Raw genomic sequence first — 54,216 nt, forward strand, 5'->3', positions numbered from 1 at the left:
CTGGAAACCGAGCCTTTCAGGATGTCGTTGTATTCGCGCAAATCGGCCTTGGCGGTACGCTCGCGCTCGATTGATCCAATGAGGTCCTCGACAGCCTTACGCTCCTTGGGCGTTGATTCCGCCAGCGTTTCGCGGTGACGGATCATCTCCTGCTGCACCGTACTGCTAGCGCTGAGAACACCCAGCTCGTCGTGAAGCGACTGAATGAGCTTGTTGAGCGCCTCGCGCTGGCGTTCAGCTGCGTCGGCCGCCTTCTGACTGCTCCCGATGCCCGACCAGTCGAACTTGTCGCCGGGAGGGGTGTCTTCCTTGTCGGTTCGGGTGGGGGGCAGCGTCCAGCGCCGGTCGAACGCGCCGGGGCTCAGCCCGTTGCCGGAGAGCTGATCGCGGAACTCTTTCCAGCGCTTGACCGCATCGGGATCGGGCGGGGCGACGGCATAGAGAACGTCGCCCGCCACCGTGTCGAGCCACCGCATTGCCGAGGTGACCGCGTTGACGCTGTCGACGATGATCTGGAATGCACCGGCGATGCCCTGGGCCATCGCCTTGGCATTCTCCACGAATTGCGGATCGGCAAGCATGTCCGCGAAGTCTTGCAACTGCGGCAGAACCGCCTCCGCAAGCTGATTGACCAGGCCGGCGCCCGCAGCCCAGATCCGGGTCATCGTGTCGTTGAAGACCTCGGCTCTTTTGCCGAACTCGGTCGAGATCGTCTTGCCCAGGCGGTCGCTTTCGGCCGCCATGTCGGCCAGTCCCTGGCGCCCGTTGTTCAGCAGCGGGATCAGCTCCGCGCCCGAGCGGCCGAACAACTTGATCGCCAGCGCAGTCTTGTTGGCGCCGTTCTCCATCCGGGCGAAGCGGTCGGCAAGGTCGATCATGACCTGATCGGCGCCGCGCAGATTTCCTTCGGCATCCGTCACGGCGATGCCGAGGCTCCGGAAGATCGCTGCGGAGGTTTTGTCGGCGCCCGATGCGACCTGCGCCATTACGTTGGTGAGCCGCGCCATGCCGCCCGAGAGCGAGCCAAGGCTGACGTCGGACAGTTCGCCCGCCCAGGCGAGTCGCGAGAGGGCTTCCGTGGTGACACCGGCTCGCTGCGCCGCCTTGCTCATCGTGTCGGCGCTGTTGATGGACGCGCGGACCAGGACGGCGAGCGCCGAGGCCCCGGCAGCGGTCGCCAACACCAGATTGCGACCCAGAACGAGGGCCTTTTTCGAAACCGCGTCGAAAACCCTTCCAAGGCCGTCTGCTTTGCCTTCGGCCTTGTCGATGTTCCGGTTGAACTTGTTGTCCCGCGTGTCGAGGTCGAGCAGCGCCTCGCCGAGTTTTTCACTCATTGCCGCCCTCCGTCGCGGGCACTTCGATAACCGCAATCCCCATTGCCGCCAGCTGCTGCGGGCTTGCTTTCACCGCACGTCGGCGGCGGCCGCCGTTGGCCGCCCGTTCCAGATCGCGCATCGCACTGCGCGCATCCGCGGACTTCACCTGACCGGAGCCGAGTGCGACTGTGTCGATCCCGACAAGGCGCTCTTCCGCCTGCAGGCGGGGCAACATGGCGATGAAGGCCCTTACGAGCCCGCCGGGCGTGCGTGTGAGCCAGTCGTCGGGGGTGCCGCCGTAGAAGCGTTGGAGCCTTGGGATGATAGATCCCCAGTCCGTGCACTCTGCGCTGTTGCGCCCGTGAGCTTGCGAGCGATCGCTCCCGCCACGGCCAGCCGCCGCCGCATCAGGAGCTGCGTAAAAACCTCGCAGATCGCCATCTTCTGACTCTCGCTGAGGCCGGCGAGAACGGCGTCGGGCAGGTCGACCACGATCCGGCGCGTCACGTCGTCGATGACGCCCGCCAGGACGTTTTCGGGGTCGCCGCTGCTTGCGAGCGCCTCGATCTCCTTGCCCGCCGTCGTCAGGCGCTGGGACTCCAGCACGGACAGCTCGTCCGGCGCGCGCAGCTCGTAGCGCTCGCCGTCGATACGGATGATCGGGCGCTTGATCAGCGTTTCGAGGTCGAGAATGGGCGTTTCGGCCATGGAAGGCCTCCCGTGCAAAGCGGTCAGGAACGGGCGAAGTTACGGCAGCGCGGGCTGATGCTGCTGCACGAGCTGCGCCAGCGCATCCCAGGGCTGCCCCTGGGTCGGGTCGAGCATGGCCGTGAACTCGAATGCGAGGCCGGCCGGCTCGGCCTTGCGGTACTGGATTTCCGGCCCACCGCTCATGAAGCAATAGGGAACCTGGTACTGCATCCCCATCTCGTCGCCGTAGGGCGACGCGGTCGAGCGCACGAGCAGCGCCATGGTGTTGACCACCGGCCCCCGATAGAGCTGTTGCGTCTTGAACCCCGGCGTTCCCGCACCGGCCGCCGTTGTCTGAAAGTTCCGGTTGTTGGCAGCCAACCTGTATTGCTCCAGCGTCAGGTCCCAGACCGTCAGCGAGATCACGAGCCCTTCCTCGGACCGGAATGCCTTGACGGGCGCGGTCCGCCCCAGCGGCGTTACCAGGTTGACCTCCTGGCTGTGCGCGACGGTCACCCCTTCGGGGTCGTAATCGGCATCGCCGCTGGTGCCGATGATGTTCCAGGCGATGGGCGGCGCGGTGCCGAGCGCGGGGAACGCGGTGCCGGCCGGAGCCCACCACGCGGTGAACGGCGGAGCGATGATTTCGAACGGCGCGGGCATCAGGACACCTCCTTGAGAGCGCAGGCAGGAAAAGTGGAGACCGGTTTTCCGTCCGCCTGCGCGGCAGCGGAACCGAGGGAGGCCGGCCCGGTCACGGCACGGCCTCCAGCGCGTGGAAGATCTGGAAAGAGTGAAAGGCGTAGGGCCAGACGGCATCGCGGTCGCGGCCGGCGGACAGGCCGCCAGCCACATCGGCCCAATGGATGAGGCACCCGGCGATGACTTTCCGGCGCAAGCCGGTGATCCGCAGCCGGCACATGCGCGCCAGGGCATTGGCCTCAAAGGGCGTCTCGCCATAGGCAAGCACGTCGACACGCTGTGTGTCGTGCCGGGCATAGGTTCCGGCCGTCAGGGATGAGCCGCCGGAAAGACTTACGACGATGGCAGCACGGGGCATGGATGCCGCTTCATCGGCCGGCAGCTCGCCGCCGAAGATGCGCGAGGCCGAGGCGGCGGCGATGTCGCCGTCCGTCTCCAGCCATTCCACCAGCGCCCTGATCGGATCCGCCATTGCACTACCCCAAGACCCCGGCAGGGGCCGGGGTTACAGGAAGCGACTATGGCCGCAGCGACGAGCGCCGGACATCCGCGCAGCTGCGCGGGAGACGCCGCTATTTCGAGGTGTGGGAGATCGGCCGGAGCATCCGGCCGCGCGCCTCAGCTGTCAAGGCGTCGTCTTGCGCCGCTTCGCCCGGCGCTGATACGAGGCCCGGATCCGGTCGGCGAGCTTCGGATATTCCACGTCGGCGGCCGGGCGAAGATAAGGCCGCGCGGGGATCTTCACCTGTTTCACGACAGCGAATGTGCCGTCATCCAGACGGAAGCGGAGAGCCTTCGCGTTCTTCGGCTTGATCACGCCGCCGAGTTCTTGGATTCGCGCATAGACCACATCGCGCACGCCCCACGTGCCTTTGACGCCTTCGCTATGGGCTGCCGCATAGTCGGCGATGTCGATACCGCCTTCCAGAATTCCCGTCTGGTTATTCCAGGTATGGTTCCGTTTCGCGTGCACGACGCACGCGCCCATGGTCTGGTTGACGCCATCGATCTGCGCCGCGCGCATGTCCTCTTTCACGGCCTTGCCGTACCACTTGAGCGACTTCGACTTGCGCGCCATTCGCACATTCCTTTCGACGCCGCGTCCAATCAGGCCGTTTTTGTCCCGGTTGCTCCCGAATCGGCGCTTGCCTACGTGGACTCCGTAGCGTCTTCGGTGCTTCTATGGGTTGTCCATTCTCATCAGGAGAGAATTCATGTCAGACGATAAGCCGACGGCCCCGCCACCACCCGAGCGCTTCGAGAAGAACTATGTCCCGCCCGTAGTCACTCCGAACACGAACTATCAACCGAGTGCGCCCGCGCCCGCGGACACACCCCCTCCGCCGAAGAAGCCCTAGCCACGTTTCTTGAAACGGATGTCCACATGCCTTACGCGACCGGCTGGGACGATAGTCATATTGTCGCCCCAGACCGGATCCCGAACGTTCTCTTGCCTCTCCTCCTCCTTTTGGGTGCCGTCCTTCTCAAGGCGTGAAGAGTGAGTGACATAGAGCGCGATTGAACCATCCGATCCGTAGATGAAGGGTGCGATAGCCGCATCACTGAATTTGGATGTGTCGTCGCACCTCAGTTCACGCCCGTCGTCGAGTACCACCATCACTTGCGAGACATTGTGGCTGGTGTCGGCAAATACAGCCGTCAGCACGGACGGGTCGTCATCTGCATAGCTGAGCTGGCCGCGCTGTAGCGCCCGCCTGATGATACGCCGTCCGAACCCGCGCCATGCCAGCCCGACGAGTACCACCAAAAGGAGAGCGATCGCGATTGCTGGCGCATCGCCAGTCTTGGGCTGCGCGATCTCGAAACAGGTCGTTGCGGTGATGCCGAATGCGACGGTCAGGAACGCGATGTCGATCTGGCGGTGGTGCGCGCGGATCCCCGCATAGGCGGCCAGATAGCCCAGATATCCGCCGCCTAGCGCCAACTGTAGGGCCAGGGGCGCGGAGAAAAATTCCAGGTTCATGTCGGCCTCCTTCTGAGGGTCGTGCAGTCTAAGCGAGATCCGTCATCCAACGCGCTTTAAAGCCACTTCAAGATGGTTGTGCTTGTGCTGCACCGGGCCTTCCACCTTCAGGCGACCGGGAATGATCACATTGCCGACCCGGTCTGTCACGGCCGCGATCTCGTCGTGCTCGGCGATATCAGCGCTGAGGGCGAACAGCGCCCGCATGTCCTCGACCATGGCGGTCTTGTCGCCGTCGACGATCTCGCGCGAGGAATTGGACCAAACGAAGCACGGCAGGATGCCGAGCGGCTGGAAATCCGGCGCCACCGGATTGTTCCAGCTGTCGCGCCCGCTCGCCTGATTGCGCTCGACGAGCGCCCGCATGGTGAGCCGACCGGCGATCATGTCAGCGCCAGAGGGGCCGTGTTCTCGCCGTGCAGGCCGGCATTGAGGTTTACCTCGCTGCCCGCGAGCGCGCCGCGCAGGCTATCGTTGTCGGTGCGGCCTCCGGATCGGTTCGCTTTTCGCGGCTCGACCCGGACGAGGCCGGGACGATACGTCTCCAGGTACCGCCGCACGAGAGGGTCGGCCGGCCGCTCGGAGATCAGCGCCTTGATTTTCAGGTAAACCATGCCAGCCCAGCTCTCGCAGAACACGTCCGCCCGCAGGCGCTTGCGCGCCGGCTTGCAGCGCTTCAGGTGCGTCTTGATATACGCCGCGCGCTCGGCCTTCAGCCGGCGGAACAGGACCGCGAACGCATAACTCGCGATCTCCGCGCTTGCCCCCCGGCCGACGAAGGCGCGGTCGCGGCGCTCGTCGAGATAGCAGGTCACCTCAAGCGCCCGGCAGACGGTGTTCGCCAGGATCACTTCCCACACCGGCGGCCGTTGCACCCGGCCCGCGCGGGCGGTCGCCTCTTCGATGTCCGCCAGTTCCAGCTGCTCGTCGGTGACCCCGTGCGCATCCATCAGCTCGCGGGCCTTGGCGAGCGCCGCTGCGGCCTCGTTTTCATTGCCGCTGCGGGCGAGCGCGAGGCACTTGCGGATCTTGTCGATGATCTTCTTGTCCATGGCCGCTCTTCACTCTCCCCGCACGCGCCGCCACAGCCGGGCCGCCCCGAGGTAACAACCGATCAGCGCGAACCAGACCACCGCGAACGGCCAGAAGACCGTGATGATCAGACCCCAACCGAAGATGATCGATTGACCGTGGGCGGTCAGTTCGCCGGCCGCCGCCTTGAACATCAGCACGATGCAGGTCACGACGCCGGCCACATAAACCGCCGCCAGGAATGGGATCATGTCCATTGTCTTCGCTTCGCCTCCTCAAGCCATCGGCATGGCGCTGCCGCCCAGGGCAACGCCGAGCCAGGCGAACACCGCCTCGCGAGCCTCCGCGCGCTCGGCACCGGTTGCACCCGTCCATGAATAGTCGCCAGCCCGTTCGCTCTTGAGGCCGGCCGCCGCCTGTCCCGGCGTATCGAGCAACATGATGCGGATGACGGCCTCGTCCCTCAGTCCCTGGGCACCGGTCGGCGTGTAGGTGACCGACACCAGCGGCGCCCAGTGAGAGCGACCGTTGTCGCCGTCCAGGAGCCGCAGCAGGGTGCGCCCGCCGTGCAGGACCCGGTAGTCGGACGGCGAAAGCGTGATGTCGTTTGACCCGCTGCCGCTCCAACTGGGGTCCGTCTCGGTGATGACCACCGGCTGGCCTGCATCGAGCGGCCGCGCGAGGCGGAGGGTGCGCAGGCCCCGCGTATCCGGGTCGGACGGGTCCCCGAACTCCACGGTGATCGGCCCGGCCGGGCCGAAGCGGGCATCGATCTCCGCCTCGATGCCGGCGATCATCGCGGCAAGTTCGTCGTCGGGCAGATCCGACCTGGTGCGCGTTTTGACGCGATCTATGAGAGCCATTCGAAGCCTCCTGAAAAGTGCCGCTACTCTCCCGGCTGTCACGTCCCCCGTCAGACGTTGCAGCCGGGTCCCACGGCCCGGCGCCGCCTACTCGCCCCTCCCGTCACGCTGTGGTCCTGGCCGTTTGGTTCCTGGCCGTGACCGTCGCGCCGTTGCCCTCGGGGGCTTTCGCTTCGGGATTACGCGCCGCCGCCGGCCGCCTCGACCTGCTCCCGGGCGGCCACCACCCAGGCGGCCCAGTCAGCCTCGCCGGCACCTGAGATTGTCACCGGCGGTTGCTCCGGATCGACGGCGGCGAGCCCGGCAAAGGTGACGATGCCGGCGGAGGCGAAGGCCGCCGCCGTCGCCTTGCCGACGCCCTTGAGCTTGGTGAGAACGTCGCCGGCCTGGCCTTCGCCCTTGGTATCGCTCGGCGCCTTCTCCTTGTCGCCAGCGGGCTTGCGCTCCTCGTCCTCACCGCCCGGCTTGCCCTTGCCGGTGAGCTTGCCGCCGACCAGGCCGAAGCGCTGCGCGGCGCTGTCCGGGATCTCGTCGCCTTCGGCCGCGTAGAGGAATGCGGCCGCCTTGTCGCCGTCGCGCACGAGGCGGCTCTTGTCCGCCGTCAGATACAGTCTTTCTTTCGCCGTCTGCATGAGATCAGCCCTCGTTGCTCGCCCACAGCACGTGCAGGTGTGCGCCGCTCGTGTCGGTGGTGTCGTTCTCGATGACGCCGCCCTTGGTGGCGTGGATGGAAAATTCCGCCGTACGGTCGACCCGCGTCGGCGGGTTCCCGTCCGTGATGTGCTCGACCGACAGCAGGGTGTCGCCCGGCTTGATGCTGCCCGGCACCTTGTGCTCGCCGACGGGTCCGCCAGGGATCAGGGCGCAGCCCACGGGTCGGGAAAATCCGGTGATTGTCGGCATGGTGATGCCCTTGGTTGCTTGGGATCGAACCGGCCCCGCCGTGACGCGCGACGGCGGCGGGGCCGGAGGTCGGCTGGCCGTTTAGAGGCCGGTGACGTCGACGAATGCGGGGGGGCGGAAGAGGACCAGGGCAGCACGCATGTCCGCGCGCACCGTCCGCTTGCCCTCCACGAACTGCGTGCCGGTATAGCCGACCTGAATGTCGACACCGGACCGCTCGAAGGCGCTGATGAAGGCAGGCTGGAACGAGCCGACAAGGCCGGCGCCGGCCGCGCGCGCCTCGGCCTGCACCACCGACAGACCCCACATGCGATCCGGGCCGGACTCGGACGGACTGCCCCAGATGTAGACGCCGTCGGTCGTGCGCATCAGGCGCACACCCTGCCAGTCTTCCGGATGCATCACGTGATGCGTCGGCACCGCACGGGCGCCCGTGCGAACCTTGGTCATCGCCTTGTAGAAGGCGTCGGGCACCGGATCGGCGCCCCTTGCGTGGGTCTGGATGCCGGCGACGTTGACGATGCCGCGAAGGTTCGGCGCGGTGCCGTTGCCGACATAGACCTGCGTATCCAGCCGCTGGCGCACGCCGAAGGTGAGGCGGCCGTTGACGTAGCCGGACATCATCGGAACGTCGTCGAGCTGCTCGTCGGTCACCGGCAGGCTGTCGGTGATCTTGCGCACGTCGGAGGAGCGCTCGGTGAAGGCGAACGTCGCCTCGGCATAGGTGCCGCCCTCCGCCGTCTCCGCCGCTCCATGGGTACGGGTTGTCTCCTCCATGTACTTGATGGCGGCCTGCGAGGTCTGCGACATGGGGATGATGTCGATGAGCTGGAGCGGGCGCGTCGTGGCATCGACGAAACCCGGCAGGCGCATGCTCTCCGGCGCATAGCCGGAACCGGTGGACATCAGGGCCTTGGTCAGCAGCGTTTCGATCTGCATGCCCTTGGCCAGGATGTCGGAGGGCAGAACGTCGTAAGAAAAGTCGATGCCGCCCGGCGTGCCACGCTTGATCCACTCGGCATAGGCCTTTTCCTCGGCCAGCATCTCGCCGAGCGACTTCATCCGGGCGGCCTCACTCGGGTGGTTGCCCCGGCCGCCCGGCATGGGCGGACGGCCCCGGACCTTCTCGCGCTCCGCCAGTGCCTTGGCCGCGCGCTCGGCCGCCTCCAGCTTGTCCGCCTTCTCGCCCAGCTCGTTCAGCTCGGCGTCCAGCTGGTTGACCTTCTCGGCAACGGCGATGGAGCCCCGGACATTGTCGCCGAGGGATTTCACGCGGTTGAAGTCGTAGGACTTCTCGCCGCTGTCGGTGGTGACTTCGGCCTCGTCAAAGACCTTTTTCAGCTCGTCCTGCTTTGCCGCGAGCTTCTCGCGGACTTCATTGAGGGTCGACATCGCGTCTCTCTTGTCGCTGAGGCCTCCGCGTCCGCGCGCGGCCTGAATGGATGCGCCCGCGTCGGCGCGGGCTCGGTAACGTCAGCGAGTTTGGAGAGGTATCGGGTCCGCCGACATCCGCGCAGCTGCGCGGGAGACGGCCCAAGGGAGAGCTGCGGAAGGGGGGTCGAGCGGCGCGAAGATACCCCGACTGGCCGGAGAAAATCCACCCGCGATGGTGGCGGCTGCATCCGGGGGCGCCGGCAAGCCGACAGCATCGCCGTCAAAGGGGTTTCAAAGGGGGCAGGACGCGCGAACGCAGGTTTCGCGCCCGATCATGCACCACGGGGCACCAGCGCGCCCCGTGGCGCCGAATTTACGGATTCAGGACCGAGCGCGGCGGCGCGCCGAGGCGGTGAGCAGATTGGCCGCGACCCGTTCGAGTTCCGCATTGGCCTTCTGCACGGCGTCCTCGTCCGCCTGTCCGCCCGCCAGCAGCGCATCCAGGCGGGCTTTCAGAGCCGCCAGCTGTTCGACACGCGTCGGGCTGAGCGGGCGCCCATCGGCCGCCCGCAGGGCCTTCACGTCGCCGGCCCGCTGGATGGCGTCGCCGAGATCCGCAATCAACTGGTCGAGCTGCTCCGCAAAACCCGTGCGCGACTTAAGCGACAGGGTGCCGGTGCCCGCGCCGGCACCGCGTACGACGGTCGAGATCTCGTGGACATCGAGGCGCTTCAGGACGCGCACCACGGCCCCGTCGCGCAGCTCGCGCCCATGATCGAGCGCGTCGAAGCCGTAGGACCATTCCTGCACGCTCTTGCCAGTGGCGAGGTCGAACTTCAGGGCGGCGTGCCAATCCCGGCCGACGCTCGAGTCAAGGTTGAGATGCAGGTCGGCATAGGCCGCATCGCCCTTCTCGTGGATCCGCGCCTTGCCGAACGGCATCGCGTTGCGATTGTGGGCGGGCAGCAGGGGCACCCACTGTTCTTTCCAGGCGAAGGCGCCGGGCATGTAGGTGTCGCCGTCGTGGTCGATGGCCGACAGCGAGGCGATCTTTGCCAGCCCCTTGCCGGCCTCGTCCATGTCCGTGACCGTCAGGCCCTTGGTTTCGGTCTCCATGTCAGTCCTCTCCTTCGCCGAAATGTGGCGCAAAGCTCAGTGTGCCGTTGGGGTGCTCGTCCGCCGCCATCTGGGCAGCTTCATCCGCCGTCACGATGGAGCCGTCGCGGGCGATATGCTCTTCCAGGGACCGGCCCGGACCAAGCCGGCCGTCGAAGACGACGAAGCGTTGCACGCCCGCCGCCTTGGCCCGCTCCACCGTCGAAACGTTCTGGGCGTACTTGGTCTCGGTGCGCGCGATCGTCCTCGCCCGGATACCCGGCGATTGCCACGGGCCGCCCTCGACATACTCCGAGATCCGGGCGGCGAGCTGCTCGGCACCTTCGCCCGCCGCCCGGCCATCGGCCAGGGCCTCGAATAGGGCTTTGCGGGTCTGTGCCTCCAGGTCGACCAGGCCGGCCCGCCGCCCGCCGGCGCCGACGATGGAGCGCGCGACCGGATCGGGCAGCGTAGCGGACAGACCGACCAGCTCGGCCGCGTCGGAAACTTTCTTCGCGACGTCGAGGTAATGCGCCTCATAAAGCTTCTGGAACGCCGTCCGATGCGCCGGGATGCCGAGGGCGTCGAGGATCTGCGCCACGACTAGGTCGTTGGATTTGATCTCGCCGGCCCGAGCATCCTTCGGCGCGAGGTCCTCGTCCGCCAACACCGGCCGGGCAGCGGCCAGGGCGGCTTTGCCGAACGCGCCGAGGAACCGGTCGAGCCGCTGCTCCATGGCACGCTGCAGCCCGTCTTCCTGCTGTCGGAGCGCCCGCACATAGGCGGCACCCTTGCGCCGCTGCGATGACGTCGCCCGTGCTTTCTCGCCGGATTTCGGCTCCGGTGCCGGGAGTGCCCCACCGGGACGCACTGCCGGAGCCGATCCGGCCGGGGTTTCCAGTGCCATCGCCGGCCGCAGATAGATCTGATGCGACGGGTCCACGTCCCAGCCAAGCGCATCGCGCCCCTCGGCCAGCGTGATCAGTCCGCCGGCCACCTGCGACATGACGCGCGTCGTCAGCTTGTCCTCGTCGTCGGACAGTGCAAGGACCTCGGACGTATCCCATCCCGCCTTGAGGCCTTCGGCACGGCCGAAGTCGGGCACGAGCGAGCGATCCAGCTCGTCGGCGAAGGCGCGCCCCACTGGCAACACGCCGTTGCGCCAGGCCAGCTTGATCAGCTCGGTCATGGTGGCGCCGACCTTGGTCGATTGCAGACCGGCGCCGAAACCGACCACCGCTGCCGGGATGCCGAGCGAAGCGCAGACGCGTTCTTCGGCGATGTCCCGCGCCTCGCTCATGTTCATCTGTTGCGGGTTGAAACCGTACTGACTGACATCGGTCGGCGCGCCCATTACCAACGGCTCACCGCGCCGGTCGCCGCCGAAGGCCTGCCGGATCCACGCCTTGGTGGCCTTGACGTCGTCGTCTGAGACGTGGCCGCCGGACTTCGGGCTGAGCACCAGGCCGGGCACGCCCATATTGCGCAGTAGCGAGGCGACGAAGTTGGAGCTTTCGAGATCCATGAAGATCTCGCGAATGACGCCGTCGAGCGGCGGGATGCCCTTGCGCGGATTGCGCGGATCGATCCCGTGCCGGAAGTGCACCACGTCGGCGGGGTCGATCCGCATCGGCGCGATGCCGCCGCCCGGCCTGTAGACGTAGTGGGTCAGGAACTCCGTCCCGTCGTCAGAGCCCTTCGGCTCCATCGTCCAGTGCGGCACGTACCAGAGCTCGGCCGGGCGGCCGACGCCATTGCGGACCTTCAGCCAGTAGGCGTTGCCGGCGAGGCACCAGGACAGCACCGTGCCCGCCCACAGCGCGATATCGCCATAATAGGGATTCGGCCGGGCGATCAAACCCAGGGCAGGATGTTCGGCCACCTCCTCGCGCAGGCCGTTGCGGCCAACGCGATGGATCGTCAGGCGTGCCTCGGGCAGAGCGCGCTGGATCCACTGGATCGGCGCCGTCACTACCGAAGCGTCGAGACCGTCGCCGATGGCCTTGCGATAGTCGTAGCGCGTGCGTGCCATGTTCGGCTGAAACAGCACCCAGCCCGGCGCGTGACGCATGGCGGACAGCAGCGCCTTTGAAAGCCATTTACGCATCTTGCGGGATCCAGTCGTCATCAAGAGTACGGGTCTCGCCAGCAGGCTTGGCCGGAGTGAGCGGGCGCCACGGCTGCACCTTCACGCCGTCCGCCGCGTGGATCGCCAGCGCCAGGGCCCAGAAATGGTCGGCGTGACCGTCTGCGGTGCGCTCGGCGGTGAAGCGGACATTGCCGGCTGCCGTCACCTGTTTGGTGACGGAGCGCAGGTCGGCGCGGATCGGCCCGCTGTAGGGGATACGAATCCGTCGCTCCTCCATGCGAGAGCGCACCGGATAGGCAAGCGCTTCCTTTGACTGAACTGTGAAGGTCACGCCCTCGACCTTGTACTTGCCGAACTTCGCCTGGGCATCGTCGACCCAACCAATGCCCAGGCCGGTGCCGTCGATTGCCGCCCGCGTCGCCTGTTCGAGCCACGGCCAGAGCACCTTCTCCTGCTCGGGCTTGGACTGGTTGCGAAGGGTAATGACAGCGACCGTGTAAAGGACGTCGCCAAGCCGCTCCAAAACCCAGATGACCGTGAGGTCTTTCTTGCGGCCGATGTCGACACCAACATAGAGCTCGCGCCCCGCAGCCTTGGCCGCGTCCTGGATTTCCCAAAGGATGTCTCGCGCGTACTCGGCCGAGGCGATCAGGTCGTATTCGAGGAAAGCCGCATCGTCGTCGGCCGGCTTGCACATGTACTCCTGCTGGAAGCTTTCCTCGTCGGCCGCGCCGCTTTTCACCCAATCGAAATAGGCCGCTTCGTCCATCTCCTGCCGCTCGTCTTCGTCCGGCAGGGATTGCTGCAGCTTCCAGAGGAACCCGTCATCCAGCGCATTCTGCAGGGTGACGGTGTGCAGGCTGAGCTTCTTCGGGTTGCCGCCTTCCTTCACCTCGCGCACGAGCGTGTTGAAGAAATTCTTCGATCCGCGGTGGGTGGAAATCACCTCCATTTGCCCGCCCCAGGTGATGCCCGGATAGGCAATCGACCAGAGCTTTCGCGGATCCGGGTGCAGGGCGAATTCGTCCAGCACGCGGCTTCCGCGCTTGCCGGCCTGGGCGTCCGGGTTGGAGCTCATGGAGTGGATGCGCCGGCCGTTGGCGAACTGCAGGACGAGCGCGCTGTGCTTCTTCTCGTCGTCGATCACCATCTCGCCCATATCGCGAGCGGCTATGTCGGCGATGCCCGCCCACAGCTTGCAGTCTTCGAGAAAGAGGCGCGCCTGAATCTCGTCGCGCGACGACACCCATTCGTCCAGGCGCGCCGACACGAGGGCGATGCGCGACACCTGAGCATAGGCGGTCGACCAGGACAGGCCGATCTGGCGGCTCTTCTCGATCAGCTTCAGGCGCGACCGGTCGGCGATCCACCGCGCCTGATAGGGCAGGAAGATCGCCTCGGTATTGGCCGGGATGATGCGGGCGTTTCCCATCAGGCGATGCCCGCCAGACGCTGGGTGATGAGCTGCATCGCTTCTTCGGAGACGCCGTGCGCCTTGCCGATCCGCGACACATCCTTCGCGGCTTCCGCGACCTTGCGCTTGTGCTCGTCTTCCAGCGACCGCCGCAGCTCGGCCGCGTGCCGCTGGGCGGAGACGGCCGAGCGGTTGGCATTGGCGAGAGCGTTGATCTCCTTGGCGCTGAGGTCGCCCTGGGCAAGCAAGGCGTCCGCCGCCATCTTGATCCGCTCCGACAGGGCAATCGTCATGCGGTCGGCGCCGTCTGGTCCCATGCTCTCGCAAAGCGCCTTCGACAGGCGCAGCCGCTCGTCGTAGTCGCGCCACTCCCGCGCCCGGCGAACCGAGTAGCGGCTGAATGCACCCTTGGAGATCGAGGCAATGCCGCGATCCGCGAGCCGGGCATTGAATTCGGCGAGGATGATGGTTTGAGGCCGCTTGCCTTCGCGCAGCTCGGTGTTCACCCAGGCGAGATCCGCGTCGGCTTCCTCGGGGAGCATTTCCATGCTCGACAGCCGGCCGCGTCCGCGCCGACGGCCGTCGTCATCCTCGCCCGTATCGGTGGACATCGGATCAGCCCTCGTCCTCGGGCCAGGCAACACCGGCCAGCGGCCGGCGCCGCTCGATATGGTCGCGGCCTGCCGAGGTGAGACCGGCGATCACACGCTCGCCGTCCCGCTCAAGAGTGATCGCACCAAGCTCCTCGAGCACGGCGAGTTGCGTCCGGACCCATTCGATGGATCGGGCAACGAGCCGCAGGTCGACCGCCTTCTGCAGAAGGTCCTCGCGCAAGTGGCCGTTGAACTCGGCCGCCAGTGCTTCGAGTATGACCAGCCGGCCTTTCTCGGCCAGGAACTGCGCATATTTGGTCTTGGTCACCGCTCCATCTCCTTCAGCAGGAATTGCTCGACCCGGCGCACCGTCCTGTCGGTTCCGGCGATGCTCTCCTCGACGCGGCCGATGCTGCCCTTGATCTCGGCGACCGTGACGCGCAGCTCGTGCACGTCATCTTTTCGCGGCAGATGGGCGACTTCGTTTTCCAGCTTCTGGACGCGCCGGTCGTGCTCGGTCAGCTTCCGCTCGTGCCCGCCCAGCTTCTGCTCGTTGATCTTCGAGCGGGCGGTGAACCACGTGTAGATCAGGCTCGCGATTGCCAGCAGGGACGCGAGTGGACCCGACCATGTTCTCACTTCTTCGATCATCGCCCCTCGCTTGCCCCGTCGCTGGCGCAGTCAATGCAGGTGGTGGCGGATGGCAGGGCCGCCCGCCGGGCTGGGGGAATCGGCTCGCCGCATACCCGGCAGTCCGACGCCCCCACACCGGCAAGCGCCGCGCGGGCGCGGGCAATGGCCGCTTCCCGTTCCTGCAGCACCCGCTGCTCGGCCAGTTCGATCTCGCGCTCGCCGATATTCATTCCTCGACCTCGAAATACCGCCATTCAGGCACCGAGACCTCGTAGACCGCTTCACGGCCGATGATCCGCTCATGTCGGCCGATCACCTCGTAGATGCCGGGCTTTCCGCCCGGCCGCGTCTGAAGGGAGTGGCCGTAGATGACCTTGTCGTCCTGCAGTCGCTGATAGATCTCCGCGACCGTCGCCGCTGACGTCTCAAGCACCACGAACCGGCGCCGACCGTCGCGCCGGATGTCGGTGAGGTCGATGCGATAGACCGCCGGCATCATGATCTCCGCATCAGCCGGATTGCCTCGACGCCGCGCGCGCCCAGCTCCTTCAGCGTGTGGCCGCCCATGTAGAGCGCCAGGAACCAGCTGGTCAGCGTCATCAGGACGCCCATGTCCATGCCCGCCGCGATGTCGGCGCCGGTAATCGCGTCGACGATCGGGACGACCAGGAGCCGGACGGTCCACATGAAGCCGAGCAGATACATCCAGCCCCAGCGCCAGGCCGAGGGCCAGCCGCCTTGCGCCTGTTCGGCGGCCAGCAAGGCGAACTGTCCGTCCAGTCCGCGCGACCACAGGGCGATGATTTCCGGCATGCGTGCCTCGACATCGGCCACCGCACCCGCGAGCTTTTCCTCGGGCACGCTGGGCAAAGTCTCGACCTCGACACCGAGTGCGCCCGCCACTTCGCCGACGATCACCCCGGCAAGATGCTTGCCGGCCTCGCCGAAGCGCTGGCCGAGCACGCGGCCGATCAGGTCGGCGCCGAGTTTGGTGGCAACGCCGGCAATGAGAGAGACGACCGCGCTCATGCCGTGTCCTCAGCGACGCGGCGTGCCTCGAAGGCGTAGGCGCGCTCCCGCTGGCGATTGAGGTGCGCGCGCCAGAGCAGCAGAGCGGCGACGGCGATCAGCGCCACTGCACCGCCGGCCACAAGCCACCCGGCGAGCGCGTCTCCCTGGTCGACCAGCACCTTGCCGCCACCGCCGGTACCGCCGCCGGAAACTGCGGTGGCAACGCCGCCGTTGCCCTGGGCCTTGGCGGTCTTGCCCGCCTTGGCGCTCTCGTCGGCAAGGCCGCTCTCGACATGAGGTGCGTCCATCGACGCGGCGAGCGCCCAGCTCACCCACAAGGCTTCGCCGGACGTCACGCGCCGGGTCCACCCCTTGCCGAAGGTCTTCCAGTGCTTGAACGTCTGGTAGATCGACAGCCGGCGCTTGCAGAGCTTCTTGACCGTCTCATGGTGCGGCCCGCCGACCACCGCCATCAGGCTCTTGCGCGCGGCAGAAGGGCCGGAGGTGATCGCATAGTCGAACGTCGCGCCGTCGACACCAGGAGCGAGCGTGTCGCAGCCCGCCTTGTCCCAATAGCCGTCGCGATAGATCCGTTCGATCATCGCGGGCGAGAGCCGCTTCAGGTCTGCCACCGTGGCGCCGGGCTCATAGCGGCGAAGGGTTGCGAGGGTGACACCGCGATAGGTGTGCCCGCCGGGGTCCTTCGGGTGGTTGACGTACCCGCCTTCCCAGGCGAGCGAGAAATCCAGCGACGGCGTGAAATTGTCCCGCATGTCCGCATGCCTCGAATGCATGAGGAGCGCCGGACGACCCGGCGCTCTGTCATGTCACTCTGGCAAATTCAGATCGGGGATATCATCCGCGCGGGTGCGCGGGAGACGCTGGCTGGAACAGGTCGAGCTGTTCTGCCTCGGGCAACCGCCACCGGCGCACGGTCGCGGCGTCCGCCCGGACTTTGCGGGCAATCTCGTTGAGGGTATCGCCCCGCGCAAACATCGCCTGGGCCACCCACCGCTTTGCCAGCGGCACCTTGTAGTAGCCCGGCCCCAGAGACCGGGCAAGACTGGCGATAGCGTCGGCCCCCATCGCGCGCGCGGTCTGGGAGCGCCCCGTGGGCACTTCCGGCAGGTAGATATAGGACCCGCCGAACTCGCAGAAGAACTGGATCGCCCCGTCAACCCCGAGCGCATCGATGTAGCCGGCGAGATTGGCCGGCACATCGGGCATGGCACGAGGATTGACGGGGGCCGTGGTCATCACGCGTCCCGCTTGGCCAGGGCTTCGCGCAGGCGCACGCCCAGGACATTCATGAGGTCGATCCACTCGTCTCGGGAAAGCCCTGCATAGGGCTTGCCCGCCTGCATCTTGCCGACCCATGCGTCGAGAGAGGCGGCAGGCGCGGCGTCCAGACCCACGAGGCGCGCCCATTGGGCGAGCAGGATCTGGAAGCGGAAATCGTTCAACAGCGCCGGCTGCTTCCGATCCCGGCGGTACAGCCCATCGGCGCCGGTTTCGCGGCGGGTCCAGCTCTTGATAGCCTCAATCGCCTTTTCGGCATCATCGGCAACCCGCAGGAACCGCGCGTGCGCAAGGCCGGTCTGTCGGGTGACGAAAGCCATCATCGCCTCGTCGGTACCGCTCCGAACCACGCCGAGGTTGTAAGCCGCGATCCAGAGCGCCTGCAGCTTGCCGGCATATGGGCCGCTCGCGCGCTTCGATGCACCGGGTTTAAAAGCCGGTTTGAAGCCGAGGCGATGCAGCTCCCCGACGACGGCCTCACGTTGGGGCGGCGACATCTCCCGCAGGGAACGCGATCCGGTGACCCGCTCGTACAGGTCGCGGGCGTCGTCGCCGGCAATGCCGAGCTGCTTGAGCCCGACGTGGATGATTGCGTGTGCTGTCATCTCCTAGCCCTCCTGATTGCAGATCGGGCACGGGATGCCGCGCCGGACCTCACTGTCCTGCATGTCGAACAGCCAGCCGGTGGAATGGCCGCAGCGCGAGCACTCGAAAAGCCCGCCTTTGGCCGTGCGCCAACCCGGCATGAGAGCGGGTGCGTGCCCCGCATCGGCCGCATGCATCATCACGCGGCGCCGCGTCTTCGGACGCTCCCCGAACAGGTCCGGGGTCATGTCAGCACCCATCTGCCGGCCACGAGGTCGGTAAGCCAGCCGGGGCCGGCCAGCTCGGGCGTCCATTTGAGCTGGGCGGGCGTGCCGATCATCGCCTCGATCTCGCGGATGAGGTCGAGCAGCCGCGTTAGCGTCTCCACCCAAGTCAGATCGCAGGTGCGGGGCACCGGCACGCGGTTTGAGGCGGGGCCGGTCAGATCGCAGGCGGTCAACACGTCGGAGCGGAGCACTTCCCGCAGTTCGATGAGCGACCGTTCCAGCAGATCTTCCGGCCTCGCGAAGTTGGTGCAGTTGGTCATGACTGCCCCCCTGCGTCGACATCCGGCCGCAGATCGTCGATGTGCACTCCGCAGCGCTGGCACACCTTCGGATTACCGGCTGCGGCTACGTGGCCGGCACACTCGTTATCGGCCTGCGCGATCCTCCTGCGGGCGGCGCGCAGCCAGCTCTCTTTCGCTGCCTCCCGTCCCATCGTGGCGGTGCCGGCGATGCCGGCGAGCCGCATTTCGTAGGCTCCGGCTCTGTAATCGAACCGTGCTCCATGGACTGTGCCGAGTGTTTCGGGGGTGGAGCGCTCCACGATGGGCAACCACGCGCAGAGCGCCCCGATCTTGTCGCGAATTGCCATCAAGACGCCCTCGCCAGATCGATGGTGACCGGCTGCCAAGGGGCATCGACCGAGGCTCGCTCATAGAAGCGCAGATAGGTCTTAGATCCGATCACGCGCATTGCCTCGCGGATCGCATCCATGGCGCGCCGCCACCGCTCATCCGCGATGTCGAGCCGCAGCAACATGAAGATTTCCGTCTTGTTGATGCAGCCGGCCTTATCGGTGTTGAACGCTCGCGTCACGATGGCGCGGATTTCCGGTCGGCTGTCCGCCGACCACTCGTTCAGGCATTCGTCGATAAGGGCCTTCGCAATTTGCAGCTCCGGGCCAAAGTCGATGAAGTCGGCCACCTTGACCTCGATCTTCATCGTGCCGTCGAAGCTGAGCAGCGTCTTGTTGCCTTTCCGACCACCAAGCGTGGCGCCGTATTCCTGGGCCAGAAGCGCGTCGAGAGATCCGATGTCCTCGAAGGTGTGCCCGCGAAAGCGGCTGATCTGAGCGCTGAGCGCGCGCGCGTGTCCCATGACCTTGCGGACCAGCTCGTCCTGCAGCTTGTCGGTCGGCTTCACCAGATCAAGCGGGACGAGCGAGCCCTTCGTATCGGTCATGTAGCGCTTGCCGTTGACGTCCAGGACGCCGTCCTCGGTTGCGGTGATCTCGGTCATTGAATGCCTCCATGGCGTTGGTCGAGTGCGGAGCGGCCCGGTGCCGGGTCGCCCATGAGATTGCTGGTGGGATCGGGTTGGCTGGTCAGCAGGTGGTCGAGTAGCGGGCTCACCCGCCAGCGCCGACCGAACGGGGCCTGCGGCGCCTTGGGAGCGGTAGCGGGCGCCGGCTGCGGCCGCTCGGCCGCCTCACTTCGCAGCGCCTCGCGCTGCCGCAGCTCGACATCAATGGCGACGATCAGCCGGCTGATGGACCGGACGAGGTCAGGCCGGCTCGTGCCTCCGCTGAGCAGCCGAGCCGCGACCTCCGCCGCCGCAACCGAGGCCGGTGTGTCCACGCCGGACCCGTCGAAGACTGCCGCGAGGATCTCGTCGACCAGGTCGTGCAGGGCCTCGCTCATGCCGCCGACCCTCCGCCATCGGGAGCCGCCGGCACCGGACGCGGCACCACCGGCAACCTCTCAACCTTGCCGGATGCGATGTCAGCTTCGGTGATCATGGCGGGGCCGGCGATGCTGGCCGCCTCCATGCTCCGGGCAAGCCGGACGGCGTCCCGAAGCATGAAGCGCATGACCCCCGTCATCGCGGGTTGCAACACAAGGGAGCCGTCAGATTTGGCGTTGGCGCCAATCCAGTTGAGCAGCGTTTCGAGATCGTTGGACAGCATCAGCAGCCTCCCTTCAGCCGAGAGTGAGGGCACCCGCTGCGGCAGGCGTGGAACATCCGGACGCGGTGCGCGCTGGTCGGGGCGTACGGCTTGCCCTGCCAGTCGAGGCAAAGGTCCCGGCTGAGATCGCCGATGACGGGGCAATCGACGGTCAGCCCCATCAAAGCGCCGCGCACGCGTTCTTCGATCCGGGCGAGATCGCCCAGGTATCGAGAATTGATCACTTGGCTGACCGTGGGCTGGCTGTAGCCGATGCGCTTGGCCGCGCCGGCCAGTCCCTCACGGTCTGCCAGTGCTGCCAGCTCCCGCACCCAATCGGGCAAGGACTCCCCCCAGGCGGCGCCCGCCTTGGCGATCATGGCGACGGGTGTCATGACGTGACCTCCTCGGCCACTACCTCGGCCGGGCCGTGGAGAGCATCGGTGTTGGGGTCGTAGACCACATGCGTGCGCAGCAGCTTCGGCGCCAGCGGACCGCTCGCCATCGAGGGCTTGAGCCGCCACTTCGCGCGGTGCGGGCCGACGCTCTCCTGCAGGACGGTCAGATATCCGGCGGCGGCGAGGTGCTTGATGTAGCTTTGAGCGGTCGGCACCGGCACCGAAACTTCGTCGGTGGAGGCGAAGGCTGCCAATTCCCGCAAGGTGAACCCGTCGCGCAGCAGATTGCGCATCGTGTTCCACATGAGCTGATTGGCGCGGACCGGCACACGCGAACCGTCCCGACGCAACCGGGGCGCCTCCTGGTGGCGTTGGACGAGACGGTAGATCCGGCGGCCCCGCCGCCGTCCGCGGGCGGGTTCGCTTCCCGCATCTGCGAGAATGCCCGCCAGTGTGAGCCGGCGCAGATAGTCGGTAATACCGTAATCGGCCGGATCGCAGCAGCGCTGGTCTACATCGTGGTGCGTGAACGTGTCGCCATTGCGCGTAAGGTCGAGGATGACGGACCACACGTGGTCGATGCCGCGCAGCACCGGCCGACCGTTGATCGTCTTGAGCTTGAGGATCGCCGACATCAGCCGCGCCCTCCCGCCCGCCGGATGGGTGTCTCGCCGGTGAAGATCCGCCCCTCGTAGTCGGCGCGGGATACGGCACCTTTGCCGCGATTGCGCGCCCAGGCATGGATTTCGTGCAGCGTCGTGGCGATGCGGCGGGCACGGCCGGCCGTCTTAGCGCGGATATCTTCGAGCAGGTCGTCACCGATCTCGACCTGCGGGCACAGGATGCGGGCCAGTTCCGCCGTGTCTTCGAGGTCGCAGGGCTGCGCCAGCTGCCAGTCGAGCACCCGGTTGTGCACCCGCTCGAAGGCTTCGAGCTTGCGTGGCAGCAGCTCCTCGCCGATCAGAACGACGGGCACCTGGGTCGTTTCGTGGATGTCGCGGACGTATTCGATCATCTTGCCATCCACGAGCTTGTCGGCCTCGTCGATGATCAAGGGGCGGTTGGGTGCATCTCCCAGCCGGCGGATGATCTCGTCCATCATCTGCGCCACGGTGCCGCGCGGCCGGGGCTGCCCCGCCTCCTGCAGGATGGCTTCGCAGAGCGGCTTTGCCCGCCAGTAGTGGCGCACCTCGACGTAGATTGCGGCGGTCTTGTTCATGGCGTACTGCGCGGCCACCGACTTTCCGTACCCGCTGTCACCGCTGAAAACGCCGATCCCCGGCAGTCCCACCATGCGCGAGCGCAGCGCCTCGATCATCATCATCAGGGTTGCAACGTTCTTCAGCGGCGCGATGGACCCGCCCGTCTTGACCGTGTGCTCGTTTGCCGTCATGTTTCTGTCCTTCGTAATTGCTTGGGGCTCCGGTTCGCCGGGGCTCCTTTTTTTTGGGCGGGCCTAGCCGCCGAAATCCTCGTGCAGGGCCTGCAGGGCGCGGTATTCCGGCCCGGACCTGTAGCCCCCGAGCCACATCGCATCCTCTGTACTGATGGCCTCGCCGGCCTCGACACGCGCCATCAGGTCTTGCGCCCGGCGAAACCGGAGCTGCGGCGTTTCCTGGCGACGGATGGGGGTGACAGCCGGAGCAGCGGCGGCGGGTGCCGCCATCTCCTTGCGCATTTCGTCGAGCAGCTCCGCAGCGCGCTTCGGCTGCACGGGCGCTTCCTTGGGAGCGACAGCGTCGAGGGCGGCGGCGATGGCCGGCGTCGAGTGTTCCACTTCGCGCTTGGGCAGCGGAACGACGTTGGCGCTCTCGCGGGCAAGGGCGTCGGCCTTCTCCCGGTAGAGCCGCAGCGTCCGCTCGATCCCCGACGGCCCCTTCCTGATGCCCCGCAGTTCGGCTTTCGCTTCCCGCTCGCGGTCGGCGAGCAGCTGCCGAGCAACTTCCTTCTCGGCCTGCACGAATGCCGGTCGGTTGATGTCCCGCAGTTCGGGGCAAATGGCAGTGTCGAGAAACTGCCCATCCGATGCTGAGAAGACGTAGACCTTGCCCATGTCGATGGGATCGAGGCGGACGATCACGTCGGTGCCGGGCAGAATGCGGCCGGACAGGTAGTATTGGTGATCGATCCTGATCCCCTGGGCAGTCATCCGGCGGCGACCGTCCTTGCCGGCGAGCGGCATCAGCAGGACATCGAGGGCGCGCTCGTCCACACGGGCAATCGGCGCATTCGAGGTGGCGGCCGCCTGAGCCGGTGTCAGCCCCTTCAAAGCGCCCTTGAAGCCGCCGTGAGGCCGCGCGTGATAGTAGACCTCAAGCCACTCGTCGACATGCGCCTGCACTTCTGCGGCCGATAGCTCGACCCCGAACAGTTCGGCGTCGTCTGTCCCCAGGCGCTGCCCGAACGCCTTGCGCTCTTCGATGGCTTTGCGCTCGGCCACGTCGTGCCCGACATAGCCGGGCAGCTGCGTTGCGAAGTTGTGCTGAAACGTCTTGATGACGCGCTCGACATGCGCCTTTTCGGTCGGGCTGTATGCGGCCGAAACGTCGACATCGATGTCGAGGTCATCGAACAGCTGGACGGTGGCGCGAGCCTTGAAGTCGGAGCCGTTGTCCGTTTTGACCGTCTTGGGCACGCCCCATGCAATGAGTGCTTTGCGGATCAGCAGGCCGACCGCCGAGGCGCGCGGTGTCTTCGACAGGGTGATGACCACCCGCCGCGTGGCGATGTCGATGCAGGCATACATCGAGTGCCGGCCGTCGATGCACAGGACGTCGACCGGTGACGCATCGATCTGCCAGAGCTGGTTCGGCTCCCTGACCCAGCGATAGGCACCCGTTCCGCGCAGCGCCATGGTCGACCGGTACCGGTCGGGGTTGGTGTTCTTGGTGATCACGACCTTTTCGGCCGCGCGCAACTCTTTGATGAAATGCTGGAATGTCCGCACCGGCGGAAGCGGTTTGATCTCGCCGTGCCGATCCGTGATCTCGGCGCCGAACTCATCCTCGCAATAGTCCCGGATTGTCTCTGCCGACAAAGCCGGGTTCTGGATGATCCATGCCAGCACGAAGGCCCGCATTCGGCCGCCCTCGGCCGTGGCCAGCAGCCCCTTGCCCTTGCGCGCCTGGGCGGGATCGTGTCCGAGCGCGGCGCTCCCGGCGCTCGTCAGCTGCGAGCGCCACCGCATCAGCGTGCGGGCCGAGACATGCTTGACCACCCCCGCCGCCCATTCGGGCAGCGGCACGCGGCCGGCGTTGTACATGTCGGCAAACAGGCTGTCGGTACCGAGGGCGCCAAGGTCGAGCATCTGCCGGAAGCGATCCGCCAGGCGCAGGATGTACACCCGCGCGTCCCGTGTGAGGCGTGCCCTGTCGGTGAGGTGCTCTCCGCCCAGCGGGCGGGCGTCGCCGCCACCCTTGACCGTCAGCGCCGGGCCGATCTGGCGCGACAGATACCCAAGGCGCACGTCGAGCGGCAGGAGGTCGAGGTGGTATCGGGTGATTGTGCCGCCCCGTCCGGTCTCGGTTCTCACCAGCGCGTGGTGTCGGTGCCACCCTTCGCGCTCAATCATTCGGTCAATGCTTCGACGGTCGACCGGGAGACCGGGTAGATCGCCAGATGATGAGGCTTCGGCCAACTCGCGTGCCGTGAACCACAGCTGGATCTGGGTCGGGCTGTGCGCGTTCATCGCTCAGATCGCTCCCCATTTGGCCTTCTCAGCGGCCTTGAATCTCTGGATTTTTGCCTCGGCTTCTTCAGCCAGATGCACGTTGATGAGCGCGCTGTAGCGGGTATCGACGACCACTTTTCCGAAGCGCCCGGCCACGAAGCCGAGAAGGTCTGTGCAGCCGGTCACTTCGATCAGCGCGATGAACCGCTCTAGCGTGATGCGATGTGCTTCCGCGCCTTCCGACGCGTAATTCGCAAGCATGTTTTCCGAGACCGCATAGCCAAGCTCTGCGGTCATCGCGGCAGCGATCTCAGGCCGCGAAAGGGACGATGACTTGAGGGCGAGCGCGACGGCCTGGCTGATTTGCGAGGCCAGCCGCGAACCGCGAATGGCGCCGGGCTCAAACCCGGCGGCCACCTTCGGCGGTTCCCAGGAGAACAGGTCCCCCGTCAGGTCGTCTTTGCGCGCCTTCACCATCAGAGCGCACCTTCCTCTTTCAGCATGTCGAGGATCTCGGCTTGATGGGCGCGCACGAAGGCGCGGCGCTGCCGAACGGGAAACCGCCGCCAGCTGTCCGAAAAGGACCGGAACGCCTTCTCGGCCGGGTCTTCGGGCTTGCGTCCTTCGATCATGGCGACCGCGCCGGCCACCGAACCCGCCATCGGCGGCTCGCTGAGCACGTGATCCAGAACGGCGGGACGCATCTCCTCGGGCAGATCGGCCAACGCCATCAGTTCGCTTTGGCTGTCGGCGAGTTTGGTGAGCGCCACTCGCTCGCGGGTGTACCCGTCAAGCGACGCGATCTTGAGGCATCGCCAGACCGTGACCTTGCTGAGGCCAAGCGCCCGTTGCGCCGCCTCGCCGAAAGACGCTGCGAACCGCTCGGCGGCAGCAGCCACCGGGTCGGCGACGATCAAAGTTTCATCGTGAAACTTTGATGCCGCCCGCCGGTTTCCGCCGCGCTTCACCGCGCCCTGGGCCTGTTCGTAGATCTCGCGCCAGGCGGCCACATCCAGCGCCCTGTCCAGCGCCGAGAGCTCCCGGCGCATCAGGTTCTCGGCGATCTCCGCAAGCCGCAAGGCGGCCTCGTCGGCGAACGCATCCGCCGGCTTCACGTCGGCCCGGACACTTTTCCACTTGAGCAGCTTCGCCGCGCCGAGCCGGTGGGCTCCCGCGATCAGCCGGAAACGCTTACCCGCCTCGACCACGAGGATCGGGATGCGAAGCCCTTGGCCGTCGATATCGGCGGCAAGCGCGGCCACCCAATCCGGGTCGACCTTACGCCGGCCGGCGGGCACGTCGATCTGTGCGAGCGGGATCTCGCGCGGAGCGTCGCTCACCCCATCCTCCAGACCAGCACGAGATCCGATGCGGCTTCCACGAAGAAGAGGAAGGCGGCGACCGAGAAGGACAGGACGGCGAGAGCCATCACGTCCTGGGCGTCTGAAAAGGTGTCAAGGATGACGCGAAGCGCTGACAGAACCGGGCGCATTACGCGGCCACCCTGTCAGAGCTTCCGGGGGTTTTCTGACTCGCCTTGCTCGGACGCTCTCTGCTATCAAAGATCCGATTGGCAGTGATGGGATAGCGGTCGGGCCACACCACCTCCACGGGATCCCCGAGAAAGTCGGCGATCAGTTTTTCGTTGGGGCGATTCCAGCGGGTCCAAACAGTTCGGAAGGTGTTCGGGTTTCGACCGTTTTCAATCGCAAACTCGGTGAGCTTGACGCCCCTGCGTCGAAACTCGGCGAGGATCGAATGCCTGTCCCACTTGGGCTGGGCTTTCGCCATGGCTGCTACTCCTACTGAAAGCGGGTGTTGGCGCACCCGCTTTTTGTTGACGGTGTGTCATCAATTGCGGGTCGCCGAAGCGGGCCGCTAACAATAGGTATAGCGATTCGTCGCCATGTAGCAAGCGAGATATCGCTATGCTTGGCTGCGTTCGCTCGTGCGCGATGGATACAATTGGCGAACGCGTAAAAGAGGCCGCACAGGTCGTTGGCGGGCTTAATGCACTCGCCAAGATCATTGAGATTCCCAGGCGGACAGTCGGTGACCAGATCAGCGGCAAGTATGAGGTGAAGCTGTCGTTTATTGTCGCCGTAGCCAGGGCGACCGGCTATTCGGTCGCTTGGCTTGCAACCGGTGAAGGCGAGAAACTGGGCGAGCCGAATGATGCTGCCGCAACTATCGACGCGGCAGTCTTTCGCCAGGTCGGCCGGCTTGTGGCGAGGGTGCACCAGGAAGAGGGCGTGAGGCTGCCCCCGGACGCCGCGCTGGATGAGCAAGCGGATGCCTATAACGCCCTGATAACGCGTGCTGAGGACCCTGCCGATCCGGCAGAGCTAGAGGCGCTCTTGCCTTGGCTGGAGGCGCGGTTGCGGAAGAAGCTGCAGACAGCGGCGGCTGAGCCGGGCACTGGTAAACGTCCGGCTTGATGGTAGTGCAGACTACAGGTTGATCCCCATAGTCTCTTCTATCTATTTCAGAAATTGCAATCGTCGTACAAATACGATCACTGGTAGCAGTGGAATTCTGGGGTGGAACAAATGATGAAACGCGCTGCGTTGGTTCTTATGCTGATGGCGGGTGGCTGTCAGACGCCATCAAAGCCGATGGAGGTTCTCACGCCTCACAAGCTAAGTGCCGCGGAGACTACCGCGATCCATGACGGCGTTAGAAGAGTTCTGAAAGATCCGGAGTCCGCCCGCTTTGGAACAATCGTTGCGGGCGCCAACGCGGACGGGGTTGTCACGGCATGCGGCTGGGTCAATGCCAAAAACAGCTTCGGCGGCTACACCGGCGAAAAGCCCTTCCTTGGCATCCTGACTGATGGGGGCTTTGTCACCGCTGCAGTGGGCGGTGACAGCACCGATGTGGCTGTTACGATGACGATGTGCAGCCGGTCGGGCCTGATGCTTTAAGCCGAAATTGAAACGCCCCACTTTCTGAACTAGGCCTGCAGCCTGAGTGGGCTAGGAATTGGCAGTTTTCTGCGCTGTTGAGCGAAGTGGGGCGGGGCGTTGCAGTTGCCATTCCTGCGCCCCACTTTCGAAGGGCCGACTGGCAGATCTCTGCCATTCTCAGCGTGGCGGCGTCGACATCGCCAAGCCTTCTCGTCTCGAATTGCCAAGCGGTCTTGCGCGGCCGATCCGGTCGGGAGCACACGGCGCACCGCCGCCCGACCCCGTCAAACCCCGCACAACTCCTTGAGTTTCCATGGGGGTTCGGTATGTTTCCGGTGGTTCACGGGTCTCCCCGGATCTCCCCGTCAATTGTCAACTGGTCTTGCGGGTTACACCTCTTGCGGGAATTGCGGCGGTTGCGGAGGCTGATGCAAAATTTCGGGTTTTTGAGACCGGATTTTGCAAAATCCTTCTCGAATTTCTGTCGGTTGTATCGCGCGGGACGCTGCGTTCATTGCAAGTCAATTTTCGCGTATCCGGATTTTCTTCCGTAGAGATACGTGAAATTTCGGATGACGAACCTGGTCATGATGATTCGTTTTTGCGAAACGTCTTTAGATGTGTCGGGAAAACTTCCAATCACCCAAAGTAGTATCCGTATTTATTCGGTGAAATTAGTGCTCTGTAAACTGAATCGAGTCATCCTTTTTAACGCGTCGGGGGTTTTTTGGCGTGAAATCGAAAGGATGACCCATGTCGGGAGCGGCAAGCAGGTATTCGGGAACGCGCCTGGAGTTCGCACGGATAGATGAAGCAACCAGGAAGACCTTGCGGGACCTTTGGACCGTGGTCGAGCCGAACCTGGATGGTATTCTTGCCGGATTCTACAAGCATCTCGTAATGGAGCCCTCGCTCAGGGAGCTCCTGGGAAATCGTCAGGCGGCCCTGGAGTCTGCTCAGAAGACGCACTGGCAGCGCCTGTTCAGTGCGAAATTCGACGAAGACTACGAAAGCAGTATCAACCGGATCGGCCGCGCGCATAGCCGCATCGGCCTAGAGCCGCGCTGGTACATCGCCGGATATCAGTTTGTTCTCAACGAGTTGACCGCCGTGGTGCTGAAGCGGCACCGCTTCTCGGTCACCAAGGCGCAGGGCGCTTTGCAGGCGCTCAACAAGGCCGTCCTGCTGGATCTCGACTACGCCATCTCCACCTATCAGCAGATCCTGATGGAAGAGCAGGAGGCGCGCACCCGCTGTCTGTCCGAGGCGATCGACCGCTTCAAGGACAAGGTCGAGGCCTCGCTGGCCACCGTCGACAAGGCGGCCGACACGATGCAGAAGCGCGCCGACACGCTGTCGTCGGTCGCCGGCGCTGCGTCCCATGAGGCCATTTCCGCCTCTGCCGCATCCGAGCAGACTTCCACCAGCGTCCAGACGGTCGCCTCGGCGGCCGAGGAACTGGCCAGTTCCATCGAAGAGATCGCCCGGCAGGTCACCGGTGCGTCCGATGTCGCGCGTCGCGCGAACGTGGTCACCGACAGCGCCTCGCGCGAGGTCGGCCTGCTCTCGGTCACGGCCCAGAAGATCGGCGACGTCATCGGCCTGATCCAGGCGATTGCCGAACAGACCAACCTGCTGGCGCTCAATGCCACCATCGAGGCGGCCCGGGCCGGTGATGCGGGGCGGGGCTTTGCCATCGTCGCGCAGGAAGTCAAGAATCTCGCTGGCCAGACCTCCAGGGCGACGGAAGACATCGCTCAGCAGATCGCCGAGATACAGAGTGCGACGACGCGGGCGGTCGACACGATCAGCTCCATCGCCTCGACCGTCGGCGAGATCGACACGCTGACGGCGACGATTGCCGCTGCGATCGAGGAGCAGGGCGCGGCGACCCGCGAGATCTCGATGAACGTTCAGCACGCGGCCCAGGGCACGGTCACCTTGACCCGCAATGTGACCGGCGTGACCGCGGCCATCGACAAGACGGAAGATGCCGCGCGCGACTTCCTGGTCGTCTCTGGAGACCTGCGCGGCCAGTCCGACCAGATCTCCGGGCAGATCCGCGATTTCTTCAGCGAAATCCGCCAGACGACCGAAAGCGGTGCCGCCAAGGGCAAGCACACGGCAGCATCGGGGGCGGGCTCCGGCCGGGCGGCCGATACACGCCGCTACGCCTAATCGGCCCGGCCTGCGGGGCGCCAGATCGGCACAGGGGCAGGGCGCCCCTGTCGCCGAGGGAGGCAAACCGCACTCGAACGGATTGGCAAGCAGACCTGTTGAAACGAAGGTGCCCGCCCGTCCTCGGGCAGGCGCGAACGGCTTCGATTGCGACGAAACCGACCGTCCGTGGACAGGCGCGAACGGCTTCGATTGAGACGAAACCGACCGTCCGTGGACAGGCGCGAACGGCCCCGACTGAAACGAAACCGCCCGTTCGCGTGCAGGCGCGAACGGGCGGGAACGTTTGAAAGCCCTGGACTAGGTCTTCTCGTATATTTTGTGCCGCCAGGCCTAATAACTTTGACGCCAAGGCGTCGTTGAAAATCACGATGCCGGTTCGGATCCGGCAGGAGTTCTCTCAATTCCGGCCCGCGATCTGCGCTCCGGCGGCCCCTTGAGGCCGGTCTTGACTGCCCAGTCTCCCGATCAGGGCCGAAAACTGGCCAAGGTCGGGAAAAGCGGGCCGGATCGTCCTGCGACCCGGCCCCAGTTAGGTCACGTGCGATCCGCAGCCTGAAAAGCTCCGGGCGGCCCGCTGTGACTTGTGACGTCCGTCCGGCAGGGCGAACTGCCGTTCCGGGCCGCGCCGAAGGCGCGTCGGAGAGAGGTCACAAGGGCACTCGTCAAACTCGATTCCGTCAATTCCACCCGAAGTCGGCCGGCGGTTACGCGGATCCTCCCACGGGCCCGCAACCTCTATGTCCGGTCCCGCATCACGCGCCCGCACGGCCATCAACCGGGTGGCATGGAATTCCGCCCGAATACCGGTAAAGCCGGCTGCGCGAACCCCCATCCAATTGATTTTCCGATACAACACCAGCTAGCGTTATCTCTGCGTGATTTTTCTGCAAAGGGCGTGAAGCGACGGAGCGGAAGCGACCAAACGAAAGTCGGGGGCTGACACATGCGGGAGGAGACCCGTCGGGCACTGGCCCTTGCGGCCGAACACCTGGAGAGGCGCGATGACCTGCCCGATCCCTCGGGACCGGCTGGTCATTTCCTCGCCTATCTGGCGGAAGGCGCAACGGAAGGGCTGTCCGGCGACCGCGACCTTGCCCGCCTGATCGGCGTTGCCGCCCGCCTGGAGCGCCTGTTCGAATTGTCCCTTCCGGATGCCCCGGGCCTCTATTGCTTCGGAGCCGAGGTGGTGCCGAGCGTTTTCGGGGCGGCCATGGGCGCTCGCGGCTCCGTGTCCGGCGTCGGTGAGACACGGCTTGAGGCGTTTCGCGCCTGTGTCGGCGAAGCGGTCGAGTATCTCTCGCAGTTCGAACCTGCGCCGGCCGCGCCTTTCGAGCCGCGCGAAGGCGCGGAGACGCCTTTGGCCGATCAGGACTTCTGGAGCGAGGCGGAGAGCCTTGCGCTCGGTCTGGTGCCGTCACAGGAGCCGAGCGATGCAAGCGGCGGGCGCCTGCGTGCGCTGGATGAGCATGTCGTGGCCGCCGACCTCACAACCGGGCGACAGGGCCCGCTTCCGGCCGAGCTGTGCTGGCGCCGGCGCGACCGCGATACGCTGCCGTTCGCCCGAGGGCTTGGCGTTGCCGCCGGCCGCAGCTTTCGCGAGGCCTGCCGGCATGCGGCGCTGGAATGGATCGAACGCGACGCGGTCGCCCTGTGGTGGCGCGGCGGCCGCCGCGGGCGGGCCATCCCGGTCGAAACGCTGTGTGCTCCTGCTGTCGCCGGTCGGATCGCCCGGTGGCGAGGCGGAAGCGAGGCGCGGCTCAGCTGGTTCCTCGATCTCACCGGCGATCTCGGCGTGCCGGTGGCTGCGGCCCTGTCCGTCGACCGGCAGGGCAAGCGCTTCGCCTATGGCTTTGCAGCCCGGAAAAACCTTTCCTCGGCCCTGCTTGCCGCGTTCACAGAGCTGGCGCAGGTGGAACTGGCCGATCGGGTGGTGGACGCCAAGCTCGCCGAGGCGGACGAGAAACGGCTGAACGACACGGATCGGTTGCACCTTGCCCGGCGCAGTCTCGTGAAGCCCGACTGGGAGGCGCTGCAGCCGGCCGAAGCGCCGGCATCCGGCAACCGGCAGGGCAGTGGAAATGCGGATGGCCCCCCCGAAAGTTTCGGGGATATTGAGCCGCTTTCAGCTCTCGCCAAACGAAATTTTCGTGCAGTGGCAATTGACCTTACCCGTGTCGATCCGGGTATAAGCGTTGTACGCGTGCTGGTTCCGGGATTGCAACCTGATCCGGCCACGCTGGTCACGCCGCGGCTCGAGCGGCAGCGGGCACTCCATTCCTCAGCCGGTTTTCCCGGTGATCGTGTCCGGCTCTACTGAATGCCTTTTCTTTCAAACCTTTTCCAGATTTCGGGGTGTGGGAAAACGGGGCGAGATCCTGCGGGATCTGACGTGGCATGCAGGGGCGGAGTGACGTGGAGGACATAGGCAATCGCGAGGTCGCGGAACACGGGCAGGGCGCCGGCTCTGGACGCTCCCGTCTTCACGTTGCCGTATTGGGCGTGCCGCGTTTCCTGGTCGACGGCAAGCCGGTTGCGTTCCGCTCACGGAAGGCGGAGGGCCTGCTGGTCCGCCTGTGCCTGACCAGCGACGGCCGTCTGTCCCGTGAAATGGCCGCCAACCTGTTCTGGCAGGACAGTTCCGAACATCACTCCCGCTCGTCGTTGCGTCAGACGCTGCTGATCCTGCGCCGGGCGCTGGAGGATGCCGGGTTCGACGGTCTCGACAGCGACAAGATGAACATCTGGCTGGATCTTGGCCGGGTCACGCTCGACATGGAGGAACTCGCCGGCGATGGGGGCGAGGTTCCGGCGCGGCTGCTGGTCGAAAAGCGTCTGTCCGAGCGCCTCTTCGAAGGCGGGGAGATGCTGGCCGAGCCCTTCCACAACTGGCTGCGCCTGCGCCGTCAGCAGCTTCACGACCAGTTGCGGGCGCTGCTGGAGCCTATGGTGCGCCTCGACAGCGGCAACTGGAAGCGGATGGAGCAGGCGGCCGTGGCGCTGCTTAATCTCGACCCGACGCATGAGCCGGCCTGCCGTGCCTTCATCACCGCCCGTGCAGTGCAGGGCGACTATACGGGCGCGCTGCGGGCCTACGAGGACCTTTGGAACGTGCTGGAGGACGAGTTCGACACTCAGCCTTCCAACGAGACCCAATCGCTGATCGTCGATATCAAGCTCGGCAAGTTTTCCGACTGGCTGCGCCGCGAGCGCATGCGTCTCGCCGAGGAAGCCGCTCAGCGCGCTCCCGCCTCGCCTGCGGTCGAAAAAGTTGACGGCAACCGCTCGCCGGTGGTGGTGCAGCACGTCAATCCGGTGATCGTGGTCGACCAGATCCTTCAGATCACCGAAGCTCATGAAGACATTCGACTGGCCAAGGTGTTCCGCCACGACCTGATTTCGCGTCTCGTCCGCTTTCGCGAGTGGTCCGTCGCCGACGATGTGACGGAAGAGCTGTCGCGCTCCGCGGCGCCCATCTACCGGGTGTCGATCAGCGCCATGCGGGCCGAACGTTCAGTATCCTATTCCGTGACGGTGAAGAACTCGCGCACCAACGCCTATGTCTGGGGGCGGAACTCGGCCGTCGATATCGGCGAGCTGTTCGCTCGCCAGTCGATGTTGGTCGCCGAGATCGCCATGGCGATGAACGTCAACATCTCGGCCGAGCGGCTGGCCAACATGTCGCGCATCCCGGATGCGTCGCTGGACCAGTATGACCGCCTGCTGATGGGCCAGAGGCTCCATTACACCTGGAAGATCGAGGACTCCCATCGCGCCGAGGCGATCCTGGACCGGCTGATCGAGGACAATCCCCGCTTCGGCCCTGCCTATTCGAGCCTGGCGCAGATCATCAATTCCCGCCACATCGTCTTTCCCGGCCAGGCGCAGACGCCGGAGACGCTCGAGCGCTCCGCCGGGTTGGCACGCATGGCGCTGGCGCTCGATCCCTTCGACTCGCGCGGCTATCTGTGCGCCGCCTGGACGCTGGCGCTGCAGCGGCGCTTCGAGCAGGCGGAGGCGCAGCATCGCCAGGCTCTGGAGCTCAACGACAACGACCCCTGGACGGCGTTGTCCGCCGCACACGGGCTTGCCTATTACGGCCATCGCCAGGAAGCCCTGGCCATCGCCTATCGCCACCGCGAGAACGGCCTGCTGACCTCACCCTTGCACTGGAGCTATTTCGTCGGCATCACCTGCCTGTGCGGCGACCATGCGGCTTCCATCGCGGCTTTTCGCTATCTCAGCGATGGCTATCTCGGCGTCGAGGCCTGGTATGTCGCCGCGCTCGCGCTGACCGGCGAGGAAGAGGAGGCCCGCGCTCAGGCGAGCCATCTCAAGCAGCGGGTGACTGACCGCTGGGTGCTGCCGCAGCCGCCGGATGATGACGATATCGCCCGCTGGATCGGCAATTGCTTCCCGATCTCCTCGCCGCGCACCTGGGACGAGATCCATCAAGGCCTGTCGTCCGCCGGGATCGTGTTGCCGGCCGATCTTGCTCCCGAGGGCGCTACCCGCCGGTGAGCCAATGCCGGACGCTGGACGAACTGCGGCAGTTTGCGGGTAACGTGAAAAGGGCCGCGAAACATCGCGGCGAGCGTGAAAAAGGGCCGCGAAACATCGCGGCCCTCCGAACTCTCCTGAAGGCGAAAAACCTCAGGTGCACACGGCAATCGTGTAGTCGGCAACGCGACTGAGATAGAAGTCGTGCTCGTTCATCTCGTCCTTGCGGGCGTAGAAATCCGGCAGCGGATAGGCCTTCGCCGAGACATCCCCGTATTTGGCCAGCGACTCTTCGGTCATGCGCCGCGGCGGCAGGCGAAGGAGCAGGACTTCCTCGCAGGCCTGGATCATTTGCAGGGCCTTGTAGGTATCGGGAATCGTGGCGATGCCCTTGGTGGCCTGCTTCAGGGCTTCCAGCGTCTCCGGCCAAGGCTTCGCGCCCGTGGCGTATTCGGTGATCAGCTGGCCGAACGCCTGGTAATCGTGGATCTCGACCTTTTTGAGTTCGTCAGTCATGTATTGCCCCATAAAATATGTTGGCTAAGGAAAACGCCAGTTGGCCGCTCCGGTCTTCCTTCCGCGATAAAGCTGCCCCTTCGACGAAAGACCGGGCTTTTGAAAAATTACTTTGCGGCGCACTGGCGCACGAAAGTCATGCAAATCACTTCATGACATCTGAAATTAGATGTTGAGTGAGGCGAGTCGTCAAGATGTTTCGGGGAAGAAATGATCTTCCGCAACTTAAGCGATAAAAAATCTATTTCTGATTTTCTTTATTTATCATACAACCCTGAGTATATCAGATTGAGTCAACTTTCTTTCACGAGGTTTTCTGCGGCTTCTTCGCTCGCAAGCGCGTCGTCTTCAACTGCGGTGGCGTTCATCTGCCGGCGCTGTGCCGCCATGTTCGCCATGTGCTGCTTCAGCGTCGGATCCTTGTCGGTCAGGCTGCGGAAGTCGGTCCTGGACAGGACGAGCAGGTTGCAATAGCCGAGCGCACGCACATCGGCGGTGCGCGGCTGGCCGGTCAACAGCGCGATCTCGCCGAACACGTCGCCACGACCAAGGCGCACGCGCACATGCTCGGTGATCACCTCGACCGCGCCGGAGGAGATGAAGTAGGCCGTGTCGCCGCGCTCACCCTTTCGGATCAGCAGCTCGCCGGGCACGGCAAAGAGCGGCCGCATCAGCCGGGAAATCGCGCGGATACGGTCCTCGCTGAGGTCGCGGAACAGCGGCAGCTGCGCGGTCAGCTCCTCCGTGCGCATCCCCATGTCCAGCTTCGGCCGCGAGTCGGCCGTCTCCCGATTCTCGTTCACGCCCTGCGACAGGTTGGAATAGAGTTCGGTGCCGATGAGGTTCTGCGCGTAGAGCGAGCGGTAAGCGTCTTCCTCCAGCCGCAGCGCGGCCTTCTGCAGAAAGCGCTGGTCGAGGCTGTCGGCATAGTCGGGATACTGCAGCCGCAACGCCTCAAGCGCGGTGGTCGTCGCCTCGCGGCGGCCGAGCAGGATCTCCGTCAGGATTTCGACCACGCGGCGGCCCAGCAGCGGCTCGATCTTCTCGTTGGTGAAGGCGATCAGCTCATCCAGCACGATCCGGTTCAGCAGCAGCATCTCGTAACGGTCGCCGAGCAGGCGGGCGAGCCAGCGGTCGTATTTGACGTTCCGCTGGAGCCACTGGGCAAGCCGCATGGTGCGCGGAAAGGCGAGGGCCTGCCGCGCGGCGCGGTTGTACTCGATGCGGCCGCCGGCGCGGGCCCGGTCGGCGATGCGGCCGATGCGGGCCAGCAGCTCCTCGGCGGTGTGGATCGAGGCGGTGCGCTCGCGAAGATGACGCAGCACGATCTCGCGTTCTCGGTTGGAGATCGACACGAGGCCCACCGTGACGCGGTCGCGGTCGAGGATCTCGTCCATGCCACCGTCGAGGCCTTGCGCCTCGATCAGCCGCTCGCGGTAGCGTCGATCGGTCTCTTCCGCTGCCGCCGGTGCGATGTGGTATTCCGAAATCGCGCGGGCCACGCCTTCGCGCACATTGGCAAGCGCAAGGGCCAGCACCTGGGCCCGCATCGCAGCGTCCAGCGGCGGCAGCTTGTCGAGGCCGAACACCTTGATCAGGGGCTTCAGCGTCGTGCCGTATACCAGCAGCGTGAACAGCACGAAGCCGGTGGCGAGTACGGCGACGAAGCGCTTTATCTGCGGGTCGATGGCAAGGTTCTCGGTAACGCCGAGCGCCAGCGTCAAGGTGATCGCCCCGCGCATTCCGCCCCACAGCATGACCGTCTTGAACGGCGTGCTGACGGGCTGGGACAGCTGCAGCAGGCTCATCAGTGGCAGCAGGCCGAACAGCACCACGGCGCGGGCGGCAAGCGCGGCCGCCACGACGATGGCCAGGAGGGCGATGTCGTACCAGCCGACGTCCACGAGCAGCTTCGGGATCAGGATCGAGGCCAGCATGAAGATCAGCGACGAGGCCCAGAAGGCGATCTGGTCCCACACGTCGTTGAGATAGGTCCAGCCGTCGGGGGTGACGCGCGAGGGGCCGGCGAGATTGATGACGATGCCGGCCACGACGACGGCAACGACACCGGATACGCCGATGAAGTTTTCCGCGATGATGTAGACCAGATAGGGCATGGCGACGCTGAGCGTCACTTGGGCGAGGCGGAAGTCGCGCACCAGCGGGAGCAGGCGCACCAGCACCTGGCCGCCGATATAGCCGAGCGCCATGCCGCCGGAAAAGCTCCACAGGAACAGCTCGACGCCGTCGGCGAGCGTGGGGGCCGAGCCGCCCGTCATCGCGCCGAGCAGAATGACGAACAGGGCGATCGCGGCCGCGTCGTTGAGCAGGCTTTCTCCCTCCACCAGGCGGCCGAGGCGCGCCGGCGCACCGATGTCGCGGAAGATCGCGACGACCGCGACCGGGTCGGTGGTGGCGACAATGGCGCCAAGCAGCAGGCAGGCGACCAGCGGCACCGTGGTGAAGGGCGCGAGCGCGAACCCGATGAAGGCGGTCGCGACCACGACGGCGACCACGGCCATCACGAAGATGACGCCTGCGTCGTCCGCCATGCGGCGCACATCGAGCGTCAGCGTCGTCTGGAACAGCAGCACCGGCAGGAACAGGTGAAGAATGCCCTGCGAGTTCAGCGGCAGGTTCACGAAGACGGACGCGATCTGATTGAACGCGTCGGTGCTGGGCGTGTAGAGCAGCCAGCCCGACAGGACGCCGATTGCGGTGCCGACAAGCGCCAACAACACGGACGGGGCCACCTTCAGCCGCCGCGCAAGCGGCTGGATGAGAGAGATGACGACGAGGAGGCCGGCGATGGCTGCGATGAAGAGGGGCGCTTGCATGTCCCCTCTATCTTGCCACATTTCGACAATGACGCGACCGTTTCGCGTCGTCCTCCGAAATTTTCGGTGTTGATTGTGCGGCTGGTCAGGTGGCCGGGGCGGGTTTGCGCGACTTTCGCTCGGAAAGCGCGATGCCGACCAGAACCAGGCACAGCGCGGCGGCGTGGTACAGGTGGAACGGCTCGCCGAGCAGGCTGACGGCCAGCAGCGACGAGAAGATCGGCACCAGGTTGATGAACACCCCGGCGCGTCCCGGCCCAACCAGTTCCACCCCGCGCATGAAGAAGATCTGCGACAGGCAGGACGGGAAGATCGAGATATAGGCGATCACCAGCCAACCCTTGGGCGTTGGCCATTGCAGCGCGCCCTGCGCCACTTCCATGGCGAACAGAGGCACGGAGGTGACCGCGGCGACCACTGCCAGCACGGTGAAGAAGACCATGCCGGAAACCGGCGGGCGCTTGCGCAGCAGCACGGCGTAAAGCGAGTAGAGCAGACAGGCGACGATCATCAGCGCGTCGCCGATATTCACCTCGAGCCCCGCCAGGCGCGACAGGTCACCCTGCGCGGCGATGAAGGCGACACCGGCCATGGTGACCAGCACGCCGAGCGCCTGCAGCGGCCGGATCGGCGTGCGCAGGATCACCAGCGCGCCGAGCAGCACGAACATCGGCATGGAGCCCTGGATGATGCCGAGGTTGACGGCGGTCGTGCTGTGGGCGGCGATGTAGAACAGCGCGTTGAAGGCCGTGAAGCCGAACATGCCCATGGCGATGAGAATCGGCAGGTGCCGCCGCAGCGTCGGCCATTCGGCCCGGACCTGCCGCCCGTACAGCACCAGCAGCAGGCCCGAGACGGCGATCCAGCGCAGCAGCACGACGGCCATCGGCGAGACCTCGCCGATGGCGAGCCGACCGGCAATGGTGTTGCCGCCCCAGAACAGGGTGGTCAGCACCAGCAGCAGGATCGGCTGGTTGAAAAAGCGCGTGAGCAGGGGCGAGCCGGATTGCGACATGGGGCCATGGGTCCGCGCCGGAGCAGGACGCGCGCCGGCCGTCTTGCCGGGGCATTCCGTCGTCCGGACTTGCTGGGGTGGCCCGCACCATGGGCGTGTCTCGCCGGCGCGGGATCGAAGAAACAGCTCTATCGTATGACGAATTGCACCAGTCGATGCAAGCCACGCGGGCGGGACCGGGCATTGCACCAGACGCAGGGCTGCCCTGCAGTGGAGATTGTTTCCCCTGAGGATCAAGTCTTTTCGATTTGTGCAAGATTGACCGGGAAAGGGTCCCTGCGGTTTGATGAGGATCGAACCGTTCCGTTCGGATTTCATCCGTCAGACCGCGCCTCATCAGCGCTTGCCCGGTGTCTCTGCATCGTCTTTTGTGAAGACCGTGCTGCCCGCGCAAGCCGGAGATGGCCGCGACGGACGCATCCGACAGAGCGCTGCAACAGTCACACCAAGAAACGTCGACCAGGGAGTGCCGACCGCCATGGACCGTATCGAGATTGCCGGCCTGAAGATCGCCCCGGAACTGCGGGATTTTGTCGAGCAGGAGGCCCTGCCGGGCACCGGCGTGACGGCGGACGCGTTCTGGAAGGGCCTGTCGGCCATCGTGCACGACATGGCGCCGGAGAATCGCGACCTGCTGGCCCGCCGCGATGCGTTGCAGGCCAAGATCGACGACTGGCACCGCGCCCATCCCGGCCCGGTCGACCTTGCGGCCTACAAGGCCTTTCTCAAGGAGATCGGCTATCTGGTGGACGAAGGCCCCGCCTTCTCGGTGACGACGCAGAATGTCGACCCGGAAATCGCCTCCATCGCCGGCCCGCAGCTGGTGGTGCCGATCACCAATGCCCGTTACGCGTTGAACGCGGCCAATGCCCGCTGGGGTTCGCTCTATGATGCGCTCTACGGCACGGATGCCATTCCCGAAACCGGCGGCGCAGAGAAGGGCAAGGGCTACAACCCGAAGCGTGGCGAGAAGGTCATCGCCCGGGCGAAAGCCTTTCTCGACGAGGCCGCGCCCCTCGACGGCGCCAAGTGGGCCGACTTGACCGATGTCGAGGCCGGCGCGGAGCTCAAGCTCTCGACGGCGTCGGGCCCGGTCCGTCTCAAGCGCCCGGACCAGTATGCCGGCCATGCCGAAGGCGAGGGCGGCTGGCGCCACGTGCTCCTGAAGAACAACGGCCTTGGTATCGAGATCCTGTTCAACCGTGGCTGGGACATCGGCAAGACCGATCCCGCCGGCATGGCCGCGGTCAACCTCGAGGCGGCGGTGTCGACCATCATGGACTGCGAGGATTCGGTCGCGGCCGTCGATGCGCAGGACAAGGTTGTCGCCTACCGCAACTGGCTCGGCCTCATGAAGGGCGATCTGAAGGAAACGTTCCAGAAGGGCGGCGAAACGATCGAGCGCAAGCTCTACGGCGATTTCACCTACACGACGCCGGAGGGCGCACCGCTGCTCGTGAAATGCCGCTCGCTGATGCTGGTGCGCAATGTCGGTCACCTCATGACCACGCCGGCGATTCTCGACCGCGACGGCAAGGAGGTGCCGGAAGGCATCCTCGACGGCATGATGACCGCTCTGATCGCCATGCACGACATCGGCACGGGCGGCCCGTCCGGCGGCGGGCGGCGGATGAACTCGCGCGCCGGCTCGCTCTACATCGTCAAGCCGAAGATGCACGGCCCCGACGAGGTCGCCTTCGCCAACCGGCTGTTCGGCCGGATCGAGCAGGCGCTGGGCCTTGCCGCCGACACGCTGAAGATGGGCATCATGGACGAGGAGCGACGCACGACCGTGAACCTCAAGGAGTGCATCCGCGCGGCGTCCTCGCGCGTGTGCTTCATCAATACCGGCTTCCTCGACCGCACCGGCGACGAGATGCACACCTCGATGGAAGCCGGCCCGATGATCCGCAAGGGCGACATGAAGCAGGCCGCCTGGATCCAGGCCTATGAGAACTGGAACGTCGACGTCGGCCTCGAATGCGGCCTGCCGGGCCACGCCCAGATCGGCAAGGGCATGTGGGCGATGCCGGACCTGATGAAGGCGATGCTGGAGCAGAAGGTCGGCCATCCGAAGTCCGGCGCCAACACGGCCTGGGTGCCGTCGCCGACCGCCGCGACCCTGCATGCGCTGCACTACCATGTGGTCGATGTCGCTGCCCGCCAGCAGGAACTGAAGGCCCGCGGCCGCGCCAGCCTCGACGATATCCTGTCGATCCCGGTTGCCGAGCGGCCGAACTGGTCGGCCGAGGAGATCCAGGCCGAGCTCGACAACAACGCGCAGGGCATCCTCGGCTACGTGGTGCGCTGGGTCGACCAGGGCGTCGGCTGCTCCAAGGTGCCCGACATCAACAATGTCGGCCTGATGGAAGATCGGGCGACGCTGCGCATCTCGTCCCAGCATATCGCCAACTGGCTGCGCCACGGCGTTTGCAGCGAGGCACAGGTGATGGAGACGATGAAGCGCATGGCGAAGGTCGTCGACGGCCAGAATGCAGGCGATCCGCTCTACACGCCGATGGCCGCGGACTTCGACGGCTCGATCGCCTTCAAGGCCGCATGCGACCTGGTGTTCAAGGGCCGCGAGCAGCCCTCCGGCTATACCGAGCCGATCCTGCATGCCCGCCGCCTGGAGGTGAAGGCCGCCGCCCGCGGCTGACGCTGGCACCAGGGCGAAACGAACAAAGCCTCCCGGCTGTCCGGCCGGGAGGCTTTTTCTTTGCGGGTCGGTCGGGGATTCGCGCCCGGCGGCCTTACCGGCGGCCGGGACGGTCGTCCATCGGCAGCGCGATCCGTGCTTCCAGGCCGCCCTCGGGATGGTTGGCGAGGGTCAGCGTGCCGCCATGTGCATGCACGATGGAGCGGGCGATGGAGAGGCCGAGGCCGATGCCGCCCGTTTCCTCCGACCGGGATTCCTCCAGTCGCACGAAAGGCTCGAACACGTCCTTCAGCCGTTCCTCCGGAATGCCCGGGCCGTGGTCGCGTACGGTTATGATCGCCTGTCCGCCTTCCGTCGCCAGAGCCAGTTCCGCATCGCCGCCGTAGCGAACGGCATTGTCGATGAGGTTGCGCAGCGCCCGTTTCAGGCTGAACGGCCGGCACGAGACGACGCAGCGCGTCTGCGGCGGGTCGAAGGCGACGGGGCGGCCGATATCGCGGTAATCCTCGGCGATTGCGTCGATGAAGTCGCCGAGATCGGTCGGCGCGCCGACCTCTCGTGACGCCTCGTCGCGGGCGAAGGCCAGAGCCGCCTCGACCATGCGCTGCATCTCGTCGAGCGTCTCGATCATCTTCTCCCGGTTCTCGTCGTCGTCGATGAACTCGGCGCGGATCCTGAGCGAGGTGATCGGTGTGCGCAGGTCATGGCTGATGGCGCCGAGCATGCGGGTGCGGTCGCGCACGAAGCGGGTCAGGCGGTCCTGCATCACGTTGAAGGCCCGGATCGTGCCGCGCACCTCGGAAGGACCGCTTTCGGGCAGCGGCTCCACATCCTCGCCGCGCCCCAGCCGGCCGGCGGCGGCCGCCAGTTCGCGCAAGGGGCGGGTGAGGCGGCTGACGGTCACGCCGATGACCAGCACGATGGCGCCGGCCATCAGGGCGACGGTGACGAAGACCGGAAGCAGCGTGTTGCGCGGTACGCGGAAGCGGCTGGCTCCATTGAGCCAGCGCCCGTCCGACAGCTGTACGGAGAGCGTCAGCGATACCGGCGCGGCGCGCCAGTTGCTGTGATGGAAGGGCGCCCGGTATTCGCGCGTCCGCTTGCTCGCCTGCGGCTCCGCCGGCCGGTCCTCCGCCTCGTCCTCGCCCTCGCTGTCGCCGACATCGATCCGCCGGCGCGACGGCGGGGCGTGGGAGACCTCGCGCCGCGAGACGTCGACCCGGATCGTCTTGCCGGCATTCAGCTCCTCGCCGAGCATCGCGGCGATCCGCTTGTCGGTCTTGCCGCGGCCGGCCTCGGCAAGGGCAGGGGCGTCGTCGATCCAGTACCAGAGGAAGCGGCTGGAGATCGCCCGCAGCATGTCCGGATGCTGGCTTTCCGGTGCGGCCTCGACCAGCCGCACCAGGGAGACCGTGCGCGAGACGATGGTATTGCGGGCAAGCTCCACCAGTGCCACCCGGCGCTCTCCGGCGAAGAGCCACAAGGTGATGACCTGGGCCAGCACCACCGCGATCAGCAGCAGCGCGACGAGCTGTCCGGCGAGCGAGCGCGGCCAGGGGCGAAAGCGAGGCGTCATGCGAGCAGGTCCTCGACCTCGGCGGTGAATGTGTACCCGCCGCCCCACACGGTCTTGATCAGCTCCGGGTTTTTCGGGTCGGGCTCGATCTTGCGGCGCAGGCGGCTGACCTGGTTGTCGATGGATCGGTCGAAGGCGGCCGGGCTGCGGCCGGAGGTGATGTCGAGCAACTGGTCGCGCGACAGCACCATGCGCGGCCGCTTCAGGAAGGCGATCAAGAGCTGGAACTCGCCGGTCGACAGCGGCACGGCAATGCCGTCTTCACCCGTCAGCAGGCGCTTGGGCACATCGAGCCGCCAGCCGGCGAAGGCGAGCGTCTCCGCCTCGATCGGGTCGCGTTGCCTGGGCACCTGGGAGGAGCGGCGCAGCACGGCGCGGATGCGGGCCAGGAGCTCGCGCGGGTTGAACGGCTTGGTCACATAGTCGTCGGCGCCGATCTCCAGCCCGACGATGCGGTCGGTGTCCTCGGCCATCGCCGTGAGCAGGATCACCGGCATGGTGCCGCTCTCCACCAGCGATCGGCAGAGCGACAGACCGTCCTCGCCGGGCATCATGATGTCGAGCACGACGAGATCGACGGCCGCGGCTTTCAGGAACTTGCGCGCCTGGGCGGCATTTTCCGCGACCGAGGCCCGAAGCCCGTTCTTGCGCAGATAGCGCGCCAGCGACTCGCGAATGTCGCGGTGGTCGTCGACGACGAGAATGTGTGGCCCGCTTTCGCTCATGATCGCTTTCGCCTCGAATGTCTCCCTCGCATTCTAGATATCGTCGCAGGCGCGGGCAGGGAAACCGCAATTGTATCCAGATGTAACGGGTGCGCGACCCGTCACAGCTTGCGACACAAAGGCGGTGTTGCGGGCACATTTCAGCGACAACCGACCGCTAGACCGGTGTCATCGCAGTGACCGACAAGGAGATGACGCGATGACGACTTTCAAGAAGATCACGCTGGCCGCCCTCGCCGCGGCGCTGGTCGGAACCACCGCCATGCCCGCCTTTGCCGACCGTGACGGTGGCAAGCACGGCTGGGGGCGCGACGGCGGCAAGCCGGGCTGGCACCAGTCCCATCGTGGCGGCAAGAACGGCTGGCATCATGGTGGCCGCGGCAACATGGCCCGCATGTTCATGGAGCGCTTCGACACCGATGGCGACGGCAAGGTGACCCAGGCCGAGATCGACGCCAAGGTGGAAGCGACCTTCACGGCCGCCGACACCAATGGCGACGGCAAGGTCACGCTGGACGAGTTCAAGGTCGCTTACCAGAACGAGTTCAGCGAGCGCCGCGTTCGCGCCTTCCAGCGTCTCGACCGTGACGGCGACGGCAAGATCACCGAGGACGAGTACAATGGCCGTATGGAGCGGATGATCTCCCGCATGGAGCAGCGCGCCGGCGACGACGACAACAAGAAGGGCCGCGGCGGTCCGCGTGGTCATGGCCGGATGATGGAGCGCTTCGATGCGGACGGCGACGGCAACGTCACCGGCGACGAGATTCGCGCCGCCCGGGCGGATGCCTTTGCCAAGGCCGACGCCGATGGCGACAAGACGTTGACGCTCGAGGAGTTCGGCACGATCTGGGCCGAGCGGATGGACAGCCGCATGGTGCGGGCCTTCCAGCGTCTCGATCGTGACGGCGACCTTGCCATCACCCGCGAGGAAGCGGCACGTCCCTTCGCCGGCCTCGTAGCCCGCATGGACCGCAACGGCGACGGCGCGCTCTCGCGTGAAGACCGTCCGCGCGGCGGCAAGCGCTGGCATGGCGAGATGCATCGCGGCATGAAGGGCGAAGGTCGCGGCGAGCGCGGCGAAGGCCCGCGTGGCGGCAACGACTGAGAGGCCGGCGTACGCGCAAGACCTCTTCGCTGATCTGTACAAGCGGCGGGACCTCGTGTCCCGCCGTTCGCGTTGGCGCAAGGAGCGAGGGCGGTCTCCGAAACGCACCGATTCCCCTGCGGCGCCCGGCGTTTGGCCGCTCTGTTGTGGCCTTGCGGCGGGCGGCCTGTGGCTGCTATCGGAAAAACTCACAGGGAAATGCGGAAATGCATAGGGGATGCGCAAAAAATGCACCTGCTCGGGGGATTTTTCCCTTGATTAAGACAGGTTCCTGATTCATATCTCCCCTTGCCCAAATTCGCACGTGCCCGTGGTCGTCCAACCGAAAGGTGGCAGTCGCTCAAAAGGGCCCGGACCTGTCCGGAATAGAGCGACAAAACGGATGGCTTAAAGCAACGACGTAAGAGGGCTTTTTTGGTCTCTGCCGGGTTTCCAAGTCCCGGGGTCACTGAAGAGGCACTTGTTACATCATTGCCGGCCGTGCGGTTCGGGACACCCGATCCAATCCAAGGCAGCAATCGCGGAACGGCGACACGCTTGCGCACATGCACGCGTTGAACCCGACCGTTGCATATGGCGTCCGTTTTCTCCCCGTCTCCAAAGCGGGCGGGAGGCGCGATCGCATATGCACCTGTACCGGAATTCGGACTTGCGGGTGAATGCCATGACCGAGCGCATCAAGAACTTCCTCCGGCAGCGACGAGGCGACGGGCCTTGCGTCGTCGTCGATCTCGACATCGTCCAGGACAACTATCTCGCGTTCGAGCGGGCCCTGCCGGACACCCGCGTCTTCTACGCGGTGAAGGCGAACCCGGCTCCCGAGATCCTGTCGCTGCTCGCCAGCCTCGGCTCCTCCTTCGACTGCGCCTCGGTGCCGGAGATCGAGATGGCCCTGGCCGCCGGCGCAGGCCCCGACCGCATTTCCTTCGGCAACACCATCAAGAAGGAGCGCGATGTCGCGCGTGCCTTCGAGCTGGGCGTGCGCCTGTTCGCCGTCGACTGCGAGGCCGAGGTCGAGAAGATCTCCCGCGCCGCTCCCGGTGCGCAGGTGTTCTGCCGCATCCTGTGCGATGGCGCCGGCGCCGACTGGCCGCTGTCGCGCAAGTTCGGCTGCGCGCCCTCCATGGCGCCGCAGGTGCTCGAGCATGCTCATCGTCTGGGCCTGGTTGCGCATGGCGTGTCGTTCCACGTCGGCTCGCAGCAGGCGAATGTCGAGGCCTGGGACACGGCCCTGGGCTCTGCCGCCGCGATCTTCCGCGAGATGGCCGAGCGCGGCATCGTGCTGTCGATGGTCAACCTGGGTGGCGGTTTCCCCGCGCGCTACCTCAAGGACGTCCCGGGCGTGCCGCGCTACGGCGAGGCCATCCTGCGCGGCCTGGCCAAGCATTTCGGCAATCGCATCCCGCAGACGATCATCGAGCCGGGCCGCGGCATGGTCGGCGATGCCGGCATGATCGAGGCCGAGGTGGTCCTGATCTCGAAGAAGTCCGAGGCCGAGGACGAGATCCGTTGGGTCTACCTCGACATCGGCAAGTTCAACGGCCTGGCCGAGACCATGGACGAGGCGATCCGCTATCCGATCCGCACGGACAAGGATGACGACCGCAAGACCCCGTGCGTGCTCGCCGGCCCGACCTGCGACAGCGTCGACGTGCTTTACGAAAAGGCTCCGTACGAGCTCCCCGTCAGCCTGTCGATCGGCGACAAGGTGTTGATCGAGGCGTGCGGCGCCTACACCACCACCTATTCGGCGGTGGCATTCAATGGCTTCGAGCCTCTGCGCTCCTACGTCATCTGACGGTCATCCAGAATCACATCTATAGAGATCCCGAATAACTCCGAACCGGCCGGTCGCGAAGGCGACCGGCCGACGTTATGGTCGAGCCATGGCGAGCCTTGCCCGCTGCCCGCCATGCCGACAGTTGTAAGCAAAAGGACACCCGCCATGACCGAAACGAAGATGCCGGCGGCGAAGAAGACCGCCAAGTCCGCCCCGGCGACCCAGTCGGCCGCCAGCTCTGCTGCGGCGGAGAAGTCCTGGCCCGTGCACGGCACGATTTCCGGCCCGATCGTGATGATCGGCTTCGGCTCCATCGGCAAGGGCACCCTGCCGCTGATCGAGCGCCATTTCCGCTTCGACGCCTCGCGCGTGACGGTGATCGATCCGGTCGACGCCGACCGCAAGCTGGTCGACGACCGTGGCTACAAGTTCCTCAAGGAAGCGATCACCAAGGACAACTACCGCGATGTCCTGTCGCCGCTGCTCACCGAGGGCGAGGGCCAGGGCTTTTGCGTCAACCTGTCGGTCGACACGTCCTCGCTGGATCTGATGAAGCTCTGCCGCGAGCTGGGCGTCCTGTATATCGACACCGTCGTCGAGCCTTGGCTCGGCTTCTATTTCGACGAGAACGCCGACAACGCCTCGCGTACCAACTACGCGCTGCGCGAGACCGTGCGCCGCGAGAAGAAGAAGAACCCGGGCGGCACCACGGCCGTGTCCTGCTGCGGCGCCAACCCCGGCATGGTCTCCTGGTTCGTCAAGCAGGCGCTGGTCGACATCGCCCGCGATACCGGTACCAAGTTCGAGGAGCCGACCAACCGCAAGGGTTGGGCGAAGCTGATGAAGAAGGTCGGCGTCAAGGGCGTGCACATCGCCGAGCGCGACACCCAGCGCGCCAAGAAGCCGAAGCCGATGGGCGCATTCTGGAACACCTGGTCGGTCGAGGGCTTCCTCTCCGAGGGCTTCCAGCCGTCCGAGCTGGGTTGGGGCACGCACGAGAAGTGGATGCCGAAGAACGCCCGCAAGCACAAGAAGGGCTGCAAGGCTGCGATCTACCTGGAGCAGCCGGGCGCAAACACCCGCGTGCGCACCTGGTGCCCGACGCCGGGCGCCCAGTACGGCTTCCTCGTCACGCATAACGAGTCGATCTCCATCGCCGACTTCTTCACGCTGAAGGAGGACGGCAAGGTCGTCTACCGTCCGACCTGCCACTACGCCTATCACCCGGCCAACGACGCGGTGCTGTCGCTGCACGAACTGTTCGGCGCCGCCGGCAAGATGCAGGAGACCCTGCATGTGCTGGGCGAGGACGAGATCATCGACGGCATCGACGAACTCGGCGTGCTGCTCTACGGCCACGAGAAGAACGCCTACTGGTACGGCTCGCAGCTCTCCATCGAGGAGACCCGCGAAATCGCCCCCTACCAGAACGCAACGGGCCTGCAGGTGACCTCGGCCGTGCTCGCCGGCATGGTCTGGGCGCTGGAGAACCCGAACGAGGGCATCGTCGAGGCCGACGAGATGGACTATCGCCGTTGCCTCGAGGTCCAGCGGCCGTATCTCGGCCCGGTCAAGGGCTACTACACCGACTGGACGCCGCTCACCGATCGCCCGGGCTTTTTCCCGGAGGATCTCGACGAGAGCGATCCCTGGCAGTTCCGCAACATCCTGGTGCGCTGAGCTCGTATCACCATCCGGACGTCCCGACGGCCCGTGCCGATCTTCCCTAGCGGGAGGCCGGCGCGGGCCGTTCGCGCATCCTCACTCGACGCAGCCGCCGCGAATGGCTACAACCCCCGGACAAAGTCGCCATGTGGGAACGCAAGCACGCCATGAAGCCGACCAATCCTGTCTTCACCGGACTGCCGACGACGATCTTCGAGACCATGTCCCGGCTCGCCATCGCCAATGGAGCGATCAATCTGGGCCAGGGCTTTCCGGATGTGGACGGGCCGCAGGACGTGCGCCAGGCCGCAGCCGATGCGCTGATGGCCGGCCCGAACCAGTACCCGCCGATGCTGGGCCTGCCGGAGCTGCGTCAGGCGGTCGCCGCCTCCACCAAGCGCTTCTACGATCTCGACGTCGACTGGCAGAGCGAGGTCATGGTCACCTCAGGCGCGACCGAAGCGCTGGCCGACGTGCTGCTGGCCCTTCTGGAGCCGGGCGACGAGGTCATCCTGATCGAGCCGCTCTATGACTGCTATCTGCCGCTGGTGAAGCGGGCGGGCGGCATTCCGGTGCGCCTGCGCGTGACCCCGCCGCAGTGGAAGCTCGACCTCGGCAAGCTGGCCGATGCCTTCACCGAGAACACCAAGGCGATCCTCATCAACAACCCGATGAACCCGGCCGGCAAGGTGTTCGGGGAAGAGGAACTGGCCGCGATCGCACGTCTTTGCATCGAGCACGGCGTCTACGCGATCTGCGATGAGGTCTACGAGCATTTGCTGTTCGACGGCCGCCAGCACTTGCCGCTGATGGCGTTTCCGGGCATGCGCGAGCGTGCGGTGCGCATCGGCTCCGCCGGCAAGACCTTCTCGCTGACCGGCTGGAAGGTCGGCTATGTCACGGCTGCGCCGAACCTGCTCGATCCGATCGCCAAGGCGCACCAGTTCGTCACCTTCACGACGCCGCCGAACCTGCAGAAGGCGGTGGCCTATGGCCTTGGCAAGGAAGACAGCTACTTCCTGACCCTGCGCGACGAGATGCAGGCCAAACGCGACCGCTTCGCCAGCGGGCTCGCGGCACTCGGCTTCGGCGTGCTGCCGTGCGAGGGCACCTACTTCCTGACCTGCGACGTCTCGACCCTCGGCCTGCAGGGCACGGATGTCGATATCTGCCGCCAGCTGGTGGAAGAGGCGGGCGTTGCCGCTGTGCCGGTCTCCGCCTTCTACGTCGCCGATGCGCCGACCAATTTCGTGCGCTTCTGCTTCTGCAAGAAGGACGAGGTGCTGGACGGGGCGCTGGAACGGCTGGACGCTTTCCTCTCGGCCCGCGGCAGCGTCTCTGCCGTCCTGTCGGCGCCGGGTTCCCTCCAGGTGGCCGCCGAAAGGGCTTGAGCGAGATGGAAAACCCGGTGCTGGTTGAAGTGCTGCGCGGTGATGCGGTGGAAAGCCGCCATCGCGGCGCCCTTGCGGTGGTCGATGCTGCGGGCCATGTGGTCGCGGCGCTCGGCGATCATCAGCGTCCGGTCTTCCCGCGCTCGGCCATCAAGGTTCTCCAGGCCCTGCCTCTGGTGGAATCGGGAGCTGCTGAAGCGCTCGATTTCAACGATGCCGAGCTTGCGCTCGCCTGTTCCTCGCACAATGGCGAGGAGGTGCATGTCAACGCGGCACGGGTGATGCTGATGAAGGCCGGCCTCGACGAGGACGCGCTGGAATGCGGCAGTCAGTGGCCGCGGCGAATGGAGGACGTTGCCGTCCTTCACCGGGCGGATGCCTCGCCTTGCCCGCTGCACAACAACTGCTCGGGCAAGCATGCCGGCTTCCTCGGCCTTGCCCGCACGCTCGGCGTGCCCACCCGCGGGTATGTCGAGCCGGACCATCCGGTACAGCTGGAGGTGCGGGCCGCCATCGAGCAGATGGCCGGCATCGACCTGTCCGCGATGCCGCGCGGCACGGACGGATGCTCGATCCCCGCTTATGCGATGCCGATGGCGCCGCTGGCGCGCGCCTTTGCCTGTCTGGGGACCGGCGAGGGGCTTGAGCCCTTGCGCGCACAGGCGGTGGAACGGCTCTACAATGCCTGTGTCGACCATCCGTTCATGATCGCCGGTACGGGTCGCTTTTGCACCGAAGTGATGGGCGCGCTCGGCGGCCGGGTCTTCGTGAAAACCGGCGCCGAAGGTGTCTTCACCGCGGCGATCCCCGAGCTCGGCTTCGGCATTGCGCTGAAATGCGATGACGGTGCGACGCGCGCGGCCGAGACGATGATGGCCGCTGTCATCGACGCCCTCCTGGAACTCGACGAGGACGAGGCGAAAGCCCTGCGCCCCTGGCTCGCGCCGCCGCTGGCCAACTGGAACGGCAGGCCCGTCGGCAGCATTCGTGCCGTGGCAGAAGCCTTCGCGCCGCTGAGAAGCCTCGCCTGACGACGAGTGCCGGCTGAGCCGCGCTGACCGGCCGCCGCCGGTCCTACCGCACCATGTTGCCCTGGATGGCGAGATGGCCGAAGCCGTCGGCTGCGCCCGGCCGCGTCAGGTCGCCGGTGACCGCTTCCTTCCAGCGATGGCCGACGATGGCGCCACCCGGTGTGCCGGAGAAGATGTTCCCGGAAATCAGCGCGGCTCCGGCTCCCTCGACCACCGTCACGGCCGCGCCCACCGGGCAGTCGCGGATGACGTTTGAGGCGATGCTGACGTCGCGCAGATACGGCCCCCAGCCCATGTGCAGGCCGAAGCGCGCGGCCTTTTCCACCACATTGCCGGTGACAGCCGTGTCGGCCTCGACAGCGATACCGATGCCGAAGCCCTGCACTTCCGCCGGATAGGGGCCGGTATCGACGATGTTGCGGACAATATTTCCCGAGCAGGTGGCAAGCCGGCCGCCATCCAGGAAATTGGCGATGGAAATGCCGATGGCGCCGCCGTCGACCAGGTTGTCGGCGATCACCGCTCCCTGAAAGGCAAACTCCGAATAGATCGCGGTCTCGCCCGAACGCAGGCACGAATTGCCCTCGATCAGCACATTGGAACCGCTGTTGGAGCGGATCGCCGAGAAGGCGCAATCGGCGATGCGGTTGCCGCGCACGACGACGCCATGGGCACGGAAGATGTTGATGCCGTTGCCGTTCTGCCCGGTGCCACCGTCGCGGGCAGAGATCCGCTCCACCCGATTGCCGGAGACGATGCTGCCGTCCTCTCCCTCGCTCCAGCGATGCACCAGAATGCCGGCATTGGCACAGTCATGGACATGATTGTCGGTGATCGACAGGCCGCGCGCCTCGATGGAGCGCAGACCGGCCGTGCGGGCCCCGGAAATCGTGTTCCCGACGACGCGCCCGCCGCAGCGGTCCAGTGCGAGGCCGGCCTGCGAGCTGCCTGTGATGGTACAGCCTTCGATCAGGAGGTCGTCGACATCGGCAAAGTGAAGCAGGGCAGGCGTGTATTCGCCGAGCAGCCGGTTGTCGCCGTCGAAATGGATCCCCTCCATGCCGATGGTGCCGGGCCCTTGCGCGAACAGGAGATGGCCACCGCCCTGATAGTCGAGGCGGGTCTGGCCGGGCAGGCCGACAAGGCGGGTACCGGGGGGAAGGCGCAGGTTGGCGACCGTATAGCGTCCACCGGGCAGGAACAGCGCCCGTCCGCGCTCGGCCGCCGCATCGATGGCCTGCTGCATCAGGCTGCTCTGGTCGTCAGCCGCGCCGGGGCGGATGCCGAATTCGCTCGCCTCGATGGTACCGCGCAGGTCCGCGACGCGTACTGCTGCGGCAGCCGGCCTTGCGGCGTGCGGCAGGAGAAGAGGTGAAACGAGACCGGCAAGCGCCAGCCCGCCGCGCAACAGCCCGCGCCGTGTCGGCCCGGATTGCGCGCGACCTTGCGCCTCAAACGGCGATGCCATGTGCTGCCTGTCTCGTTTCATGCCTATCCACTCTCCCCGCCGCATTCAACGCAAACGGCGTGCCGGAACACCCGTCCCGAAACGGGACGGTGCTCGCGGTTCCGATAGGAGGGGGAAGGTCAGGCGCGACCGGGCGTCCAGATGATCCGCTGCAGCACCGCTTCGCGGAGCTGGTCGCTGGGCGCGAGCTGATCGAACGGGCCGGGATATTGCGGGATCGCGTAGACGAGCGTGACGTTGCTGGTGCCGCGCGCCTTGCAGATCGCCATGCCGCGCCACAGGTTGCGGCCGACCCGGCAATCGCCGCGCGAGGTGCCGATATCGGCAAAGCTCATGCCGATGCGCTCGCCGTTGGGGCCCTGCAGGTGGTGGGTCACGCCGTGCATCTCGCGCAGCTTGCCGTTGCTGCCCTTGTAGAAGTGCAGAACCTGGAAGCCCTCGGCGTTGTAGGCACCGATGGCCCACTCGGTCTTGTCCTCGGTCGCGGCCTGGAAGCCTTCCGTGGTGAAGCCGGGCAGGGCAGCGGCGATGGCCTTTTCCGAATAGGGCGTGTCTGCGGTGATGCCGCCGGCGCCGGCTTCGGTGATCTGGACCTGCGGGCCTGGCGTGCGGATCGAGCCGACGGTGTCGCCATCGAGCGTCGGCGAGCAGGCGGCAAGCAGAGGCAGGAGAAGGAAGAGGGCGGAACGTGAAAGTCTCATCGTGAATCGGATCTCCTCGACTGTGCCCGGCCCGGCAGATAGCACTCATGAGCCTGGCAAGGAACCCCTGAGGGGGCGGTGTTTTGTCCCCTCCACCACGCGCGGTACCCCTGATGAGATTGCCCTTCGCGGAATTGACAGTAATGGATGCGGCGATCCGGCACGGTTTTTCGCCGCTCGGTCGTGAGGCGACTTGAAAAGGTTGAAATCGCAATGAATTGCGGAGACGCCTCGACGCTTTTCTTTCGTTGCAGTAAAAACTATTGGTAACAGAGGGTTGCAGAACTCCGGCGTTCCATGGTCTGATTGGAGTACTAGGGGTCAGCTGCCCTGTCAGGATTCGTAAGACCGTGGTCGGACGCCCCTCCGGGGAGGGGGAGGGCGCCGGCACAGTGCGGTTTTTGGTTCGTTTCGCGTCAGGAGCCTCGCTGGGGCGGGGAAATTCTGACAGGGAAGGAGCGCCTGCAGGGTGGTGGTACGCCTGTTAGTTTGACGGGCTTGCGGAGCGGGAAATGCGCGCTCGGCGGGTGTCGGCCCTCAAACTGGCACAATTTGCGAGTGTATGCATGGGTGAAGATGCCAAGCCGCGAGCCGGCGAGGCTCTTAGGACGAAAGGCAGGGAAGAGATGGCCGACCCGATGGAGACGCAGTCCAAGGCGGCGGCGATTGCCGAAGCACAGACGGGCAAGCATGTTCTCGACATCGTCGAGGCTCAGCTGCGCAAGCTGGGGGCGACACATATCCTGGTGACCGGGCTGCCGATGCCGAACCGGCCGATCGATGGCCTGGTCCACCGCTTCCGCTGGGCGGACGAGCGTGCCGGCGGCATCGAGCGCAGCGACCTCGACACCGAGGACGGCGCGCTGATGCTGGGTCTGATGCGCAACCGGGCATTCCTTTGGGATGTGACGGTGGGCGACATGGAGCACTCCGAGCTCTTTGCGTCGCTCGGCGGTGAAACCCGCGTGGTGGTGGTGCCGGTGACGGAGACGCATCCGTTCCAGGCCGTGGTTATGGGCGGCGGCGCTCATTTGGAGGCGGGCTCGGTCGAGCTCTCCAATCTCGAGCTGATCTGCAACACTGCCTTCCGCCGGCTGATCGATCTCGGTGTGCTGTCGACGCAGCGCCCTGGCGACCTTTCGGCGCGCGAGCGGCGTGTGCTGGAGCTCACCGCGCTCGGCAAGACTGCGAGCGATATCGCCGGTTTGCTCGACATCTCGCAGCGGACGGTGCACGCGCATCTGCAGAACGCCAGCGCCAAGCTCAACGCATCCAACAAGACCCATACCGTGGTCGAGGCCTTGCGCTACGGCCAGATCCGGCTCTGACCGGAGGCGGACGGGACGCCGGCGGAAAGCCGGCAGCAGAAACGAAAACGGCCACCTGGACGATTAGTCCGGGTGGCCGTTGTCATTTGGTGTCCACGTCGCCTGCCGCCGCCGAGGGCGGCGGGCGCCGGGTCAGGTTTCGTCGCGCTTGATCCACTTCGGCGTTGCCGGCGGCTCGTAGCGCTCGAACCTGGCGAGCAGCTCCGCCGGGTCGTTGGCCACCAGCACCATGTCGCGCATCACCGGTTTCACGAACTCCTCGTCCCGCTGCAGGTCGAGGAAGTCGAGGAGCCCGTCATAGAAGCCGTCGACATTCAGGAAGCCGCAGGGCTTGCGGTGATAGCCGAGCTGCCCCCAGGTCCAGATCTCGAACAGCTCCTCCAGCGTGCCTGCACCGCCCGGCAGGGCGATGAACCCGTCGGAGAAGTCGGCCATCATCGCCTTGCGTTCGTGCATGGAGGCGACGATGTGCAGCTCGCTGAGACCGGCATGGGCGAGCTCCTTCTCCTGCAGGGAGAGCGGCAGCACGCCGATGACCTCGCCGCCGGCCGCCAGGGCACCATCGGCGACCGCGCCCATCAGCCCGACCTTCGCCCCGCCATAGACGAGGCGCCGGCCGGAGCGGGCAATGGCCGCGCCGGTGGCGACGGCGGCCTCGCGATAGGCGGGCTTGGCTCCCATGCTGGAGCCGCAGAAAACGCAGATAGACTTCATTGCTGCAATCAGCCCTTCGCCAGTTCGTCGAGCACGCGGGCCCAGGAGCGGATGCCCTTGTGATAGCTGGTCATCTCGTACTTCTCGTTGGGCGAGTGCACGCGGTCGTCATCCAGCCCGAAGCCGATCAGCAGCGAGTCCATGCCGAGCATGGTCTTGAAGTCGCCGACGATCGGAATGGACCCACCGCAGCCGATAAGCGCCGCCTCGCGGCCCCATTCGTCGGACAGCGCCTTGCGGCCCTTGGCCAGGGCCGGGCTGTCGAAGGGCAGGCGCAGGGCCGGGCTGCCGCCGT

At 66.0% G+C, this 54,216-nt stretch carries 60 protein-coding genes (2 of these 60 cut by a window edge); 12 read left to right on the forward strand and 48 right to left on the reverse strand.

Annotated features, from left to right (window positions below):
• The 39 genes from H7H34_RS06715 to H7H34_RS06905 all read right to left on the reverse strand — a co-directional run.
• Window positions 1-1,181, reverse strand: the 5' portion of a protein-coding gene (locus H7H34_RS06715) for a phage tail tape measure protein (protein ID WP_185924670.1). It extends 550 nt beyond the left edge of the window; only the first 1,181 of its 1,731 coding nucleotides appear in the window; its start codon is at window positions 1,179-1,181; the stop codon falls past the left edge of the window.
• A gap of 148 nt (window positions 1,182-1,329) precedes the next feature.
• Window positions 1,330-1,554, reverse strand: coding sequence for a hypothetical protein (locus H7H34_RS06720; RefSeq protein WP_185924671.1), 225 nt, complete (start codon window positions 1,552-1,554; stop codon window positions 1,330-1,332).
• Window positions 1,555-1,568: 14 nt separating this feature from the next.
• Window positions 1,569-2,027, reverse strand: a complete 459-nt coding sequence (locus H7H34_RS06725) for a hypothetical protein (protein ID WP_185924672.1) — start codon at window positions 2,025-2,027, stop codon at window positions 1,569-1,571.
• Between the two features lie 39 nt (window positions 2,028-2,066).
• Window positions 2,067-2,672 (reverse strand): hypothetical protein, encoded by a 606-nt coding sequence (locus H7H34_RS06730; protein WP_185924673.1) that lies wholly within the window; start codon window positions 2,670-2,672, stop codon window positions 2,067-2,069.
• 91 nt (window positions 2,673-2,763) lie between these two features.
• On the reverse strand, window positions 2,764-3,183 hold the full coding sequence (locus H7H34_RS06735; RefSeq protein WP_185924674.1) for a DUF3168 domain-containing protein: 420 nt from the start codon (window positions 3,181-3,183) through the stop codon (window positions 2,764-2,766).
• Window positions 3,184-3,336: 153 nt separating this feature from the next.
• Window positions 3,337-3,789, reverse strand: a complete 453-nt coding sequence (locus H7H34_RS06740) for a phage morphogenesis protein (protein ID WP_185924675.1) — start codon at window positions 3,787-3,789, stop codon at window positions 3,337-3,339.
• A gap of 276 nt (window positions 3,790-4,065) precedes the next feature.
• Window positions 4,066-4,695 carry a hypothetical protein gene (locus H7H34_RS06745; protein ID WP_185924676.1) on the reverse strand — a complete coding sequence of 210 codons (630 nt, stop codon included), beginning with the start codon at window positions 4,693-4,695 and terminating at the stop codon, window positions 4,066-4,068.
• A 42-nt stretch (window positions 4,696-4,737) separates the two neighbouring features.
• Window positions 4,738-5,082, reverse strand: a complete 345-nt coding sequence (locus H7H34_RS06750; RefSeq protein WP_185924677.1) for a hypothetical protein — start codon at window positions 5,080-5,082, stop codon at window positions 4,738-4,740.
• Window positions 5,079-5,747 carry a DUF2786 domain-containing protein gene (locus tag H7H34_RS06755; protein ID WP_185924678.1) on the reverse strand — a complete coding sequence of 223 codons (669 nt, stop codon included), beginning with the start codon at window positions 5,745-5,747 and terminating at the stop codon, window positions 5,079-5,081. Before H7H34_RS06755 ends, H7H34_RS06750 begins: the two co-directional genes overlap by 4 nt.
• A 9-nt stretch (window positions 5,748-5,756) precedes the next feature.
• Window positions 5,757-5,978, reverse strand: coding sequence for a hypothetical protein (locus tag H7H34_RS06760; protein ID WP_185924679.1), 222 nt, complete (start codon window positions 5,976-5,978; stop codon window positions 5,757-5,759).
• A 24-nt stretch (window positions 5,979-6,002) separates the two neighbouring features.
• The gene (locus H7H34_RS06765; protein ID WP_185924680.1) at window positions 6,003-6,590 is read right to left on the reverse strand and encodes a hypothetical protein; all 588 of its coding nucleotides are present in this window, start codon (window positions 6,588-6,590) and stop codon (window positions 6,003-6,005) included.
• A 179-nt stretch (window positions 6,591-6,769) separates the two neighbouring features.
• Window positions 6,770-7,222: a helix-hairpin-helix domain-containing protein gene (locus H7H34_RS06770; RefSeq protein WP_185924681.1), complete on the reverse strand. Its 453-nt coding sequence runs from the start codon at window positions 7,220-7,222 to the stop codon at window positions 6,770-6,772.
• A 4-nt stretch (window positions 7,223-7,226) separates the two neighbouring features.
• Window positions 7,227-7,493: a hypothetical protein gene (locus tag H7H34_RS06775; RefSeq protein ID WP_185924682.1), complete on the reverse strand. Its 267-nt coding sequence runs from the start codon at window positions 7,491-7,493 to the stop codon at window positions 7,227-7,229.
• An 81-nt stretch (window positions 7,494-7,574) separates the two neighbouring features.
• A complete protein-coding gene (locus H7H34_RS06780) occupies window positions 7,575-8,885 on the reverse strand; it encodes a phage major capsid protein (RefSeq protein ID WP_185924683.1) in 1,311 nt (436 codons plus the stop codon).
• A 363-nt stretch (window positions 8,886-9,248) separates the two neighbouring features.
• Window positions 9,249-9,983 (reverse strand): HK97 family phage prohead protease, encoded by a 735-nt coding sequence (locus H7H34_RS06785; protein ID WP_185924684.1) that lies wholly within the window; start codon window positions 9,981-9,983, stop codon window positions 9,249-9,251.
• 1 nt (window position 9,984) lies between these two features.
• Entirely contained in the window at window positions 9,985-12,033 is a 2,049-nt protein-coding gene (locus H7H34_RS06790; RefSeq protein WP_245164994.1) for a phage portal protein, read from the reverse strand.
• A 28-nt stretch (window positions 12,034-12,061) separates the two neighbouring features.
• The gene (locus H7H34_RS06795; RefSeq protein WP_185924686.1) at window positions 12,062-13,483 is read right to left on the reverse strand and encodes a phage terminase large subunit family protein; all 1,422 of its coding nucleotides are present in this window, start codon (window positions 13,481-13,483) and stop codon (window positions 12,062-12,064) included.
• Complete coding sequence (locus H7H34_RS06800) at window positions 13,483-14,076, reverse strand: phage protein Gp27 family protein (RefSeq protein ID WP_185924687.1); 594 nt, start codon at window positions 14,074-14,076, stop codon at window positions 13,483-13,485. The genes H7H34_RS06795 and H7H34_RS06800 overlap by 1 nt, the downstream gene beginning before the upstream one ends.
• 4 nt (window positions 14,077-14,080) lie before the next feature.
• A complete protein-coding gene (locus H7H34_RS06805) occupies window positions 14,081-14,386 on the reverse strand; it encodes a VpaChn25_0724 family phage protein (RefSeq protein WP_185924688.1) in 306 nt (101 codons plus the stop codon).
• The gene (locus H7H34_RS06810) at window positions 14,383-14,709 is read right to left on the reverse strand and encodes a DUF2730 family protein (RefSeq protein ID WP_185924689.1); all 327 of its coding nucleotides are present in this window, start codon (window positions 14,707-14,709) and stop codon (window positions 14,383-14,385) included. Before H7H34_RS06810 ends, H7H34_RS06805 begins: the two co-directional genes overlap by 4 nt.
• Window positions 14,706-14,921 carry a TraR/DksA C4-type zinc finger protein gene (locus tag H7H34_RS06815; RefSeq protein WP_185924690.1) on the reverse strand — a complete coding sequence of 72 codons (216 nt, stop codon included), beginning with the start codon at window positions 14,919-14,921 and terminating at the stop codon, window positions 14,706-14,708. The genes H7H34_RS06810 and H7H34_RS06815 overlap by 4 nt, the downstream gene beginning before the upstream one ends.
• A complete protein-coding gene (locus H7H34_RS06820; RefSeq protein WP_185924691.1) occupies window positions 14,918-15,187 on the reverse strand; it encodes a hypothetical protein in 270 nt (89 codons plus the stop codon). The genes H7H34_RS06815 and H7H34_RS06820 overlap by 4 nt, the downstream gene beginning before the upstream one ends.
• Window positions 15,187-15,720 carry a hypothetical protein gene (locus H7H34_RS06825; RefSeq protein WP_185924692.1) on the reverse strand — a complete coding sequence of 178 codons (534 nt, stop codon included), beginning with the start codon at window positions 15,718-15,720 and terminating at the stop codon, window positions 15,187-15,189. The genes H7H34_RS06820 and H7H34_RS06825 overlap by 1 nt, the downstream gene beginning before the upstream one ends.
• On the reverse strand, window positions 15,717-16,475 hold the full coding sequence (locus H7H34_RS06830; RefSeq protein ID WP_185924693.1) for a glycoside hydrolase family 108 protein: 759 nt from the start codon (window positions 16,473-16,475) through the stop codon (window positions 15,717-15,719). Before H7H34_RS06830 ends, H7H34_RS06825 begins: the two co-directional genes overlap by 4 nt.
• An 82-nt stretch (window positions 16,476-16,557) precedes the next feature.
• A complete protein-coding gene (locus H7H34_RS06835; RefSeq protein WP_245164997.1) occupies window positions 16,558-16,959 on the reverse strand; it encodes a helix-turn-helix domain containing protein in 402 nt (133 codons plus the stop codon).
• The gene (locus tag H7H34_RS06840; protein WP_185924694.1) at window positions 16,959-17,606 is read right to left on the reverse strand and encodes a regulatory protein GemA; all 648 of its coding nucleotides are present in this window, start codon (window positions 17,604-17,606) and stop codon (window positions 16,959-16,961) included. The genes H7H34_RS06835 and H7H34_RS06840 overlap by 1 nt, the downstream gene beginning before the upstream one ends.
• 3 nt (window positions 17,607-17,609) lie before the next feature.
• Window positions 17,610-17,834: a hypothetical protein gene (locus H7H34_RS06845; protein WP_185924695.1), complete on the reverse strand. Its 225-nt coding sequence runs from the start codon at window positions 17,832-17,834 to the stop codon at window positions 17,610-17,612.
• Window positions 17,831-18,133: a hypothetical protein gene (locus tag H7H34_RS06850; RefSeq protein ID WP_185924696.1), complete on the reverse strand. Its 303-nt coding sequence runs from the start codon at window positions 18,131-18,133 to the stop codon at window positions 17,831-17,833. Before H7H34_RS06850 ends, H7H34_RS06845 begins: the two co-directional genes overlap by 4 nt.
• Window positions 18,130-18,462, reverse strand: coding sequence for a hypothetical protein (locus H7H34_RS06855; protein WP_185924697.1), 333 nt, complete (start codon window positions 18,460-18,462; stop codon window positions 18,130-18,132). The genes H7H34_RS06850 and H7H34_RS06855 overlap by 4 nt, the downstream gene beginning before the upstream one ends.
• Window positions 18,462-19,109, reverse strand: coding sequence for a DUF3164 family protein (locus H7H34_RS06860; RefSeq protein ID WP_185924698.1), 648 nt, complete (start codon window positions 19,107-19,109; stop codon window positions 18,462-18,464). The genes H7H34_RS06855 and H7H34_RS06860 overlap by 1 nt, the downstream gene beginning before the upstream one ends.
• Complete coding sequence (locus H7H34_RS06865; protein ID WP_185924699.1) at window positions 19,106-19,510, reverse strand: hypothetical protein; 405 nt, start codon at window positions 19,508-19,510, stop codon at window positions 19,106-19,108. The genes H7H34_RS06860 and H7H34_RS06865 overlap by 4 nt, the downstream gene beginning before the upstream one ends.
• Window positions 19,507-19,776 (reverse strand): hypothetical protein, encoded by a 270-nt coding sequence (locus H7H34_RS06870; RefSeq protein WP_185924700.1) that lies wholly within the window; start codon window positions 19,774-19,776, stop codon window positions 19,507-19,509. Before H7H34_RS06870 ends, H7H34_RS06865 begins: the two co-directional genes overlap by 4 nt.
• Window positions 19,776-20,150 (reverse strand): helix-turn-helix domain-containing protein, encoded by a 375-nt coding sequence (locus H7H34_RS06875; protein ID WP_185924701.1) that lies wholly within the window; start codon window positions 20,148-20,150, stop codon window positions 19,776-19,778. Before H7H34_RS06875 ends, H7H34_RS06870 begins: the two co-directional genes overlap by 1 nt.
• Window positions 20,147-20,788: a hypothetical protein gene (locus H7H34_RS06880; protein ID WP_185924702.1), complete on the reverse strand. Its 642-nt coding sequence runs from the start codon at window positions 20,786-20,788 to the stop codon at window positions 20,147-20,149. The genes H7H34_RS06875 and H7H34_RS06880 overlap by 4 nt, the downstream gene beginning before the upstream one ends.
• Entirely contained in the window at window positions 20,788-21,546 is a 759-nt protein-coding gene (locus H7H34_RS06885) for an AAA family ATPase (protein WP_185924703.1), read from the reverse strand. Before H7H34_RS06885 ends, H7H34_RS06880 begins: the two co-directional genes overlap by 1 nt.
• A 63-nt stretch (window positions 21,547-21,609) precedes the next feature.
• Window positions 21,610-23,841: a DDE-type integrase/transposase/recombinase gene (locus H7H34_RS06890; RefSeq protein ID WP_209006167.1), complete on the reverse strand. Its 2,232-nt coding sequence runs from the start codon at window positions 23,839-23,841 to the stop codon at window positions 21,610-21,612.
• Between the two features lie 3 nt (window positions 23,842-23,844).
• A complete protein-coding gene (locus H7H34_RS06895) occupies window positions 23,845-24,300 on the reverse strand; it encodes a hypothetical protein (RefSeq protein WP_185924704.1) in 456 nt (151 codons plus the stop codon).
• A complete protein-coding gene (locus H7H34_RS06900; protein WP_185924705.1) occupies window positions 24,300-25,163 on the reverse strand; it encodes a ParB/RepB/Spo0J family partition protein in 864 nt (287 codons plus the stop codon). The genes H7H34_RS06895 and H7H34_RS06900 overlap by 1 nt, the downstream gene beginning before the upstream one ends.
• Before the next feature lie 151 nt (window positions 25,164-25,314).
• Complete coding sequence (locus H7H34_RS06905; protein ID WP_185924706.1) at window positions 25,315-25,614, reverse strand: helix-turn-helix domain-containing protein; 300 nt, start codon at window positions 25,612-25,614, stop codon at window positions 25,315-25,317.
• 137 nt (window positions 25,615-25,751) lie between these two features.
• On the opposite strand from H7H34_RS06905, the gene H7H34_RS06910 reads away from it, so the two are divergent.
• The 5 genes from H7H34_RS06910 (at window position 25,752) to H7H34_RS06930 (ending at window position 33,428) form a co-directional block, all read left to right on the forward strand.
• Window positions 25,752-26,261 carry an XRE family transcriptional regulator gene (locus tag H7H34_RS06910; protein ID WP_185924707.1) on the forward strand — a complete coding sequence of 170 codons (510 nt, stop codon included), beginning with the start codon at window positions 25,752-25,754 and terminating at the stop codon, window positions 26,259-26,261.
• 114 nt (window positions 26,262-26,375) lie between these two features.
• The gene (locus H7H34_RS06915) at window positions 26,376-26,747 is read left to right on the forward strand and encodes a hypothetical protein (RefSeq protein ID WP_185924708.1); all 372 of its coding nucleotides are present in this window, start codon (window positions 26,376-26,378) and stop codon (window positions 26,745-26,747) included.
• Window positions 26,748-27,482: 735 nt separating this feature from the next.
• Window positions 27,483-28,907, forward strand: coding sequence for a globin-coupled sensor protein (locus H7H34_RS06920; RefSeq protein WP_120269057.1), 1,425 nt, complete (start codon window positions 27,483-27,485; stop codon window positions 28,905-28,907).
• Between the two features lie 946 nt (window positions 28,908-29,853).
• Window positions 29,854-31,227: a YcaO-like family protein gene (locus H7H34_RS06925; protein WP_185924709.1), complete on the forward strand. Its 1,374-nt coding sequence runs from the start codon at window positions 29,854-29,856 to the stop codon at window positions 31,225-31,227.
• 77 nt (window positions 31,228-31,304) lie between these two features.
• On the forward strand, window positions 31,305-33,428 hold the full coding sequence (locus tag H7H34_RS06930; RefSeq protein ID WP_185924710.1) for an AfsR/SARP family transcriptional regulator: 2,124 nt from the start codon (window positions 31,305-31,307) through the stop codon (window positions 33,426-33,428).
• A 132-nt stretch (window positions 33,429-33,560) separates the two neighbouring features.
• On the opposite strand, the gene H7H34_RS06935 is transcribed toward H7H34_RS06930, so the two are convergent.
• From H7H34_RS06935 to H7H34_RS06945, 3 genes are all read right to left on the reverse strand, one after another.
• Window positions 33,561-33,923, reverse strand: coding sequence for a hypothetical protein (locus H7H34_RS06935; protein ID WP_120269060.1), 363 nt, complete (start codon window positions 33,921-33,923; stop codon window positions 33,561-33,563).
• 293 nt (window positions 33,924-34,216) lie between these two features.
• The gene (locus H7H34_RS06940) at window positions 34,217-36,760 is read right to left on the reverse strand and encodes a cation:proton antiporter (RefSeq protein ID WP_120269061.1); all 2,544 of its coding nucleotides are present in this window, start codon (window positions 36,758-36,760) and stop codon (window positions 34,217-34,219) included.
• Window positions 36,761-36,845: 85 nt separating this feature from the next.
• Complete coding sequence (locus H7H34_RS06945) at window positions 36,846-37,775, reverse strand: DMT family transporter (RefSeq protein WP_185924711.1); 930 nt, start codon at window positions 37,773-37,775, stop codon at window positions 36,846-36,848.
• A 478-nt stretch (window positions 37,776-38,253) separates the two neighbouring features.
• On the opposite strand from H7H34_RS06945, the gene H7H34_RS06950 reads away from it, so the two are divergent.
• Window positions 38,254-40,434, forward strand: a complete 2,181-nt coding sequence (locus tag H7H34_RS06950; RefSeq protein ID WP_185924712.1) for a malate synthase G — start codon at window positions 38,254-38,256, stop codon at window positions 40,432-40,434.
• Window positions 40,435-40,528: 94 nt separating this feature from the next.
• Here H7H34_RS06950 and H7H34_RS06955 read toward each other — a convergent pair whose 3' ends face one another.
• Entirely contained in the window at window positions 40,529-42,010 is a 1,482-nt protein-coding gene (locus tag H7H34_RS06955; RefSeq protein WP_185924713.1) for an ATP-binding protein, read from the reverse strand.
• Window positions 42,007-42,735, reverse strand: a complete 729-nt coding sequence (locus H7H34_RS06960) for a response regulator (RefSeq protein WP_120269064.1) — start codon at window positions 42,733-42,735, stop codon at window positions 42,007-42,009. The genes H7H34_RS06955 and H7H34_RS06960 overlap by 4 nt, the downstream gene beginning before the upstream one ends.
• 199 nt (window positions 42,736-42,934) lie before the next feature.
• Between H7H34_RS06960 and H7H34_RS06965 the strand changes: the two genes are divergently transcribed.
• From H7H34_RS06965 to H7H34_RS06985, 5 genes are all read left to right on the forward strand, one after another.
• Window positions 42,935-43,843, forward strand: coding sequence for an EF-hand domain-containing protein (locus tag H7H34_RS06965; protein ID WP_185924714.1), 909 nt, complete (start codon window positions 42,935-42,937; stop codon window positions 43,841-43,843).
• Between the two features lie 664 nt (window positions 43,844-44,507).
• Window positions 44,508-45,641, forward strand: a complete 1,134-nt coding sequence (locus tag H7H34_RS06970; RefSeq protein ID WP_185924715.1) for a type III PLP-dependent enzyme — start codon at window positions 44,508-44,510, stop codon at window positions 45,639-45,641.
• Window positions 45,642-45,917: 276 nt separating this feature from the next.
• Entirely contained in the window at window positions 45,918-47,303 is a 1,386-nt protein-coding gene (locus H7H34_RS06975) for a homospermidine synthase (RefSeq protein WP_185926462.1), read from the forward strand.
• Window positions 47,304-47,455: 152 nt separating this feature from the next.
• The gene (locus tag H7H34_RS06980; RefSeq protein WP_120269283.1) at window positions 47,456-48,679 is read left to right on the forward strand and encodes an aminotransferase; all 1,224 of its coding nucleotides are present in this window, start codon (window positions 47,456-47,458) and stop codon (window positions 48,677-48,679) included.
• A 5-nt stretch (window positions 48,680-48,684) separates the two neighbouring features.
• Window positions 48,685-49,710, forward strand: coding sequence for an asparaginase (locus H7H34_RS06985; RefSeq protein ID WP_185926463.1), 1,026 nt, complete (start codon window positions 48,685-48,687; stop codon window positions 49,708-49,710).
• 43 nt (window positions 49,711-49,753) lie between these two features.
• Here the strand turns inward: H7H34_RS06985 and H7H34_RS06990 are convergent, their stop codons facing one another.
• Together H7H34_RS06990 and H7H34_RS06995 are read right to left on the reverse strand one after the other, a co-directional pair.
• Entirely contained in the window at window positions 49,754-51,178 is a 1,425-nt protein-coding gene (locus H7H34_RS06990) for a TIGR03808 family TAT-translocated repetitive protein (RefSeq protein WP_185924716.1), read from the reverse strand.
• Window positions 51,179-51,297: 119 nt separating this feature from the next.
• Complete coding sequence (locus tag H7H34_RS06995) at window positions 51,298-51,879, reverse strand: DUF1131 family protein (RefSeq protein ID WP_185924717.1); 582 nt, start codon at window positions 51,877-51,879, stop codon at window positions 51,298-51,300.
• A gap of 626 nt (window positions 51,880-52,505) precedes the next feature.
• On the opposite strand from H7H34_RS06995, the gene H7H34_RS07000 reads away from it, so the two are divergent.
• Entirely contained in the window at window positions 52,506-53,207 is a 702-nt protein-coding gene (locus tag H7H34_RS07000) for a helix-turn-helix transcriptional regulator (protein WP_120269069.1), read from the forward strand.
• Between the two features lie 132 nt (window positions 53,208-53,339).
• Here H7H34_RS07000 and H7H34_RS07005 read toward each other — a convergent pair whose 3' ends face one another.
• Both H7H34_RS07005 and H7H34_RS07010 read right to left on the reverse strand, forming a co-directional pair.
• A complete protein-coding gene (locus H7H34_RS07005; protein WP_120269070.1) occupies window positions 53,340-53,921 on the reverse strand; it encodes an LOG family protein in 582 nt (193 codons plus the stop codon).
• An 8-nt stretch (window positions 53,922-53,929) separates the two neighbouring features.
• Window positions 53,930-54,216: the end of a dipeptidase gene (locus tag H7H34_RS07010; RefSeq protein WP_185924718.1), read on the reverse strand. Its footprint extends 1,105 nt past the window's final position; the window shows 287 of its 1,392 coding nt (coding positions 1,106-1,392); the start codon falls outside the window, past its right edge; the stop codon is at window positions 53,930-53,932.

Source organism: Stappia sp. 28M-7 (assembly GCF_014252955.1).
Classification (GTDB): Bacteria; Pseudomonadota; Alphaproteobacteria; order Rhizobiales; family Stappiaceae; genus Stappia.

What these genes read in the sequence shown, in the direction of transcription:
- H7H34_RS06720 (WP_185924671.1), bottom strand. Translation starts at nt 1,554, where the DNA reads ATGTTGCCCCGCCTGCAGGCGGAAGAGCGCCTTGTCGGGATCGACACA.
- H7H34_RS06725 (WP_185924672.1), bottom strand. Translation starts at nt 2,027, where the DNA reads ATGGCCGAAACGCCCATTCTCGACCTCGAAACGCTGATCAAGCGCCCG.
- H7H34_RS06730 (WP_185924673.1), bottom strand. Translation starts at nt 2,672, where the DNA reads ATGCCCGCGCCGTTCGAAATCATCGCTCCGCCGTTCACCGCGTGGTGG.
- H7H34_RS06735 (WP_185924674.1), bottom strand. Translation starts at nt 3,183, where the DNA reads ATGGCGGATCCGATCAGGGCGCTGGTGGAATGGCTGGAGACGGACGGC.
- H7H34_RS06740 (WP_185924675.1), bottom strand. Translation starts at nt 3,789, where the DNA reads ATGGCGCGCAAGTCGAAGTCGCTCAAGTGGTACGGCAAGGCCGTGAAA.
- H7H34_RS06745 (WP_185924676.1), bottom strand. Translation starts at nt 4,695, where the DNA reads ATGAACCTGGAATTTTTCTCCGCGCCCCTGGCCCTACAGTTGGCGCTA.
- H7H34_RS06750 (WP_185924677.1), bottom strand. Translation starts at nt 5,082, where the DNA reads ATGATCGCCGGTCGGCTCACCATGCGGGCGCTCGTCGAGCGCAATCAG.
- H7H34_RS06755 (WP_185924678.1), bottom strand. Translation starts at nt 5,747, where the DNA reads ATGGACAAGAAGATCATCGACAAGATCCGCAAGTGCCTCGCGCTCGCC.
- H7H34_RS06760 (WP_185924679.1), bottom strand. Translation starts at nt 5,978, where the DNA reads ATGATCCCATTCCTGGCGGCGGTTTATGTGGCCGGCGTCGTGACCTGC.
- H7H34_RS06765 (WP_185924680.1), bottom strand. Translation starts at nt 6,590, where the DNA reads ATGGCTCTCATAGATCGCGTCAAAACGCGCACCAGGTCGGATCTGCCC.
- H7H34_RS06770 (WP_185924681.1), bottom strand. Translation starts at nt 7,222, where the DNA reads ATGCAGACGGCGAAAGAAAGACTGTATCTGACGGCGGACAAGAGCCGC.
- H7H34_RS06775 (WP_185924682.1), bottom strand. Translation starts at nt 7,493, where the DNA reads ATGCCGACAATCACCGGATTTTCCCGACCCGTGGGCTGCGCCCTGATC.
- H7H34_RS06780 (WP_185924683.1), bottom strand. Translation starts at nt 8,885, where the DNA reads ATGTCGACCCTCAATGAAGTCCGCGAGAAGCTCGCGGCAAAGCAGGAC.
- H7H34_RS06785 (WP_185924684.1), bottom strand. Translation starts at nt 9,983, where the DNA reads ATGGAGACCGAAACCAAGGGCCTGACGGTCACGGACATGGACGAGGCC.
- H7H34_RS06790 (WP_245164994.1), bottom strand. Translation starts at nt 12,033, where the DNA reads ATGCGTCACGCGCCGGGCTGGGTGCTGTTTCAGCCGAACATGGCACGC.
- H7H34_RS06795 (WP_185924686.1), bottom strand. Translation starts at nt 13,483, where the DNA reads ATGGGAAACGCCCGCATCATCCCGGCCAATACCGAGGCGATCTTCCTG.
- H7H34_RS06800 (WP_185924687.1), bottom strand. Translation starts at nt 14,076, where the DNA reads ATGTCCACCGATACGGGCGAGGATGACGACGGCCGTCGGCGCGGACGC.
- H7H34_RS06810 (WP_185924689.1), bottom strand. Translation starts at nt 14,709, where the DNA reads ATGATCGAAGAAGTGAGAACATGGTCGGGTCCACTCGCGTCCCTGCTG.
- H7H34_RS06815 (WP_185924690.1), bottom strand. Translation starts at nt 14,921, where the DNA reads ATGAATATCGGCGAGCGCGAGATCGAACTGGCCGAGCAGCGGGTGCTG.
- H7H34_RS06820 (WP_185924691.1), bottom strand. Translation starts at nt 15,187, where the DNA reads ATGCCGGCGGTCTATCGCATCGACCTCACCGACATCCGGCGCGACGGT.
- H7H34_RS06825 (WP_185924692.1), bottom strand. Translation starts at nt 15,720, where the DNA reads ATGAGCGCGGTCGTCTCTCTCATTGCCGGCGTTGCCACCAAACTCGGC.
- H7H34_RS06830 (WP_185924693.1), bottom strand. Translation starts at nt 16,475, where the DNA reads ATGCGGGACAATTTCACGCCGTCGCTGGATTTCTCGCTCGCCTGGGAA.
- H7H34_RS06835 (WP_245164997.1), bottom strand. Translation starts at nt 16,959, where the DNA reads ATGACCACGGCCCCCGTCAATCCTCGTGCCATGCCCGATGTGCCGGCC.
- H7H34_RS06840 (WP_185924694.1), bottom strand. Translation starts at nt 17,606, where the DNA reads ATGACAGCACACGCAATCATCCACGTCGGGCTCAAGCAGCTCGGCATT.
- H7H34_RS06845 (WP_185924695.1), bottom strand. Translation starts at nt 17,834, where the DNA reads ATGACCCCGGACCTGTTCGGGGAGCGTCCGAAGACGCGGCGCCGCGTG.
- H7H34_RS06850 (WP_185924696.1), bottom strand. Translation starts at nt 18,133, where the DNA reads ATGACCAACTGCACCAACTTCGCGAGGCCGGAAGATCTGCTGGAACGG.
- H7H34_RS06855 (WP_185924697.1), bottom strand. Translation starts at nt 18,462, where the DNA reads ATGGCAATTCGCGACAAGATCGGGGCGCTCTGCGCGTGGTTGCCCATC.
- H7H34_RS06860 (WP_185924698.1), bottom strand. Translation starts at nt 19,109, where the DNA reads ATGACCGAGATCACCGCAACCGAGGACGGCGTCCTGGACGTCAACGGC.
- H7H34_RS06865 (WP_185924699.1), bottom strand. Translation starts at nt 19,510, where the DNA reads ATGAGCGAGGCCCTGCACGACCTGGTCGACGAGATCCTCGCGGCAGTC.
- H7H34_RS06870 (WP_185924700.1), bottom strand. Translation starts at nt 19,776, where the DNA reads ATGCTGTCCAACGATCTCGAAACGCTGCTCAACTGGATTGGCGCCAAC.
- H7H34_RS06875 (WP_185924701.1), bottom strand. Translation starts at nt 20,150, where the DNA reads ATGACACCCGTCGCCATGATCGCCAAGGCGGGCGCCGCCTGGGGGGAG.
- H7H34_RS06880 (WP_185924702.1), bottom strand. Translation starts at nt 20,788, where the DNA reads ATGTCGGCGATCCTCAAGCTCAAGACGATCAACGGTCGGCCGGTGCTG.
- H7H34_RS06885 (WP_185924703.1), bottom strand. Translation starts at nt 21,546, where the DNA reads ATGACGGCAAACGAGCACACGGTCAAGACGGGCGGGTCCATCGCGCCG.
- H7H34_RS06890 (WP_209006167.1), bottom strand. Translation starts at nt 23,841, where the DNA reads ATGAACGCGCACAGCCCGACCCAGATCCAGCTGTGGTTCACGGCACGC.
- H7H34_RS06895 (WP_185924704.1), bottom strand. Translation starts at nt 24,300, where the DNA reads ATGGTGAAGGCGCGCAAAGACGACCTGACGGGGGACCTGTTCTCCTGG.
- H7H34_RS06905 (WP_185924706.1), bottom strand. Translation starts at nt 25,614, where the DNA reads ATGGCGAAAGCCCAGCCCAAGTGGGACAGGCATTCGATCCTCGCCGAG.
- H7H34_RS06910 (WP_185924707.1), top strand. Translation starts at nt 25,752, where the DNA reads ATGCTTGGCTGCGTTCGCTCGTGCGCGATGGATACAATTGGCGAACGC.
- H7H34_RS06915 (WP_185924708.1), top strand. Translation starts at nt 26,376, where the DNA reads ATGAAACGCGCTGCGTTGGTTCTTATGCTGATGGCGGGTGGCTGTCAG.
- H7H34_RS06920 (WP_120269057.1), top strand. Translation starts at nt 27,483, where the DNA reads ATGTCGGGAGCGGCAAGCAGGTATTCGGGAACGCGCCTGGAGTTCGCA.
- H7H34_RS06925 (WP_185924709.1), top strand. Translation starts at nt 29,854, where the DNA reads ATGCGGGAGGAGACCCGTCGGGCACTGGCCCTTGCGGCCGAACACCTG.
- H7H34_RS06930 (WP_185924710.1), top strand. Translation starts at nt 31,305, where the DNA reads ATGCAGGGGCGGAGTGACGTGGAGGACATAGGCAATCGCGAGGTCGCG.
- H7H34_RS06935 (WP_120269060.1), bottom strand. Translation starts at nt 33,923, where the DNA reads ATGACTGACGAACTCAAAAAGGTCGAGATCCACGATTACCAGGCGTTC.
- H7H34_RS06940 (WP_120269061.1), bottom strand. Translation starts at nt 36,760, where the DNA reads ATGCAAGCGCCCCTCTTCATCGCAGCCATCGCCGGCCTCCTCGTCGTC.
- H7H34_RS06945 (WP_185924711.1), bottom strand. Translation starts at nt 37,775, where the DNA reads ATGTCGCAATCCGGCTCGCCCCTGCTCACGCGCTTTTTCAACCAGCCG.
- H7H34_RS06950 (WP_185924712.1), top strand. Translation starts at nt 38,254, where the DNA reads ATGGACCGTATCGAGATTGCCGGCCTGAAGATCGCCCCGGAACTGCGG.
- H7H34_RS06955 (WP_185924713.1), bottom strand. Translation starts at nt 42,010, where the DNA reads ATGACGCCTCGCTTTCGCCCCTGGCCGCGCTCGCTCGCCGGACAGCTC.
- H7H34_RS06960 (WP_120269064.1), bottom strand. Translation starts at nt 42,735, where the DNA reads ATGAGCGAAAGCGGGCCACACATTCTCGTCGTCGACGACCACCGCGAC.
- H7H34_RS06965 (WP_185924714.1), top strand. Translation starts at nt 42,935, where the DNA reads ATGACGACTTTCAAGAAGATCACGCTGGCCGCCCTCGCCGCGGCGCTG.
- H7H34_RS06970 (WP_185924715.1), top strand. Translation starts at nt 44,508, where the DNA reads ATGACCGAGCGCATCAAGAACTTCCTCCGGCAGCGACGAGGCGACGGG.
- H7H34_RS06975 (WP_185926462.1), top strand. Translation starts at nt 45,918, where the DNA reads ATGATCGGCTTCGGCTCCATCGGCAAGGGCACCCTGCCGCTGATCGAG.
- H7H34_RS06980 (WP_120269283.1), top strand. Translation starts at nt 47,456, where the DNA reads ATGAAGCCGACCAATCCTGTCTTCACCGGACTGCCGACGACGATCTTC.
- H7H34_RS06985 (WP_185926463.1), top strand. Translation starts at nt 48,685, where the DNA reads ATGGAAAACCCGGTGCTGGTTGAAGTGCTGCGCGGTGATGCGGTGGAA.
- H7H34_RS06990 (WP_185924716.1), bottom strand. Translation starts at nt 51,178, where the DNA reads ATGGCATCGCCGTTTGAGGCGCAAGGTCGCGCGCAATCCGGGCCGACA.
- H7H34_RS06995 (WP_185924717.1), bottom strand. Translation starts at nt 51,879, where the DNA reads ATGAGACTTTCACGTTCCGCCCTCTTCCTTCTCCTGCCTCTGCTTGCC.
- H7H34_RS07000 (WP_120269069.1), top strand. Translation starts at nt 52,506, where the DNA reads ATGGCCGACCCGATGGAGACGCAGTCCAAGGCGGCGGCGATTGCCGAA.
- H7H34_RS07005 (WP_120269070.1), bottom strand. Translation starts at nt 53,921, where the DNA reads ATGAAGTCTATCTGCGTTTTCTGCGGCTCCAGCATGGGAGCCAAGCCC.